Raw genomic sequence first — 57671 nt, 5'->3', positions numbered from 1 at the left:
ATGAGAATGCCATTTTCGGTTTTGGCGTGGATGCCGGTATGGCCTGTATTGCTGATGCCGGAGTGCAGCCTGCCTTCAGCGCCTGGTGGGGTAAGCGTCTTGAGGAGGACGACAGCATCGATCCTTACAATGATCTCTTCTGCGATCTGCTGGAGGAGAGCGTCCGTAACATGCCTCAGTATCAGACAGAGGGTGGAGACTGGGTCAAGTGGGAGGTGCCTGACAGCGACTGTGATCTGCCTGTGTTCGCCTCAGGATTTGGTGACGGATATTATGCGGTTTATTTTGGTTACGATGCCGGCGGCAAAGTCTGCGCAGTTTACGTCCATTTTATCGACCTTTACGAGGATGATGAAGAGGACAGTGATGACTGATACCGGGCGGGCGGCAGCCTGACAGAGTCAGGTCAGCAGGTAAGTACTCTTACTGGCCAAAGGGCATCAGATTCAGGTCGCCATAAGCACTGTACCGCAGTGAAGACATCAGGCGCGATGACCTCAATGTGCAGATAAGACAGCCATAATGAATACAGCTGGCGCGATGACCTCAACGGGCAGATAAGACAGCCATAATGAATACAGCTGGCGCAATGACCCCAATGGGCAGATAAGACAGCCATAATCGTAGTGCTGCATCAACCTTTATGGTCAGCTGGATGTCTGCCTGGTCTAACCCCCTGGTCTTACCGGGCAGATTGGGGCCAGGTACGCCCCTGGCCCGGGCCGAGGCAGGGGATTGACATGCTCAGTCCATGGTCTGGCAGGGCCTGGGTGTTTCGGGGCGACCAGGCAGCGGGGCGTATGATTGCTGGTAAATACAGGCAGGCCGGGCAGGAGCGCATGCCCTGATGGGCATGAACGGCTGTGCATTTGGTCTCAATGACATACAGATCTGAGGCTGGTAAGCACTTCAGAGCGTATTGAGAATATTAAACATTCGGGAGTTGTTATGACACTTGCAGAAAAGTTGCGCAAACTTAATGATGAGGGCTGGTATCAGCGAGTTATTGATAAGGTAGAGGCCCTTGACGAGAACGAACGTACTCCTGAAGTTGATATGGAGATGGTCAGTGCCCTGAACAATCTGGCTGAGCCTGATGATACTGAGATGATTCGAAAGTCATTTGATCTTCTTATCAGGCATCAGGATTACTTCAAGGATGACAAGGACTGGAACTTCAGAATGGGCTTTGCTCTGTGCTATATGGACAGAGAGGGTCGTGCCCTGCCTTTTCTCAGAAAAGCCATGGAGCTTGCCACTGAGGACAAGGAAGACATAGGTGATGCAATCGGTTCATGCATGCGCACCATTTCCATGCCAAGTGACAGAAAACCATTCATAGAGACTGTGGTGTCTGTATGGCAGGATTTTGAGAAGCATGAAGCCCGCCTGCGCGAGCTGCTTTCAGGTGATGTTGTCGGCAATGAAGCATCTCATGGTGATCTGGCTGAGATGATTGAGGAGATCTTTGCCCCTGTCTTTGCGGAAAATATTTTCTTAAGGTCAGGAGTTGACGGCAAATGCAATCTTTATCTTTCAGCAGGTGGACGAAGGGACATACTGTTTGTAAGAAAGTACCTCAAGGATCACGCCCCTGAGTCAGTGCTGAAAAACTGGAATGTTCATGTGGGACGCCCGGCTGAAGATGGCATGAAGCTGATGGTCGAAGGTGTTCAGATTGAGGCCTCTGACGTGCAGGTAAGCATTGAACCTGATGGAAAGCGCTTTAATCTGAACATCTACTGTGAAAAGATGGCTGGTATTGATGAACTTGATGACGATGCTTATCAAAGCCTGCTCTCAACATACATGGAAGGCACACTGGGTGAATTCAACTGCTTTGCCTGGCTTGATGATGTCAACTGCACCAGAGAGCCTCTGAGCGGTTACAGCGTATCTCTTAATGCCGTGAGGGACACCATTATTGGAATGGGCGGTACTGAGTATGCAGATGCAGATGAATATCTGGAGAACTGCTATTCAGTTTACAAGGCCGATCCTGAAAAGGATCCTGAGGCCCCATGGCGTCTTGATACCATGATTGGCATGAGCAATCTTGGAGAACTTATTTCATGCTACATGCACAATGATGTCACCCTGGTGGAGAGCCTGCGTCTTGCCGGCATTACTGCAGGATTTATCTGTATCAGGCTTCCTGAGGCCCAGCGCAGTGGAGCTGATGACGAAGAACAGAAAGATGCTGATTTTGAGCGCGTCCTGAAGCTGCGTGAGAGCTTTGAAAAGACCCTTGGGGAGCTTGCAGATGAGCACGTTCTTACCATTACCGGTCATGCCATAGGCCTGTACTGGCTGTATATCGATTTTCTTGCCTGGAATTCTGATGTGGCCATGGAAGCTTTCCATGACTGCGCTGTCATTCTTGGACTGGAAACTGTCCTTGTCAAGACATGGTACGGTGACAGTCAGGCCATCAGGGTCTGGGAGGAGGGCGAGAAGCCTGAGGTCGATCCTGAGACCGGATCCCTGCTGTCTGAGGATGATATTGAGCTGCTGCACAGCTTTTATGATGATTCAACCGGTTACTTTGCCAAAGCCGCAGCCTGGATTCAGGACTTTGTCAAACAGGGCGTAGATGAGGAGAGATTCACCGACGAACAGGCAAAGCGTGATCTTACTCTGGCTCTTGAGTACTCATATGCCCTGAATAATATGGGCCGCTATGAGGCTTACTGCAGTGTAGCCAAATGGATGCCTTTTTCCCGCTGTAATGCCTCAGGATGCGGTACCTGGTTCTACCGCTACTCTGTAGCTCTCATGTTTAAGGGGCAGCTGGAGAAGGCGCTGGAAATTGCTGAGGAGGGAACGGCAGAGGAACCTGACTATCCATGGATATGGCTGCAGGTGGGCAAGCTGCGCGCTCATTTTGGTAAAAAGGATGAGGCTCTTGAAGCTGTTGAGCGCGGTCTGCAGCTGGTACCTGGTGACAGAGAATTTACTGATCTGCGCAGAGAAATTGAGCAGGGCAGCTCCATAGAAAAGATGGAGTTCCACTGGATCAACAGTGAGCAAGACAGCCAGCTGCAGAGCATGGATGAAAAGGACAGGGAGTTTATTGATAAAAAGCGCAGCATCTCCTGTATCCGTACTGATGAGGAGGGCCTGAAGCGTTTCTGGGAGATTATGGGGACAAGACCTGCCGGCTGGCGTTTTGATGGCAGAGACTGGGTAATGCCATGGACAAGTGGTGACCTGCGTTTTGAAATCCTGTGGCGTATGAGTGAAGGTGCTCTTTCTCATCTGGATGAAAGATGGCTCAGAAACTTTAAGGACTCCCTTGATAAGGGTACCTGGAACGTCTATGAGCACCCTGAAAATGGCAGCCTGAATCTGTCCATCATGCTGGTAAGGATTGATGGATCAATGAGACTTGCCTACCTCAGTGAGGACAGGGAAAAGAGTGGCGGCTTTGATGTAAGGGCGGACGGAAGTATCGATGAAGATACATACTGGCAGCCAGGGGAAAATTCTGATGAGCAGGACGGCAAGGTTCCTGTGCCAGTGGTATACGACACTGATCAGATGAAGATTCTTGAGGCTCACATAGACAAATACTTTGGTGACTCGTCTAATGTCTTCCATGAAATCTTCTCTCCTGACATTCATGTGGATCTGTACATTGTGGAACCGACACCGGAGCGCAATTTTTACACAATTGTGACCATGGGAATGGGGGCAAGGCCTATGGATGTTCCAGAGGAGCTTGCCGAACATAAACTTGAGCGTGCCGAGCTTGTTATCTGCCTGCCTCCTGACTGGAAAGTAGAAAACGAAGACATGCAAAATGAGCGCTGGTACTGGCCATTCCGTCTGCTCAAGGTACTGGCACGTATGCCAGTCACCTGTGATACCTGGCTGGGCTGGGGCCATACCATTGATAATCAGGAGCCATACTGTAAACAGACTAAACTCAGTGCCGCCATCCTTACTGGTGTGGTCTGCGCTGCTGACGGTGCACATCTGTGCAAACTCAGTGATACTGAGGAGGTCAATTTCTATCAGGTTATGCCTCTGTACGCTGACGAGATGGAATACAAGGTTAACAATGATGCTGAAGCACTTCTTGACAGGATGGCTGATGTTGATTTCATTGTTGATATGGACAGACCTTCGGTCATTGGCGGTGAAAAGAAGAAGTCACGCCGTGGCCGCCGTGGTCCTTCATACCGCAGCTAACTGATCTCCAGGGCTCTGCGGCAACCGCTGCAGCAGCGCCAGCAACCTCAGCTGCTGCACACTCAGTACAGCAGCGGCTCCATAAGCTGCAGTGGCAAGTTCCGCTGCAGTGGCCAGCGCCACCGCTGTCGTCCTGGTGTGGGGCATGGGGCAAACGCTGCAGTGGCCAGCGCCGCTGCAGTCGTCCTGGTGTGAGCCATGGGGCGAGCACTGCTGTGGCCGGGACGGTTAGTCGTAGTGAATATAAATAATTCGTTGTAATACATTTTAGAAAGCGCCTTATTCTGCTTAGAGATAAGGCGCTTTTTTGATCATGCACTAATGGCCTGAGCAAGTCCGGGTTCTCTTTTAGAAAAATTCTTCGTACTCTTCTTCCTTCTGACTGTCGTCAAAGTTGATGCTGGAGACATAGGCAGAGCTGTCAGCTGATCCTGCAGGTGGTACTTCATCCATGTTTTGGTCTTTGGTACTGGATTTTGGCTTTCTGTTTGCCTGCTTTGCTCCAGATGCTCCTGCTGCATTGCCTGCAGAACCGGATGCTGTTCTGGAGGATGACAGGCCACTTGATAATTTGCTCTGAACATCTGAGATGCTCATACCCTGCATGTAGCTTATGGTATCTGAAGATGAGGTGTCAGCCGGGGATGGTGAAGACCATGGAGAGCTGCCGCTGTCAGCGCCCGCACCTGTCATAAAGGCAGAAGACAGGCCTGAGCCCGATGGCTGATCTGTCGGTCCATTAGCCTGGGAATATGTGCTCTGAGCAAGGGCCGATGTGTTCTGAGTCTGGGCAGATGTGCTCTGAGCCTGGGCTGGTGTATTCTGGGACTGAGCTGATGAGGCCATGGCTGAGGCGCTTTGAGCGGCAGCCTCCTTTGCTGCATCATCCTCTGGTGCAGATAAAGCAGGGCCTGAGCTGTCAGCAGCAGAGCATTCCTCGCTCTGGTCCCCCATAACACTGTCGCAGCCATCACCATGTGCTGAGCTGAACCTTGCGATCATGGAGCGCTCGTGCTCAAGTTCCTGGCGCAGCTCAGGATCATATTGCACCGCGTCCTCAAGCAGCATTATCAGGCGCGCAGCCTCATTTTTCCTCAGGGTTACACCTTTTTTCATGTGACTGTGATCATCAGACCACACTCTGAGATCGTATTTGGGGGCATTGTTGTTCCAGGAGACCAGACACAGCTCATTTCGCCATCCTGTATTCTGATTGGCTGAAAGAAAGCCGAAGCACTTGACGATTTCAAAGACAAGATCAGGCTTTTCTCTGTCACCATAGTTTCCGGAGCGCTCATAATTGCGATCGTTCTGTCCTGGTCCGCCCCAGGAGCCTCGGTCATTGCTGCGTCCGCGTCCTGCGCCTTGCCAGTTGCGTCCTCTACCATATCGACGTTCATAGCCGCCACTGCTGCCATTGCGACCATAAGCCTGACTGTTGCTGCCCTTCCAGCTGTTATTGCGCTCATAATTTCTCTGATCGCCAGCATAATAGTGATTTTGCCCGCTGTCTGAGTCACCATACTGCTGAGCTGCCCCACTGGATCCCCCAGCGCCTTCCATGCCGTACTTGTGTAATGGACTGCATCCTGACGACGCTTCAGGAGAGCCACAGGAAATATAAGTGTCCTGCTCATGAGCATATCTGTCATGTCCCAGCTGTGATGACAATGTCTCTGCCTGCTGGTGCAGGTTGTCCATACTGTCCATACCGAACTTGAACAGAGGTGGGCAGGCACATTCCTGCATGCCCTGTAATGACTGAGCATGCTTAGCAGCCGCTCCGCCGCAACTGCCCAATGGTCCCCCAGCTGTTACTGAGGCGGCAGTTTCCATATAAGCACTACTTGTCATGCCCATGTCAGCATCCTTACCAAAGGATATCTGTGTCTCATCGCCCGCATCATCATTCACAATAATCTCAGCTGCCATGTCCGCGCTGAAGGTGTTGTCCACGCAGCAGTCCCCGTATACTCCAGCACAAGGGCTGACTCCGGCTGCCCTGGCTGTCAGGGCAGTGCCAGCTGTCTGACTTATACCTGTAGACATGGCTATAGGGGCGCCCCTGGCTGCCATGGCTGTCAGGGCAGTGCCAGCTGTCTGACTTATACCTGTAGACATGGCCATAGGGGCTTTCATGGCTGAACGGTCAGCACTGGAGCGGCATGAGGCTGCAGAAATTGCAGTCCTGTCAGCCATCTCTGTACCGACAGCGGCTGCCACAGCCTCAAGCACAGCCTGATGAGGGTCACGGTCAAGGTCGTATACCTGTATGCTGGAGTTAAGGTTTGCCATAGTATTTTCCTCGGGATGGGTACCGTCAGTACACCACATGTCTGTCTGCTAATCAGAGCATGACAGTTTCAGGCAGGTCAGAACCTGAAACTGTCCCTGGCAGCATCAGTCACAGTCACGTAACCGTTGCTGTGCTTTCAGTATGCGCAAAAATCTTCCCGGTTAAAAATATCTGGCCCTTAACTGTAACCCTCCCCTGGCAGAGCTCGGCTGCCCTGACCTGCCATGCGCTGCACTGCACAAAACTGCACTGAGCAGCGCTACCTTATCCTGATGCTGTCTTGAACACCTTGACCTTCTGTCAGAGTATTGCTGCTGTCACTGTGGGGTGAGCCACTTATCTGGCAGCTTGAGCTCAGGTAAACAGTATCTGTCTTAAGGTATAGAGGTAAGGGCAAGGTACTGGCAATGGATAAAGGTACTATGGCCGTGGCTCCCACTGCCAGGTACTTATGAGTGATGAAACAGTGGCGCGTTGGATGGATGGATGGATGGATGGATAGATAGATAGATATAGAGAGAGTGTGTGTGCCTGCCAGTGGCTGTAATCTTCACAAAGCAGGCTTGAAGCTATGAGTACTGGCATATATCAGGTAGGGGAGCTGCAGCTCACTTGTTATGGTAACTGTCATGTGCTGATGACGAAGCATACGTGCCAGTAGAGATATGGAATCGTGCCTCATGCAATGGATTGAGGCAATGTCAGGGAGTGGGCAAGCATGCCATGCTGGCAGGCGCAGTCTATGAGGGTGCAGGCTGGCTGTGAGGTCAGGCACTGTAAAGGAGCAGGCAATCCTGCCATACATGCAGCTGTCATGTAGCGGGCAAGCCTGCCATGCGTGCAGGTAGCTGTCTTTGAGCAGGCAAGTCGACCATGGGGTCTGGCCGTTATCAGGGAGTTGGACATGGGGGGATGATGGCCGGCTGTCAGGGAGAGGGCAGGGGCTATTAGCATATCTGTGCTAACAGGCACATATGTGATGGGCATATAGTGAGCCGGCAGAGATCAGGATAATTTGCGATATTGTTCAGAAAGTGGATCTCAATTGCTGCAGCCCCTGTCTTTATCCTGTCTCTGGGCTGTCTTTATCCTGTGTTTTGCCTGTCTTAGTCCTGTTTATTGCCTGTTAATATAGTTCTGTAATCGCAGCTTAAATCTGTTGTATCAGATCTCCAGCCGCCTGTTTTGAACAGGCTGAACTTACTGTCTGCCCAGCTCATTACTGTCCTTTTGTTCTTATGGTTAATCGGGGCTGCTTTTGAGTGTATTTTTACCGTTTTATTTTCAGTTTATTTTTGCGGGGCAGATGAGGTTGGGGCGGGCGCCGACATGTCGTCAGGTCAACAGGCTGTCAGGTTGTCAGGTTAACAGATCAGGCAGTGTCAGTTATATGCTTTAGCCTCTGCTATCAGGCAGTATGGCTTTTGATAATCGACTTTGAGGTTTCTGTGGAAGACCTCCTGTCATGTGCTCATATAATGACTGTTGCTGTGCACTATTTGGATGATTCAATGTGCACCAATTTGATGCATATTATTATCCGTATACTGTGCCAGCGCCGGGGTAAGTGTTACGTGCCTGTATACTTGTCTGTATACGTGCCGTCATCATGGTGGACCAGGGGCCTTACCATGGGCCGGGCACCGGTCACGGACTTGACTTTTGACAGTGTCAAAGAGCTCTCGCAGACTGTAAATACGGGTTGTTCTGTCCTGAAATGGAGCCATGCGGGAATTTTAACTGTTTTGTGAGAATTGACGACATGACTGGACATTTCACTGTGTTAATATGCACAACTGCACGTAAGTTCAGTATTTGCGGCACTGTCCTCTGCCTGGGCAGGTGCCTGTATCGCCGGACAGCCCCTTTGTGCGGTGAGCGTTGGCATCAGTCAGTTCACTGTCAGTCTGCGTTACAGTTAAGTTAATTCTGATAAAAATAACACACATGCTGAATTATAGCGGGAGCAGGCTCTGACCCGAAACCTGTTAGAGCAGATCAATAAACAAGGAATAACAATATGTATCCTGAGATTGTGCCTGTGAAGGGCAATATCGAGTTAATACAGAACTCGGGAATTCAATTTGTTGACTACGACGTAATTGCCGACTGGCAAACAGAAGACAAGTACAGCGTTATAAACCGCATTAAAAAGGGATACTTTCAGGAGGGGGAAGATTCATCCTTAGTCAGACTCGTTCCTGAAATGAACTCTGATAAAGGCATGTACAACCCTTTTGAAAAAGGTGTTGAAGTCAACGACGCCCGTATCACCATGGATATGGCCACCTCACTTGAGCTTTATGACGGCCTGTGGTTCCCTGTCCCATACGTTAACTCCACCAAGCCAAATGGTCCTGATGCCCTGCCTACCAACTGGGTACGTGCCCGTATTGTACGAGTTACTGATAAAGATGCTATTGAGGATTGCAAGAGGCGTAACAGTCAGTACGATCATCTCGAAACTGAGGACATTGTCTGTGATCCCCTCAAGGATATCCCACGTGACCGTGACTATGTTTTCAGTGTCGATGAAAGAACAAGCAAGCCTTGTTATTACCGCGTAGTGCTCGCTTTTGATACTGCTACCCAGGAGAATGATTCCCTTGGCTACTTCGCTCCTACAGAGGAGGATGTTGAGGCCGGTCATCCTTTTGAGATGGCATACAGTGCTGATAAATATGCAGATTTTATCTACTCTCACTCTGAGGCCGGTCAAAGCGGAGCTGATCCTTCCAGTTCACGTAATAACTGGATCTGGGAGTGGTCTGAAAAAATCTTCAAAGACCTCTACAGAGAACGTATCAGAGCCAGAATCGATGACAAGAGCTTTGATAAGCTGCTTAAAGAGAAGCAGCATCATCTTCATTTTCTCAATGTGCTGGCCTTTATCGGTCTTATGGTAAAGCCTCAGCCGGTTCACATTAACTCCAACAAGATTGCCTGCGCACCTGTAGTGCGCTCCAAGGATATTGGCGTCTCTCTGGTTCTTGATATTGGCAATGCCCGTTCCTGCGCCATCATGGTCGAGGAAAATTCTGACAGCACTGCTCAGGATGATGACTTTTCCAATTCCTACCCTCTGCAGATCAGAGATCTCAATGCCCCTGAGAAAGTCTATGAAGGACCTTTCACCAGCCGTGTTGAGTTTACCCGTGCCAATTTCGACTATGACAGTACTTCAGCACGTTCAGGACGCAATAATGCATTCGGCTGGCCGTCCATGGTGCGGGTGGGCAAGGAGGCTGATAATCTGGCTTCACGTCGTGAGGGCAGTGAGGGCATGTCCGGAATGGTGTCACCAAAGCGCTATATCTGGAGTACAGATCCTAATGACAGTGCTGACTGGGTATTTAACAGCAACTCCTATCAGACAGAGAGTGCCACTATTGATGGCCGACTTAACAGGATAAGAGAACGTGCCTATCTGAGCAGTATTGGCTCCTTTTTCACCAGCGAAGGCAAGGCTGTCTTTGCTCTGGACGACAAGACTCTGAGCAACAGAGAGATTATGGAGTCAAGGTTCTCAAACAGCTCCATGATGACCTTTATGATTATTGAGATCATCATGCATGCTCTTACTCAGATGAATTCCGTATCTCAGCGTACCAGCCAAGGGCGGGGGCAGGCTGCAGGGTCGCCACGCTATCTTAAGTCCATCATTCTTACTACTCCTCCATGCATGAGCGCTGAAGAGCGTGAGCTGTATCGTGGCTGTGTTTACGAGGCTGTAGGCGCGCTGTGGAAGGCTCTGGGTTATGACCAAACTGCCAGTGTCGAGTTCAAGAGCAATGCTGTCTTAAAGGCAGAAGCTGAAGAAAGTGACCAGGAACAGCAGAGATTCATCTATCCTCAGTTCCCTGAGGTCGAAATGGGCTGGAACGAGGCTGAGGCCGGCCAGGTAGTCTATATCTACAATGAGACCCAGAAAACATTCAAGGGCCGCTGCAAGGACTTCATTAGGTCAATGCGTCGCTCAGTCAGTGGCAACAGAATTGGTGAGCGTCTGGTAGAGGAAGGACGCAATGGCAGAGAGCTGATTTCAGCCCGTTTTGCCACTCTGGATATTGGTGGCGGAACTACCGATCTGGTGGTCAAGGACTACTCTTTTATCAAAGATGCTGAGGAGTTCAGCGAGGATATCCAGCCGCGCGAAATTTACAATGATGGAATGAAGATTGCCGGCGACGACATTCTTTATGATCTGATCAGAAACTGCATTCTGCCAAGAATATCCGAGGTTCTTGAAAGCAATCCTGACATTGACCATGAAAAGCCTATGATGGCTCTGGTTGGTCAGGATAAGCAGAACAGGATGATGAGAATCCGCTTTGTTCATCAGATTCTGGCCAGACTGGCTTTCAAGATTCTCTATCATTTGGAGCATCTGGATCCTGAGGCTACTTCGCTTGTTATCACTGCTACTGTCCGTGAGTTCCTGGAGGACAAAGAGGTCAACAGCTCTCTGCCTGCAAATGTGGATCGCATGGGAGCATTTGAGCTTCCTTCTCCTGAGGTGGAGCGCTTTGTAAACAGCACTGTAGGTGAGTTTGTTAAAGGCTTCTCTATCATGGACATGACCATGAGCTTTGACATTGCCGCCATTAACAGGGCTATCAGCAATGACAGTGGTCGTTTTGATATCTGCCGTGCTCTGAACAAGTTCTGCGAGATCATTACTGCATTCAATGTTGATCTGCTGATGCTCACCGGCCGCTCTTCCAGGATTCCTGGTATCAGAACCTTCTTTATGCAGCGGTTGAACATTCCGTCCTCACGCATTATTAACATGCATGCTTACAGATGCGATAAATGGTATCCATTTAACCGTAATGGCAACTTCATAGGTGACCCTAAGACCACTGCATCTGTAGGAGCCCTGATCAGCCATATGAAGCTGGGGCTGAACAAGTTCCCTAACTTCAGGTTCAACTCGGCCCCATCAGTCAATGTCAACACTGCTCATTATGTCGGCATTATGACCAAGAACTTTATCCGTAATGAGTCAGTACTTTACAGGTACACCATTGACCAGTCCTCTCAGGAGGTTTTTGAGGGGACCGGTGATGCCGAAAGCCGCTTCAAGGCAGTAGGAGAGGCCAGGAACGGGTTTAATCTTAAGCTTCCGGTACAGCTGGGTACACGTGTACTTTCAGATCCATCGGTTCAGGCTGCACCTCTGTACAAGGTGGTCTTCCTTAAGGAGCCGGACAGGGTTGGCAGAGTACAGCAGGCCCGTCTGTTAAGGTACAAGTCTCTTGACAGCGCTTCGGTTCAGGATCTTTTCAAAGACATGGAGAGCAAAAAAGCCAAAGAGAAGCTTAATGACGCCCTGGAGCTGGCAGCAAAGATTGAGCAGCTGAAAAACAGCGCATCCTCTGAGGTTGCTGATTCTGATGTTGAGGCATTCAAAAACCAGCGTACCAATGAGCTTAAATCGGCTCTTTGGGAGGACTGTCTGCAGGAAGTAGGTGACTGGAGCAAGTTCTATACTGCGCCTGCTGAGGCTAAGAAAGGCTTATTTGGTGGTGTCAGTAAGAAGGAGCAGGAGCGCTTCGATACTGAAAAGGCAGCGGCTGAACAAAAGGCTATACAACTGCAGTATCAGGCTGCGAATGACAAGTATAATAGCCTTATTGCTGAAAAGGTTACTGCAGTGGTCGAGCGAGAAGCCCTGGAGCGTGGTACTTCTTTACGTACTCAGGCAGGAAATGAGGCTGAGATGCTTGAGTATGATCTCATGGACATTCTTGACAGTGCTCTTGAGGAAAATATCAAGTATGTACGTGATGATGTTGCTGAGACTATTGCGGAACTTAATCCTAAGCTGCAGTCCGGACGAGATGGACTTAAGGCCAGGATCAAGTGCATTGGCGGTGAGAACAGTCCTTACCCTCTGCACTTCATCAGAACTCTCAACAACAGGCGTACCATTCACTATGTGGATACCTTTGATATTGAGTCAGTAGAGCTGCTGTCAGACGGTCGCGACTACAAAGATTACTTTAAGTTAATGCTCTGGACCGTTGAAAACGATGCTCCTGATTTCTTTATGAACACTGGAACCATCTCAATTTCAGGTACACGCGCAGTTAACAAGCTGTAATTTCATCCGGCCCGCCGCTGTGCGCGGGCCTTTGCAGGAATAAAGAATAATGCAAAAGGAACTGATTAATGCAGCTTACGCTGCTCAAATGGCCGGAGTATGGCTTGATCGCAACAGAGGTTTGGAGTCTGATTTAAATGACCTGGCTCCGGAGCTCATTGCAGATCTGGCACGTGCAGCTGAATCTGCCGAAAACAATTCATTTAATATCAATCCTAACTCAACTGTAGCTGTTTTCGGTCCTTCTCAGGCCGGTAAGAGTCATCTTATTTCCGCCATGGCAGCCGATGAGAACGGTCAGCTGCTGACCCACTGGGATAACCAGGAAATTAACTTCATTACCCATGTCAATCCTCCTGGTGGCGGTACTGAGGCTACCGGCCTGGTAACCCGACTCACCCGTGGCAAGTCTGACTGTCCGGCAGGCTTTCCGGTCAAGCTCAAGGTCTTTAAAGAGATTGAACTGGCCATGATACTGGTCAACTCTTTCTACAGTGACTTTAACCCGTCTGAGATCCGCCTTGCTACTGATCGCTCAATCTATGTCAATCACCTCAGAGGTCTGAGCTCTTATGTAGACCAGAAGGCACGTGAGCTTTACCGCAGCTATCCGGCAGAAGCTCTCAAAGAGCTTGAGACTGCCGGTGCCGGTGGTCAGGTTATGAATCTTTCTGCCATCAACTCCTTTGATGTTCTGGCAGGCCGTGAGGTCAATGTTAACGGAGCATCAGAGTTTAACTACATCAGCCCTGATGACGTGGTCAATCTGGCTGATTATGTAAAGGACAACTCAGGTGGCAAGATTGATGGCTGGGATGATATGCAGGAGTTCTGGGAGCTGCTGCGTGATATGCTGCCATTTATGAATCTGGAGGGCCGTGTCAAAGCCCTGGGCATTCTTTGGAACAACTCATATCTGTTTAATGAGACTTTCAGGAAGCTGGCCTCCACTCTGCTTACCTTTGAGGGCCATACCTGTGTCTATGCTCCTCGTGAAAGCTGCATAACACAGAACGCGGAGGGTGTATGGGAGCAGCGCTCTGGCGGCACCATTATTGACGTAACCAAGCTCAATATGATCTTCAAGAATGAAGATCCTATGATCTGCGCTCTGGCTTCACCGCGCAATGGCGCTGTCGGTGATGATGCGACTGACCGTACTGTGGTAAAGCAGGTTGGAGTAAATACCTATCTGCTGGGCTCTCTTTCCTACGAGATGGTGTTTATTCTGGAGGGCAACAGCAAACTGGATGCCTTTGATATTCTTGATCTGCCTGGTGCCAGAAGTCGTCAGAAGCTTTCTTTGAAAGCGATTGAAGAGAAGTGCAGGCCTTTCATTGATGACTACAATTCAGCCGATGAGTCAGGTGCCAAGACTGCTTTTGAGTTTTTACGCCGTGGCAAGGTAGCCTATCTGTTTGACCGCTACTCCAATAAAAGGGAAATGGATCAGCTGCTGCTGTGTATTTCCGCTGACAAACAGCAGGAGGTCAACGAGCTCAATCCTATTATGAACAGCTGGGTTGACAAGAATGTGGGCGCTACAGCTGAGCTGCGCCACAACTTCAACTACAACCCTCTGACTGTAGCCTGTACCAGATTTGATGCCTATCTTATTAACCAGTTGACCAATATCAGAAATGGTGTACCTGTAACCATTACCGATGCTACCAGCAAGACTCTGGACTTCCTCAAGATGAGTTCCTGGTTCCTCAACTGGGATTCAGGCAAGTGCTTCAACCGCGTCTTCCTGGTGCGTAAGCCACGCATTGGCAAGGAGTTCAATGCCTGGTTTGAGTTTGCCGAGGATGGTAAGACCGAACTTAAGATTGCTGATAACGATGTAGACAAGATCGAAACAATCAAAAACAGCATTCTGGAATGTAAGGACTTCGTCAATGCCATTGGTGAGGACAAGATTAATAAAGTTGTAGACAATTTCCTTGAGGTCAATAACGGCGGCGCCGCATTAATTGCTGATTCCATAAAGAGCAATGCTCTTGATCAGAAGAAGCGTACTGAGATGAAAGCTGACGAAGTCAAAACAGATCTGCAGAATGTAATTTCCCGTCTGTCCCTCTTTGCCAGAAGAGAAGGCGCCGAGGCTATGGAAAAGGCAGCTGCAGAAAGCCGCAAGGTAGCTCTTGGTCTGATGCAATGTAATCTCATTTACCCTTGCTTTGGCCATATGCGCTCGCTGCTTGAGCTTGCATGGGGCACCATGGAGAAGTGCTACCGCGACGCCGGCGGTTCCGGTTCCCGCATTGATGGCTTTATTCAGGCTGTAAGCCGTGCTTATCTTGATAATCTCAACGGCCTGTGCCGTAAGGGCAATCAGCGTCTGGCCAATCTGGTCTACCTCATTTGCGATAATTATGAGAAGCATGAGCTCAAGAATTTCTCTGATAATGAGGATGAGTACCGCGAGGCATTCTCTTTCTGCTGGAATGAGACTGAAAAGCGTTTCAAGACCGTAGATGAGTTCAGAAACGATGTCTTTGCGCTCTTCAACAGCATCTTCAATGAGATAGGCAAGGCCTTTAACTCTCAGCAGGTACGTATCAAATACTATATGTATCAGATGCTCAAGGACAACCAGAGCTCAGCTTCCATTGGCGCTGATGATGAAATGATGCTCTTCATCAATGTCATGAGCATGGTTATCAGCGATTTCAACCTTTATCTGGGCACCAATCTGCTGCCTGATGATGAGGAGAAGGAGCGCTTTGCTTCTGAAGTATCTCCAAAGATGGGTAAGTCCAAGGCTCTGGAGCGTAAGGAACTGGCCGAGTTTGCAGCTGTCCAGGCCCGCAGATCCGGTATTCTGGGCAGGGACAACGGCCCGGTCAACAGCTGTGTTCTTTATGAAAAGCATGTCAGCATGGAAAGCTATAAGCAGGATCGTGATGTTTTCTGCCAGCAGGTAGCACGGGACGAAAACTGGGCACTGCCAATGCTCACTGAAGAGAGCACCGGTAATTTTGAGTTCCGTCTCATCAGTGATTTTGTCTCGGTTCTTTCCTATATGATGTGTAATGTAAACATTCATTCGGACAGCAAGTATCAGTTCTCATCTGAAGAGAACATGCTGCTGTGCAGAATTCTCAGCACCATGGAGAGGTGTGCCTAATGTCCGATTCAAATACCAAGGCTGTTGGAACCTATAAGAGTGAAGGGCCTGGCAAGGGTAATGTCACTGTAGAAGGTTTTATTCTGCAGCGTAATGCCAATAATCCAGATGACGGTATTTATATCAAGGTTATGCGTAAGGCAGCCTCAGATGAGCAGCCTCTGCGCTACTGGCCAAAGGAAGGCAATCTTGATAAGGATGGCTTTATCTTCATTCCAAAAAAACGCCTCCATCAGGAACGCCGCTCTCTGACCATTAATCTTGAGAGCGATGTTATCGATCCCATGGCATGGGCAGCCTCTGAAGAGTTTGTCCTTCGTATCAAGGGCAAGGATTACTCAAGCGGTGCTGATAAGCAGTTTGTTTATGAATTTGGCGTAGCCAACGGCAGCCATGATCGCTGTGTTACGGCCAGCTCATCAGTTCCTCTTGAAAAAGATGAAGAGGTTATTCCTGTGCAGCATGAGTCCAGTCCTAAGACTGAGCCAACTCGTGAGCCGGCCAGTGCTCCGGCAGCCGCCGCTGCCCTGTCAGGCGCTGCACCAGCAGCGGCTCCATCAGGAGCTGCGGTACCTCCAGTTCCGCCAGTGCCTCCAGCTTCACCTGTCCCTGAGCCTCCGGCAGCTCATCAGGCTCCCGCAGCAGCTGCTGCCGCGCCGGCCTCAGGCGGCAGCAACAAGATGATGATCATTGCTGCAGCTGCAATAGCCGGACTGGCTGTTCTGGGTGTGGGCGGTTATTTCCTTTGGAGCATGCTCAACGCCAAGCCTGAGTACAAGCCATGTGATCTGGGCGAGGCCGGCCGCACCGACAGCGAGATCATTTCAGGATGCCTTAGCAGCAAGCCTGCTGATGCCGATCTCCAGAATCTGCTTGCTCAGTCCATCAAGAATGAGCGCTGCGAGATTGTGCTGCGCCTGCTGCGCACCAAAGGCCGTGCTGCAGATGGTGGCAATTATGCCTACATCTATTCTGTTTATTCTGATCCATCCAGTCAGTACAGCAGCAAGTGCATCAGCAAGAGCGACTCCGATCATAAGTACTGGGCTGAGCGTCTCAAGGGCGACAAGAATTTCAATCCTGAGGCCGCTCAGAAAGTTCTTGAGCAGATTGCCCAATAACAGGCTAAACTGTCGTTCCTGTGCAGTGCAGTACATTGGAGATTTGAAAACAGATGCCTGTAGTTGATTCAACTGCCCGTTATAAGCACCTTGGTCCGGGCAGGGGCAAAATTGTCATTGAAAACTTCGACCCTGATTCAGTTATCGATGACTACAGAGACGGTCTTGATATTCTGGTTCTTGATCGTCATGAAAGACCGCTTGAGTTCTGGGAGTCACCAGCTGAGGACGATTTTTTGCGTATCGTTGCCAAAAATGCCCGCAAGAGAATACGCGAGTTTGAGTTCGAGGTTGATTCCACTGTGGTAAATCCCATGGCCAGTGATCTCAGCGGCGAGTACGTGCTCAAAATCAAAGGCAGGAATAATTACATTCTCCGTTTTGTGCTGACGGCAAGGCAGACTGAAGGGGGTCTGCCTGAGGCCAATACCACTTATTTCACCAATATAAAAAGGGAGCCTGCAGTCCAGACTCAAGGTATGGATGAGGGTTATCAGACAGAGGACCACAGACAATCCGGCCATGAGCAGGTCAGGCGTGAGCCTGACCATGGTGCTCATGCCCTTGCTTTTGATGAGGAAGCGCTGGAGCGCCGCCGCGTCAGAGGCAGTCGTATCATGATGGTTGTGGGGGTTCTCTGTGTCATTGGTCTGCTGGCCGGTGGCGCTCTCTTTGTTATGAACATTATTGAAAACAGGGTGATGTAAGTTTAATGCTGACAGTACGCCCATCAGCGCCCGCCCGTTGCAGGAGCCATGGCTGTCCCAGCCAGCCCTCCGGGCAGAGCAGGGGCGTGCGGGCGCTCTCAGCTTAACTGTATGGTGCTGCCGGGAACGCAGCAATATTTCGAGGAATTACACTGTGTTTAACAGCTTTTTTTCACCTGGCCGCAAGGCCGGTGCTTTGACTGCACTTGCCATGGCAGTTGCTATGGCTGTGACCTCAGGTCAGGCTGCAGCTGCTCAGAGCACTGATCGCAAGCCTTTACTGATGGAAGGCAAAACCACTTTATATCAGCGTGTGCTGTCCACACCAGCCTGTCTGCTGCACGAAAAGGCCGATGCCTCTGATGCCGGCCGCACTGTACCGGCCCTTAGCCAGTACTATGTATACGGCGAGCAGGGCAATATGTATGAAGTAGGCTCTGACTCCATTGGTACTGTTTCCGGCTTTATGAAAAAGGACTGTGCCGTACCATGGAAGATGCAGCTGGCCCTGATGTTTACCAATCCGGCCAACCGTAACCGTGCTCTTATTTTTGAGCAGGAAACTGCCCTTGATCAGATTATCGACAATGAGGACGGTGCTTCCCGTTATAAGAAACTTTACGATCAGGTAGCCAAGACCAAAACGGCCGATAATGTGATATCCATTGAGCCTGAGGAATATGTTGACTATCAGCAGAAATTCTATCTGCTGCCTATTCTCAACAGTGTTGAGAGCATGTATCCGGACGGCTCCCTGGTTTACAAGCACGAGATTGCTTCCATTACTGCCAAAGAGGCAGCTAATGCTGCAAGTGCAACAACTGCAGAAACTGCAGGCAGCTCAACTGCCGGCAGTGCCGGTTCCCAGGGATCTGCTGCTGGCAGCGGCACAGCTGCTGATGCTGGTACCAAGACGGCTGCAGCAGGCGCGGATAAGCCGCCGGCAGCCGGAGCTGATCCGGCCGCTCAGGCGGGCGACCCAACCATTGTAAGTTTCAAGTCAGCCGTAGTCTTTGTTATTGACTCCTCCATCTCAATGCGTCCATATATTGAGCGTACCAAGAAGGCTGTCAACAGCATTTACAAGAGCATTGAGTCAGCAGGCCTTAACGACAGCGTTCATTTCGGCCTGGTCTCTTTCCGTGCTGATACCCGTAAGGTACCTGGCCTTGAATACACCTCAAAAGTGTATCTGCGCCCTGGTGAAGCTTCTACAGCTGAAGAGTTCAACAAGAAGGTAGCCAGCCTGGATCAGGCCAAGGTTTCCTCCTCTCAGTTTGACGAAGATGCTTATGCCGGTATCGACATGGCCCTCAAGGAGGTTAACTGGAACGACTACGGCGGCCGTTACATAGTGCTGATTACCGATGCCGGTGCCATTGGCGGTTCTGATCGTGAAAGCTCCACCGGTCTTGATGCTGCTGCCCTGCGTATGGAAGCTGACCACTATGGCGCAGCTATCTACACCATGCACCTGCTGACCAGCTCCGGTAAGAAGACCCACAAGAAGGCTCGTGAGCAGTATGAGGATCTGAGCTTTAATCAGGTACTTAACAAGCCACTGTACTATCCAGTCAACGCAGGATCAGTAGAGTCATTTGGCTCCATGGTTGATACTCTGTCCCGCTCTCTTACCAATCAGGTGCAGCTGGCAACTCAGGGTATGATGGCCGCCGGTTCATCACTTTCAGCAACTGAAGAGCAGCCTGCAGAGCCAGCTCCTGAAAAGGCTACTCAGGAGCAGAACAATGCTCTGCAGGAAGACAGCCGCAAACTTGGTCTGGCCATGCAGCTTGCCTACCTTGGCCGCGTCAAGGGTACTGAGAGTCCTGAGTTCTTAAAGGGCTGGATGTATGACCGTGATGTTGATGACCATAACAAGCAGGTATGTGCTCCGGTAGTTCTGGTGAACCGCAATCAGCTCAGCGACCTTTACAATCTTGTAAATGGCGTACTACAGGCCGGTATTGCAGGTCAGCTTTCCAGTGAGGACATGTTTACTCAGCTGCAGGCTCTGGCAGCTCAGATGGGCCGTGATCCTTCACAGCTGTCAAAGAGCTCCTCCATTGGTGAAATGGGCATTATGGGTGAGCTGCTCGATGAGCTTCCTTACAAGTCCACCATTGCCTCAATGAATGTTGAGGACTGGAACAATATGGGCTCTCAGGAGCAGGAAGAGCGCGTCCGCGCCCTGGAAAACTCTCTGAAGTATATTCAGCACTGTGCTGGTGATAACGACCGCTTTATCCGCCTTAACGAAGATGCTGACAGCTCAGAGGAAGTTTACCCAATCCCTCTGGAGGCTCTGCCTTAACAGTACTGCGTGACGGGAGCAGCCCGGCGCATAAAATCAAGGGCCTGACAGATTTTTCTGTCAGGCCCTGCTGATTGATGGGGGTATGGTTTTTAATCCCGGCTTTGCCAGATGCGTTTTCAGGTCCTCAGTCACAGCCATAATTCCCTCCTTTCCTGCTGATTGATGGGGGTATGGTTTTTAATCCCGGCTTTGCCAGATGCGTTTTCAGGTCGCAGTCACAGCCATAATTCCCAATTTCCTGCTGATTGATAGGGGATATGGTTTTTAATCCCGGCTTTGCCAGATGCGTTTTCAGGTCGTCAGTCACAGCAATAAGGCCCTGCTTTCCTGCTGGTCCAAAGATGGCAGTTCTGTCCTGCCTTTACCTTGATATGGCTCTTTGCGCTTCCAGCTCAGGAGCAGGGTAATCATGACTGAATAAAACGCTGAAAATGGCGCATTAATGAGGAAAAAACTGTTGAAAAACAGCCTTTATTGCGCATCTGTGCTCAATTTTTTCACATTGTGAGCAGCAGGACAAAATGCCAGGAATAATCTGTTTTTAGGCTGATACACTTGCGCTATCATACATTCATACAAATTACAGTCAGACTTAATTCAGGACATATTCAGGATACCGGCCAGGATAGTCACACATGCTCAGGTGAGCCTGAGGCCCGGCCCAGGCCCCGGATCAGGCTCGGCCCTGAAAACAGGGGCAGCACGGCATGCTGCACAACAGGCTGCAGCTGCTGTTGCGGCTAAGGGGCGGTGGTGGCCGGTTAATCACACATAAGGACTGCATAAGGCCAGACAGGGCTGTGCAGATGATGGGTTAATAACTTAATCACAGGAAAAGCGTCATGCTTGAGATTAAAAACCTGAAAGTTGTCAGGGGCTCCTTTAACGTCACTCTGCCAGAGCTTTTCATCGATGATGGAGAGTGCGTTGCTCTTTGTGGCATCTCGGGTTCAGGCAAGTCAACTTTGATGGAGGCCATTGGCCTTCTGACTCCGGCTTTGTCAGTTGAGCAGTTTGTGCTTGATGATATTGAGGTCGACATGCTCAGCAATGGCGATTCAGAGGCTTTGCGTATTTCTGAGGTGGGCATTATGCCTCAGACAGGTGGCCTTTTGCCTTATCTTACAATCAGGGAAAATCTCGTTCTGCAAATTCACCTGGCGCTCAGAAAGAAAATAACCCCGGTTTTCAAAAACAAACAGGTCTCAAAGCCGGTACCGAATACTACAGTGGCCCTGCAGGAAGCTGAGGAGCGCGCTGCAGCAAGGCGTGCAGCCCGCGAGGCCACTGCAGAGAAGGCCTCTGAGGATCACTCATGGCTGGATACACTTAATGATGAGAGCAGCGTTCTTGACGGAGCCAATGCCCGCTCAGGAACATACAGTCAGCTCAGTAACCCTCATGATCAGATAAATGCCCGCACCGGTACCGTCCCTGAAGCCGTGCGCAAAGAAAGCCGTATTCCTTACATCAAGGGTGATGATCGCTACAGTCGTACTCTGAAGATAAGCAATGAGTCCGGTAATGAGCAGTGTGCCAACTTTATGCGCTCTCTTGAGCCTTATATAGAGCGTCTTGGACTTGCCGAACATCTTGACAGGCGCCCTGATCAGCTCTCAATTGGTCAGCGTCAGCGCGCCCTCTTTCTCCGCTCCATTGCTCACAAACCACGTCTGCTGCTCATTGATGAACCTACCTCATCTCTTGACCCTGATACAGCAGCAAGTCTCTTCCGCTCCATAGATGAGATTTCCCAGGAAGCGCGTATTTCAGTGCTGCTGGTTACCCACGACATTGGGGCTGCATCCCGTTACCGTCGCTACATCTACGACAAGAATGCCTCATATAAAGAACATTCTGTCTTTGTTGCAGCATCTGACAGTGGCGACAGGCAGCGCATCCCTGATGGTGATGGCCGTTTTATGTCAGGACATGCCATTGATTTTCCGGCCGCCAGCAATTTAAGTCAGAAAGTTCACGGTGGTGATGGAGGCGATGTCGATGAGGATATGCGCAATACTGTCTACAAGAGTGATGAGCAGGGCTTCCATGAGATAAGAGCAGCAGGAGACAGCAGCAGGGCCGGTGATGTGGCTGATGAGCTTTATCGCGGCTATGGCGGATCTTATGATCAGTTCAACTACAGCTCAGCTGCAGGCAGCCATGCAAAGGCTGATGATGATCTGTTCAGAGCAGGTGATGCTGCTGTGCATGGCTTTGGCGGTCGCAGAAAGATAAACGACCGTGTGACCCACTACACCACATCGCTTGAAAATCTTCAGGCACGCCTTAAAAGGCAGAGCAACAGTCAGGATGGTCATAACGTCTATGGAGCTTCACTGACTGAGGCAGGAGCTAATCTTTATACAGGAGCGGTGCATCTTCCTGGCAGTGACTACAGGGGCAGAACAGCCTCTACCCATATTACCGGGCAGGCCGCTGTCAGCGCCATTGCAGCCCAGTCAGCCTCGGACATGGCTGGCGCTGATTTAACCGCAGATATCAGTGCTTATGCCGGGCCTGCCGGTGTGGGCGGACCTGATGGAGGGGCTATGGCCGATCCTCTGCAAAGCAGACCAGGTGGCAGTATGGCAGACAGCGACAGATCGGATCTGTCTGAAAGTCAGAGTCAGCAGACAGGGGGAAGAGTCTGATGTTATTTAAGCTTGCATACAGGGAACTTACCTGGGACCGCATCATGAGCATCTGCCAGGTTGCGGCCATAGCCAGTATTATTGCACCACTGCTGCTGCTTTTTTCCCTGCGTTACGGCATTCTTGAAGAGCTCAGGGAAAATCTCATGAATGATCCCAAGGTGCTTTCTCTGACTCTCGATACTTCCTATCGCCTCGACAGTGCCTTTTTTAACAAGCTCAAGAGTAATCCAAATGTGGGCTACATTATTCCTGAGGTCACAGCACTCAATGCCCTGGTGGATATCAAATTCCCTGGCGGTGTCAAAAGAGCCGAGGTTATTCCTACCAGCCCGGGCGATCCTGTAGTGCTGGGATCTGATATTGCCTACAGCTCAGACAGTGATGCTCTTGCAGATCATGAGACTTTCATTAACGAGAGTTTTGCCCTGCAGCGTAACCTCAAGCCTGGCGATACCATAACAGCTGTAATTTCCCGTACCCGTGAGGGCATGCGTCAGAGTGCCCGTATTGAACTTACCGTCAAAGGCATTATTAAACAGCGCTTTGTCGACAAGGACAGCATCATGGTTAACCTTGATGTGGTCAACGCCATTGATGATTACCGCAACGGCTATGATCCGGCTTTGCTTACTGACGGCAATTATGTGCGCGAAAAAGACCGTATCTACGCCAAATTCCGTCTTTATGCCCGGGATTTGGCTGCTGTAACACCTTTGTATTATTCACTTGTCGAGCGCCATCTTAATGTCACCTCCAAGATTCGTGAGATTGAGAATGTCAACGCCATCAGCAGGGTGCTCAACTTTGTTTTTGGTGTGGTTGCGCTGGTTTCCGTTACTGGTGGCGCCATTGCTCTGGGCGGACTGATTTTCAGCTCCCTCAAGTCCCGCCGTCGCAATCTGGTGCTCTTAAGACTGATGGGCCAGACCAGATCAGATATCTATCTGCTGGCCACCATAGAGGCTGTCATTATTTCCCTGGTGGGCTTTGTCCTTGCCTATGTCCTTTACAGCATTGGCTCGGGCATCTTCAATGACTACTTCCACAACCTCATGATGGGACCTGTCATCAGCCGTCTGACCGTGCTGCACATAGTATCGTTCCTGGGTGCAACAGTAGGTATTGCCTCAGCAATAGCTCTGCTTTCCACCCATTATGTCTTCCTTAAGGTTCAGATAGCAGACATTCTGCGTGAGGCCTGATGCACTCGCACCTGGCCCCGCATTGACAGGCCGGCTCTGCTGCCCGGCCCGGCCTGCTGACAGCTGCACCCGTCAGCGGTTGCCCTGGCGGCCGGGCGGGCTGTGCACAAAATCACAATTGCTGCGCTTTTTCCTGGCCTCTGTCGTGATCATAGTCTTTTACTGTGGCACTATAGGCCCTGGCTGTGTTATTGACTTTAATTATGTCAAAACCGCTTTATGACTGCACGGTCTGTAGGCTGTTTGCTGGATAAACCTGGAGCAGCAGCTCTTCTTTCACTGGAGAAATTTATTATGCAAAAGTCTTTACTGTCTCAGGCATGCGCTCTTGCCGGACAAGGTTTCAACAGCGTCAGACAGGGCGGCAGGGCCATGTTGTTGTCCGCTCTGCTGGGCATGGGTGCTTTTGCTGTTGCTGCTGCCGTGACTCCGGCTCATGCTGACGAGGCCGATAAGACCTGGAATCCCAAGCCGGCTGCAGATGACGTCACCGTAGCAATGCCCTGCGGCGGTTTCATGGTGTTCAGAAAGGTTTATACCAGCAATGACAAGAAGCTGGATGACAAGGGCTTCTCAGCCGGCAGCAACAATGCCGGCTCCATGCTCTCGCAGTCACCTAACAGCCGTTACATCCAGGGCGCTTTCCACGATAAAGACGGCTATTACTATCTGATCTCAAAATATGAGCTTACCGAGGCCCAGTATGAAGTACTCAGTTCCTGGAACGGTGGCAAGGGCAAGTGTACGACCAAAAAGTTCACCGTCAGAGATCGTAATCCCAAGACCGGTCTGTCCTGGTTTGATGCGGTCAACCTGACCCGCTCCTATTCGTTGTTCCTTTCAGGCGAAGGCGCAGCAGCTGCTCCGCAGAGTGCTGATAAGATACCGGCCTTTGCCCGTCTTCCTACCGACAGTGAGTGGGAATTTGCAGCCCGTGGCGGCATGAATGTATCCTCATCTGAATTCAGTGCCGACGTCTTCCCTTTTGCCGAGGGCAAGACCATTGCTGATTATGCCTGGTTTAAAGGTCAGGGCAGCTCCTCTGACGGCAAGGTACGTGTAGTAGGTCTCAAGGAGCCAAATCCTCTTGGTATTTATGACATGCTGGGCAATGTCTCGGAAATGATGATTGATCCTTTCCATGCTACCCGCACCGGCCGTCTGCATGGTCAGTCCGGTGGTTTTACCGTACGTGGCGGCAGTGTGCTCAGCGGACCTGATGAGATGATTACGGCCTATCGCTTTGAGCGTGCCTACTTTACCAAGGGCAAGGAAACTCAAAGCCGTGACATGGGCCTGCGCATGGTACTGGCCCTGCCATTTACCACTTCCATGGGCGAAGTACGTGATCTCAATGCACAGGTAGCCCAACTGGGTACTGATGATGCGGCTGATACCAAGGGCGGCGGCAGCGTTAATGCCCTTGGTGAGCTCGATAAGATTCTGGCACAGCACAAAGCCGCCCAGCAGCGTGCTGAGGCTGAAAGCAAGAAGGCCATGGAGCAGGCTGCCAAAGCCCGCGCACAGGCTGAGGAGGCCCGTAAGCTGGCCGAGTCGGCCAAGTCTTCAGCCCAGGCCGGATCTGATGCCGTCAAGGCTGAAAACGATCAGCTTAAAAAGGAGCTGGCTGCCCAGAAAACTGAGGCTGATACTGCCCGCAAGGAGCTTGAAAGCATGGGGCAATATATTCTGACCATGAATCAGAACCTCAACAAGCTGCGCTCCAATATGATTGAGTCCAATGCCCGTCGTGATGAGATGCGTGACCGTGCCATTATCTCCAGCATGCGTCTGGGCGGCTATCTGTGCAGCAGTATTGCCAAGGCCGAGGTAGAGCGTGAGCTTAAGGCAAATGTGCTGGCCATTCTGACCCGCAGTCAGAAGAACATTCCATGCGATGAGGGTGATGACAAATGCGTCAAGCGCAAGGCAGAGCAGCTCAAGAAGGCTGAAGAAAACGTAGCCATTGCCGGTGTTACCGTGGATTACCTGCTCTCTTACTATGCTGACCACCTGACAGATACCAACGATACCTTCGATCACAAATTCATCAAGGCTCAGCTCAAGAACGCCCAGCAGGCCATGGGCCGTAACAATGGCGAGCTGCATCGTTATATTGCTCAGTTCGAGACTGACGCTGCAAAGTACAGCAGTGGCAGCCGCGACCTCGAGGAAAACAAAAAGCGCTGGCTCAAGCAGTGCATTGGTATTGCCCGCAGCAAGTAGGCCATGCCCCAGCCCGGCTGCCGCCGTGCTGCCGCGCGGTGGAGGTCCGGCGCCTCCATGCTTACAGCTGCTGCAGTATTAACAGTCAATAAGGACAGTCAGATGTTACGTTTTATGCGTCTTGACAGAGAGGCACTGGCCCCTCAGACAGTTGATGCCATGACTGGCACAGCCTCACTGCTGGATTCATTGAATATCAGTAGCAATGCCCGTTCTCTTATTGCCTCTGTGGATGCTGATGGCAGCAAATTCAATTTCACCACAGCTTTTTCGGGCAACGTCACAGGAGTTTTTCTGGTGGACGGTGTGCCTCAGTTTGAGGACGGCCATAAAAATGCCGCAGCCCGATATGAAGCCGCCACGGCCGAGATTAGAAGTGCTCTGGAAAGTGCTTATCCTTCACCCAGAGCAGGCGCCATTCCTGACAGCAGCCATACTCTCAGCGCCCCTGAGTTTCTCTGTCTGCTGTTACAGTATCCGCAGCATCTGGTGGTAGTCGATGACAGTTATCCGGTTATAGTTCCCGCCATGGAGAGCGGCTATTACGCCACCATGCTCGATGCTGCCCACACAGCCGCTGATGCAGCAGCGGCTGCTGCAGCCGCAGCTGTGCCGCCACCGCCGCCTCCACCTGCAGCCGCTCCGGCAGCAGTCCCACCGCCACCTCCGCCACCGGGCGCTCCAGCAGCAGGAGCTGCCGCCGGCGGTGCAGCGGCCGGAGGCCTGAGCGGCTGTCTGATTGCCCGGCTTATCGGCCTGCTGTTGTTGCTGCTGGTTCTGGGCATTTATTTCTGGCGTTTCTGGCCATGGCCATTTGAGGATCTGGTCAATTCACAAGTCGATGAACTTACCATGCTTGAGGAGCAGCTGGTCCGTGATGAGTCGGCTTTTGCCAGGGTCAATGAGCTGCTCGAACAGAGTGAGTCTCTGATTTCCCTTTCCGAAGAGAACAGCCGTCTTAATGATCTTGATGCTCAGCTGGCAAAGCTCGAGCAGGAACTGCAGATCCGAGAGGATCTTGAGCAGCTGTTGCTTCAGACTGATGCATTCCTTAAGGAAGAACAGCAGCCGGCAGTTCAGGCGGCCGCTGAAGCTGGCGCAACAACTGATAAGACCGTAACAGCCAATGGTAAAAAGCTGCCCAAGTGCGAGACTATTATCAAAGAGGGCAAAGTTCCGCAGCTGCTGATTGCAACTGACGGTTCGGGCTCCATGATTAAGCCGCTTAATGACGGCACCATGAGAATTACCGCAGCCATTAAGGCGGCTCATGCTCTTGTGGACAGTGTTGATAAGAATGTGCCGGTCAGGCTCTTTGGCATGCAGGGATGTCCCCTGGCCCGCGATTACGGAACTTTTGGTGCCTCACAGCGTTCTGCTTTGAAAAAGGCCATAACTCAAACCAATCCCATGAATGTAAGAGGCATGCTGCCATTTGAGGTTCTGACTCCTCTTATCAGTGGTCTTACCGGTATGGTCAATGCGGCTCCGGCCGGAGTTGAGAGTGTTGGTATTCTGATTTCCGATGGTGTCGATACCTGTAAGAATACGGAGAATATGGATATCTGTGCTGTTGCCAGAAAACTGCATAAGAGTAAGCCACTGCTTAAAATTCACGTCATTCTCATAGGAGAAGACGCTCCTGATGCCAAGTGTGTAGCAGATATTACCGGAGGTAAGGTCTACCGTCCGGGAGATGCCATCAAGCTGGTTTCCAACCTCAAAAGCGCCGGCAAAGCCCTGGAGAAAGTCTGCAATTAGACCATTAAACATTGCTGCCTGACCGCAGCCACCCCGGACGCAGCCCTCACTCATCCGTCCTGAATGCGGCCAGGGCGCCCCTCCAACCGGACTGCAGCCAGGGCGCCCCTCCAACCGGACTGCAGCCAGGGCACCCCTCCAACCGGACTGCAGCCAGGGCACCCCTCCCTCCGTCCGGACAGGAGACCGGGCATATGGCCCCCATGTACACAGGATCACCATATGTCATTGCCCCTTTATGTAAGCCTGTTGGCTCTGTGCGCTGTTTAAAGCTTTACAATGGCAGTTCAGCTGTATTGCAGGCGCTGCAGCCAGTGCCGCCTTGACCAGGTTCCATGGTATTGCAGGTGCTGCAGCCTGTGCCGCCTTGACCAGTTGCCATGGCGGCTGCATGCTTTCAGGAGTAACAGCTTTTCGTGGATGCAGTCAGTATCTGTTTTTACATACTGTCCTGGTTCCAGGTAAGAGCCTGGTACAATAGGCCTGGTATCATTTTTCAGACTGTCAGCCATCATACATTCTGCCTGTATGCAGCTTATGCGGATTTCCTGTCGCAGAGAGCTGAAAGTGCGCAGCTGAGAACATCCCAGAAAGAAATTAAGAATTTGTACCTGAACACCTGCTGGCTTCTGCCGCCAGTAAGAGCATCACATTCATCAGGAGTGCTGCAGCGGCCACCAGCATTTGAGTTCCGGCTGCAGAATGTCCGCCAGGCTATGCCCCTGCAGAATGCAGACAGTGCACTGTATTCATGTCAGATGGTTTTACGCTGATGGGACTGCCATACTGACTGGTGCAGAGGCACTGATTTTTACAAGAACAGATTAGACGTTGATATTCACGTAGTTCTGGCTGAGGGCTTTTCCTTATGCCAGTTTGTGTTGCTGACCTGACAGGCTCGGACTCTGCCGTCCTGAAATGGTCTGCCGGCCGTTGTGAGATCTTCTAATGCTGTAAAGAGCATGGAAAGATCTTTATTCTGGCCATCATCACATGCCCAGCCCGGGGCAGATCCGGTGCAGCAAATAATGGCCCGACCTGTTTCCGGCAGCTCACCATGCCTCGGCTACGGGGCGGTCCCGCCGCGCGACATGACAGCAGGAGCGGTTTTGATCCCGGGAACGGGCCGGTTCTGTCTGTGGCTTCATGCTGCCTGTATGTATTCCAGCTGACATGACAGTGTGGCCGGGCCGTTCACGGCTCCGGCTGCATGCGCATTATGACAGCGCATATGGTAACTGGCCTGGCCTTGTCTGGCTGTGCTGTTGGGAGCAGCTGGGTTGGTGGGCCCGGGAGCTCCATTTGGCTGAATGGGGCTGTGATGAGCAATGATTTACTTGAGCTGCTCTTATGCCCGCCTTAGTAAGGAAATATGAGGCAGCTGCAGTTGTGTCTTTCACAGGGAAAGAGAAAAAGCTAAAACGAGGTTCACATGCGAAGAGACCCGATTGTCAGCGGCAATATTTCTGAGCTGGTACCAATTGGTCTGGACGGACGTCCTGTTTATACCAATGCAGGCTCATTTCTTGATGCTTTGACTTTCAATAACAAGTCCCACAACGATTTCATCCGTCATCTGGCCGTACCTCAGATGTCAATCGATGGCCTGCACATGGATTGGTATGTTCCATTTGAGCCGTCTGCAGATAAGGGCACGCATGATATAGTGTCCTGGTATGACGTCGATCAGAAACAGAGGGACGAAGCCATCGAGCTGTTCAGACGCATGGAAAGCGCTCTTACCGTCACCGGACGCGCCATGGCTCGTCAGTCAAGTCAAAGCAGTCTGAGTACCATTGCCCGCTATCTTGAAAAGAACAGTACGCGCTGTCTCCCGGCCCTCCATTTTCCCGGTCCTGACTGTATATATTTTGTAGATGGTGTTCCGGTGATCACTTTCTGGGGTTTTACCAGAAACATGAAAACTCTTTCACAGTCACCTTTTGAATGCCTTACAGGACCAGAGGCCATGAAGAGGCCTGTGGTCAATGACACGCCTCCTGTTGTTTTCAAGGCAGTGACTGACAACAGTGATGATAAGACGCAAAAGTCATCAGGGCAGGAAGATGCAGCCTCAGAAGGCAGCCCGGTGGGTGCTGGAGCAGCCAACAGGAAGCAGGATGCAGGCAGGAGTGCTGTTCAGGGCAGCGGTTCTGACAGCAGGGGCGGTGCAGATGGTATGTCGCGTGCGGTGCTTATTCTGGCGGCATCGATTTGCCTGCTTACCATAGTGTTGCTGTTAAAGTTTCTGGGTGTATTTGACCGGGCTGACAACGCAGCAGTCAGCGCTCAGACAGACAACCAGATTTACCTTGACTCATCATATCTGGACAGCGCGCAGGACCAGGCCCTAAACAGGGCTGCGCAGTCAGTCTCTGAGGCTGAGTCTGCTGACGCAGCTGCAGCTGATGAGCCGGCAGCAGAAGCTCCTGATACAGAGTCTCTGGCTGAGGCTGAGTCTGCTGATGCAGCTGCAGCTGATGCTGCAGCTGCCAATGAGCAGTCTGATGCCGGTGCCGGCTCCGCTGTCAGCGCTGAGGTCTCATCAGAAGCAACGGCTGAGCAGGCAGGTCAGGAGAACGGGATCTATCTGTCTGAGGAGTATATCGACTCTCAGTAACAGCCCGGGGAAGCCGGACAGGTGAGATCTTAGCTCTCATGTAATAATATGCCGTCAGGGCCGGCCAGCAGATGAGCAGCTGTCACGGGATGCATGTCCTTACAGCGTCATTTGCAGGAATTAAAGCTTATCTGTATGAGGATAAGCACTTATTGGTTAAAACGAACAGAGGACTGCGCAGGCTGTACTGTCTGAGGGCAGAGGCCGTGGAGATGATTATTCTATGGATCAAAAACTGCTTGTAACTATCGATACTACCAATTTTGTAGCGGTTGGCTACGGAAACGACCGTGTTTATAAGATGGCAGAGCAATTTATCAAATCTCTTGCTTTGTCGTCAGTACCTGAAGAGCAGATTAATTATCTGGCCCGTCCAGTGCTGCATTCAGATGAAGTTACCATTGACTGGAAAATCCCTTTTGATTCAACAAAGTCTGATGGCAGCTATTCGATAGTAAAGTGGACATCGGCCACCCCTGCAGAGCGTGCTGATGCTCTGCAGAAAATCAGGGAGTTTGAGCGCAATCTGCACACCTACTCCAAAGAGGCCTGGCGTACCAAGGAAGATACTCTGTTTGTAAACTTTCTGATAGGTGAACAGAGCAGTCGTAAGCTCAACGCCATTCATTTTCCAGGTAAGGAATATGTTTACATTGTTGACGGCAAACCGGTAATCACCATGTGGGGCTTCCTTAAGGACAGCAATGATCCTGCAGTTCTGCCATCGTCTCGTCTGCAAGAGGAGATCCCAAAGTTCACCGGTGGTGCTTCATTTACTCCACCGCCACCTCCTTCTGCTCCGGCACCGGAGCCAGCTCCATTTTCTCCACCGCCTGAGCCTCCACGTCAAGAGCCGCAGCCTGCACCTGTTGAGCAGGGGAATGCCTGCACCAGACACAGATGCTGTGCTCCTTTTATTGCCGGCGGCATCTTTGCCGGACACACTCTGTGCTGGGTGATTTTCTTCCTGTTACTGCTTCTGCTGCTGATTCCGCTGTTGATCTGGCTGCTATGGAAGTACTTCGGCCTTTTTGCAGGCCTGCTCAACCCATTGTTTGGTGCTCCAGATCTGCCGGTGCCTGATCTGAATCCTCCAGCTGTTGAGGCTCCGGCTGTCGACCTGTCGGCACCTGATCTTCCTGCAGCTGATCTAACAGCACCTGATCTGCCGTCAGTAGATCTTCCAGCTGTTGATCTGCCTGAAGTTAATGTCAACGGCAATGGTCCATCCATGAGCCTGTCAGGCGGTGACGGCGGCATGCCAGCCGGAAACGGCATGGATGCCGGCAATATGCCAATGGGCGGCGGCATGCCGGCTGGCAGCGGAGCCTCTGGTGCTGCTGGTGGCGCAGGCGCTTCCGGTGCTGCTGGTGGCGCAGGCGCTTCCGGTGCTGCTGACGGCTCAGGTGCGGCTGGCACAGCTGACACCGGCGGCGCTGCAGGCGCTTCTGACGCCGGTCAGTCCGGTCCATTACCTCCACCTGATCCTCAGATGCCGGCCCAGCAGTCGCCTCAGGCCGCTGTGGAGGCTGCACGTGCCGCAGAACGTCAGGCTGCCATTGATGCAGCCCGTGCTGCCGAAGAGCAGGCACTTAATCCAAATGCACCGGCAAGACCGGTTGCTCCACCTGATCCGGTAATGCCTGCTGGAACCAAGGGCCTGTCCTTCAGCAGCAAAGATCTGCAGAATCAGGGCGTATCTGTGCTCAACGGCGACTGGAATACCAGGTCACCGCTGATGGACAGCGCCAACGGCAAGCCGCTGCAGATGGCCTACAAGTTCAATGATGGCAAGGGTGAAATCACTGTTACCCGTCCTAACGGAGCCAAGTGTACAGCCCCAATAAGCGCAGCTGTAAAAGGTAAGGACATTGTCATAGAAAACGGTGGCAAGGCAGTCTGCCCTGATAACAGCACCTATCAGCTGCCTCAGGTAAAGTGCACTCCTGATGCCAGTGGCAAGGTAAGCTGCACTGGTCAGAATGGTAATCAGCGCTTCCCTATAACTCTGTATTCAAGACAGTAGTTTTAACGGTCACTGTTGCTGACACAGCCGGACCGGATCCGTATTGCAGGCGCGACCGTGCACAGCCAGTGACCTGTACTGTCTTATGCCTGAGACAGCCTGACCAGAGCGCTACAGCGCGCACAGGCTGTCCGGCAGAGCTAAATTGTGATGTGAATTATTATCCAGACTGCTCTGCAGGTAGATGCCGGTGCATCACGGCAGAAGTCTGGTTTTTTTTTTTTTTATGTTTTCTGCAGCGGCAGGCGGCTGCCAGTGACCCAGGCTTAAGTCAGAGTCTATATAAGCTGTCCGCCTGCACTGCAGGCAGTGGTATACTTAGCAGGGGCAAAAATGCCATGTATATGCTATTTGATTGAATAAAGCTGTTTCCTGCATTAAATGATGCCGATTATTCTGTCAAGTCACTTCAGGGGCTTCAAGCAGTACTGCAGCTCTCAGCCAAATAGCATAGCAGCCTGTATCAGACATGCACCTTAAGCAGGTTATGTAAGAAACCATATGGAGCGTATTTAATGTTATTCAAGAAGACTGTTATTGCAGCTGCTCTGTCAGCCTGCCTGGCTGTTACCGGTTGTAACTCCACCAGCGGTTCCTCATCTTCATCGGGCGGCGCTGATCCTCGTCTGACCAGCAAGGAGTTTAATGTGGACGGAGCCTCTTATGGCGTTGCCTGTCTGTCCGGTGCTGCTGTCAGTGGCATTGGCTGTCTGCTGCTCAAGGGGGGTGACAAGAAGGCCTGTATTGCTGTTGCTGCTCTGGGCTGCGGTGCTGGCATGGGTGCCAATGCCTTAATGGACAAGCTTCGCTCCAACTACAACACCCGTGAGGAGCAGCTTGATGGCCTTATTGCCACCATGGAAGACAGCCGTCAGAAGGCTGCCATGATGGCCTCAACAGCTCAGGCTGTATATGCCGAGGATCAGGAAAAGTTCAAGCTGCTGCAGGCTCAGATCAAGAAGAGCAAGGCTGATCGTGCAGAGCTGGAGAAGACTGTGGCTCGCTACGATGCCAACATTAAGATTCTTAAGGAGAACCTTGATTACCACAACAAGTCTCTGGCCAGCTATAAGGAAGTACGCAGCCAGATTGCAGCTGAGGGCAACCTTACACCAGATGAAAAGCAGCGTATCAAAGAGTGCGATCAGCAGATTGCCCGTCTGCAGAAGTCAATCAAGGAAATCGAGGGTGCATATCTCGCCTACAGCGAGGACTCCAATGTTCTTCACCTGACCATTGATGGAGGCAGCAAGGCTGCTTAATCGGGTCTGCACTGACGACAGTGCTGCCCTTAATGTCGGGTGATGCACTCGGAGGGGACGGCCAGCTGCACCTGTTACACAACTGACGACGCCCCGGCTGCGGGCATATTACGATGTCTTCGGCTGCGGCATCTGACATTTTCAGACAGCAGCTGGCCGCCCCTGGCTGCCTGCGCTGACGCTTCCGGGCAGCTGCATGCTGCCCTCACTGCGGCATCTGTCTTTACCTGACAGCTGCAACGGTCACATAACTGATGGCGGATGGCTTCCCTTATCGAAAAGATGCTTAATGCACAGCCAAATGCTGCTCTGCTGTGAAAGTGTACGCTTCTTATGAAGCTGTCAGGCTACATCATTCATCAGGCAACGGTCTGTCATTGGTTTTTGAAATCTACTGTAAGGATCCTCGTGTCATGTTATTCAGGAATTATGTGCTGGCTGTTGCTCTGTGTGCCAGCCTTGCCTTGACTGGATGCAGCTCGAATTCAGTTTCATTTCCAGATGATGCTGATCCCCGCCTTACCAACCAGGAGTTCAGTGTCCAGCCTGCCTCTTATGGCGTAGCCTGTCTTGCAGGTGCTGCAGTAGTAGTCACTGCATGTATTATCCAGGGCAGAAGTCGAGAGGTCTGCCTTGCAGCGGCCGCCATTGGCTGTGCTGTAGCCATGGGCGCCAATGCCTTAATGGACAGGCTGCGCTCAAGCTATAACACCCGTGAGGGGCAGCTTGATGGTCTGATTGCGGACATGGAAAGCAACCGTCAGAAAGCAGCAATGATGGCATCCACCGCCCAGGCTGTTTATGCTGAGGATAAGAAAAAGTTCAAACTCCTTAAGGCTCAGATCAAGAAGAATAAGGCTGATAAGGCCGATCTTGAGAACACTGTGGCCCGTTACGATGCCAACATCAAGGTCCTCAAGGACAACATCAGCTATCACGAGAGAAGTATTGCCAGCTACGCCAGAGTGCAGGAAAAGCTCTCTGCCGATGGCGACATCACTCTTGAGGAGAAAAAGCGTCTTAGGGAGTGCGATAAGCAGATAACCCGTCTGAAGAAGTCCATAAAGGAAATTGAGAGTGCCTATCTTGCTTACAGCGAAGACTCCAATGTGCTGCATCTGGCTCTCAATGGCGGTGACAAGGCAGCCTGAGTGCTGACGCATTCAGGCCCGTACAGTCATTGCTGTCCTGCAGTCAGTGCAGTCAGGTTATTCGGTGCTGTCCTGCAGTCAGTGCAGTTGATGCAGTCATGACAGACACTGAGGGCTATGCAGTCACAGCAGTCTGGATAAGACCTGCATCTGAGCTGCGAAGATGAGGCAAAGCGGCATAATCAGCTCGACATAACTGTCAATATCATTTTTATTTCAGGCAACTGGGCCTGAACCGGCAGGCAGATGCTGCCTGCAGAGCAATAGAAGGTTAAATTTCATGTTCAAGGCAAACAAAGTTACCGGCGGTCTGAAGCTTACAGCTCTGGCCATTTCAGCATCCTTACTGTTATCAGCTTGTGCCTCTACTCCTGAGGAATGCGATCCAAGCCAGGATCAGGGTTTCTTTGGCAAGATGGGCTGTATAGCTTCAGGCTCTTATGGTAAGCGTATTGAGGCTAAGGAAAAGAAAGTAGAGGAGCTCAAGGCTGAAGCAGCTCAGCTTAATCAGCTGGCCCGCGAGATTCACGAGATGGACCGCAAGCTGATGGGCAGCTATTCTGAGCGTACTGCCGTTCTTGATAAGGCTCGTTCTGATCTTTACAACATTGAATCACGCCTGGCCAGCAAGAAGGCATTAAGTGCTGACCTTCAGGACAAGCTTGCCAATGCCCGCGATCAGATCATGAAGATGAATACCCCATCTGCAGCCGAGCAGACCATTGCTCAGAAGCAAAAGCAGATTAAGGAACTTGAAGCTCAGCTGTCCGAGCTTGAGGCTGCCATGGTTCAGTAATCACTGAGCTCGCCTGGACGGCGCCGAAAGAGGCTGCTTATGGAGGCAGCTGCTGCAAAAGCCCGTTTTCTCATCATGAGGCGGGCTTTTGTATTTTTAAGCCATTGTGATTAATGAAGACTTTATGAAAGTGCACAGCATTATTCTGGACGCGTCTGCCTTGGGCGGCTCATCCTCATAGGGGGCAGCCACACAGATCCGCTCAGTAGCAGGCGTGCGCATCTGCATAGGGATGCTCATACTCATGGGGGTACAGCCACACAGATCGGCTCAGTAGCAGGCGTGCGCATCTGCACATAAAGGTACGACATCAGGCCGGAGCTACTGCAGAGTTAAGTTGTTTATCCTGACCGCTCATAAACCTTCACCAGCTTCAGCATGGTGCAGGGGAGCAGGTCAGGCGGCCTGGCATTGATAGTTATCGCCCGCAGCGCTGTGATATACTCATTCGCTGAAAAAATCCGGGTTTGTCCTTTTTAAATGCTGTAACGCTGTGTGCTGACTGCGGGGACGCCGGGTATTGTCTATTTTGCCCATAAGTTGGTTGCTGACAGGAGAAAACATGACAGCGGTTGAAGATGCACTGCGCGAAATTGCCCGTGGTGCTCAGGAAATCATTCCTTTAGACGAGCTGAAGAAGAAGCTGGAGAGCGGTCGTGAGCTCATCATCAAGCTGGGTATGGATCCTACTGCTCCGGATATCCACCTTGGCCATACCGTTATCCTCAACAAGCTGCGTACTTTCCAGAATCTTGGTCACAAGGTAATTCTCATTATCGGTGACTTCACCGCATCTGTAGGTGATCCTTCCGGTAAGAATTCCACCCGTCCACAGTTATCCCGTGAGCAGATCATGGCCAATGCTCAGACCTATGCCGAGCAGGCTTTCAAGGTTCTGGACAAGGAAAAGACCGAGATCCGTTACAACTCCGAGTGGCTGGGTGCTCTGGGCGCTGAGGGTATGATCCGCCTTGCTGCCAAGCTTACCGTAGCCCGTATGCTCGAGCGTGAAGACTTCACCAAGCGCTATCAGTCAGGTCAGCCAATTGCTATCCACGAGTTTCTCTACCCTCTGCTGCAGGGCTACGACAGCGTAGTCTTAAAGGCTGACGTAGAGCTCGGTGGTACCGATCAGAAGTTCAACCTGCTCATGGGCCGTGAGCTTCAGAAGGATGCCGGCCTTGAGCAGCAGTGCGTTCTTATGATGCCTCTGCTCGTCGGTCTGGACGGCGTCAAGAAGATGTCCAAGTCCGCCCACAACTACATCGGTGTGCACGATGCCCCAGGTGACATGTTTGGCAAGATCATGAGTCTGTCAGATGAGCTCATGTGGTCTTACTTTGACCTGCTCTCATTCCGTCCACTGACTGAGATTGAGGAGCTTAAGCGCAAGTGCACCTCTGGTGAAATGAATCCACGTGATGCCAAGATGGAACTGGGTCGCGAAATTGTTGCCCGCTATCATGGCGATCAGGCTGGTGACGATGCCGTTCAGGGCTTTATCAACCAGTTTGCCAAGGGCGCTCTGCCTGAGGAAATGGATGAGTTTACCTTTGAAAACGTCCAGTCCCTGGCCAATATGCTCAAGGATGCAGGCATGGTTGCCTCCACCTCTGAGGCTCTGCGCATGATCAAGCAGAATGCCGTCAAGTGCGACGGCAAGGTAGTTACCGATCCTAAGGCTGAAGTGCCAAAGGGCACCATGGTCTACCAGGTAGGAAAGCGTCGCTACGCACGCATTACCGTCAATTAATATTCAGGCACCATGCATTTGAGCAGCCGACAATCAGCAATACTTTCAACATCTCATATCTGCAGTGCGCCATAGCAGGCATCAGGCTGATGCATGACATCAAGCTTGTGCCTGACATCAGGCTGATGCCAGACATCAGCCTGCCAGACTGACTGCCTGCGGCAGCAGCCAGGTTGATGGCGTGCATCCATAATGTGGAGCTGGCTTTACTCATATTGGGCGGACGGTCCATATATGGAGCAGGCAGATGTTCTTGCATAGCAAGTTCGGGATATAAATGAAAGTAAATTGCGGCTGCACTTTGAAGTGCATTTATGTGCGCTAAAATATGCCCACCCTGTGTAATGGAGTTTCATTACCGGTGGGCTTTTTTCTTTGGTTTGAAGCTATTATTGAGGTTGGAAATGTCTAAGACTCAGGACGAGTTAAAGGAAATGGTGGCCTTAAAGGCTCTGGATTTCATTCCTGAAAATGGAATTTTGGGCGTGGGTTCTGGCTCAACCGTAGTCAAGTTCATCAAAGCAATTCAGGCTCAGGGCATCAAGGTGCAGGCAGCTGTTTCCAGCTCCAATGCCACCACCGCCCTGCTTGAGGAAATTGGCGTAAAGGTGCTCGATCCTAACAGCTGTGAGCCATATGATGTCTACATCGACGGCGCCGATGAAATCAATGATGATTTTGAAATGATCAAGGGCGGCGGTGCCTGTCTGACCCGTGAGAAGATTCTGGCCTCCATGGCCAGAACCTTTGTCTGCATCGTAGACAAGTCCAAGCTCGTTAATACCCTGGGCAAGTTCCCTCTGCCTGTTGAGGTTATCCCTATGGCCCGTGAGCAGGTTGCCCGTACTCTGCGTACCCTGGGTGGTAATCCTGTGCTGCGTGAGGGCTGCATTACCGATAACGGCTGCGAGATTCTCGATGTCCATGGCCTGTCCATTACCGCAGCCAAAGAGCTTGAAACCGCCATTAATGCCATTCCTGGTGTAGTAACTGTTGGTCTGTTTGCTGCCCGTGGCGCTGATGTAGTGCTCTATGCTACTGATGAAGGCGTACAGGAGCGCCGTCGCCAGTAAAACAGGGTGCAGGCCCGCTGTTCAGGTCTTATCCATCAACGAAAGTGGCCGATGATGCTGAACCTGATAATGGTGCATCAGCATCAGCGGCTCAGGGCTTCATGAGCTCAATGGGCGCCAGTCCATGTATAAGCTTAATGGGGGCCAGCCCTCCTGGAGCTCAGCTGGCTGAAGCCCATCGAGAAGCTAAATGGAGCCAGTCACTCCTGGAGCTCAGCTGGCTGCAGCCCAGCGTGAAGCTCAATGGAGCCAGGGGCCGATGTGCGCACGTGACTCCAGTGCGCCCATGGATTCCAGTGCACCAGGTGGCGCCGTGAGCTCATGGCCGTGAGCTGTCCGGGGCAGGCAGCTGGCAACTGTAACTTTGCGCTTATATTCCTTAAAGATTAAAGGGCCTGCGATCCCCGTTGGGGCGGCAGGCCCTTAATCTTTTATGACTGTCACAGTTTGAACAGTTGACCAGTAAAAATCATATGGGCGCGTACTGGTAATGGCATAATAGAATCGATGTTTTATGTTTGCAGCGCGGTATCTTTATTCTTCATGTACTGTGCAGCGACAAGCCTGTGCCTTTTTGTGCTGCCCTGAATGCAGGGGTAAGTCTGCCCTGAGCATCGGTGCTGCCATGACTGATTAAGGTGGTCATATGATTAATGTTCATGAGGTATTCAGCACCTCTATCACTCTCGACGAGGTCGAAAGAGCCAACCAGGAGTTTGAGCAGACTTCCAGCGATCCCTCTGACAAGGCCGTACGACTGTGTCATGCCAGTACTCTCCTGCCATTGCAGCATGAGCGTTTTGGACATGCCTTTATCCCTTTCAGCCCTATGTTATGTGCTTTTTATGCAGGATCAGATCAGGACAAGGGCGATACCTCAATTTATGTAGTACGTATTGAGGCAGATGGCAGTCATTCATCAGTGCAGAAGCTGGCCTGTCCACAGCTCAATCAGCACAGCCACTCCACTCCTGTCATGTTCTATCTCAATCAGGGTGAGAGCATGCGTGCCCGCCGCAGGAGCGAGGGCGGTCATCTGATCGACACAGCTGCAGGCAAGGCACCAACTGTTGCAGATACTCTTATTGCTGAGGCTCAGAAACTCTATCCTTCCATGGATATCAAGGGCACTGACGACTCCATCATTGCTCTGGTCTACAAGGCAGGCAAGGCTGACAGCGCCACTGTAAGTTATCTGAGCATGAGCTTTAATGATGGCAGGCACTTTATTACCCCACGTGAGATGGTTCCTGACACAGCAGTCAAAGGTCGTGGACCTGTCCGTACCAAGCCATACCTGGTCCGTAAAGGTCCTTATGCCGGCCGTGTCATCATGCCTTGCTCTGTAGACAGCAATGAAGGCCTGGCCTTTGTTGATTACAGTGATGATGATCTTCGTACTCTGCACCAGAGTAATGAAATTACTCCTAGTACCGAGCTCAAGGAAGCATCTGCAAAAGCTGTTTTTGCCAATGGTGTAGTTCAGGCAGCTCTGTTTGAGGATCTGGGCAATCACGCTACAGAAGACAATGATCTGAGTTCCCTTGGCAAGGAAGAACTTGAGCAGAAGCTTTCCCGCGTCCATATGATTATGAGTGCCCGTGGCAGTCAGGTCTATGTAGCCGACAGCGAGGACGCCGGCAGCACCTTCTCTGAGCCATATGCAGTGCCTCTGTATAACAATCTGGCCGGCATTGACTGCGTTACCTACATGAACCGTCTTCTGGTCTGCGGCAAGCTGGTAACTGACAAGGACAAGTGCGATCCTGAGGCTGGTGCTCCACTTGCTATATATGTATCCAGCGATGGCAGGAGCTTTACCGAGCTGCTGCGTCTTGAGGATGAGCCAAAGGGAGTGTTCACCTCACCATACATGCAGGTGGACCGTCGTCACCATCTGCTCTATGTCTGCTACACCGACCACCGTAAGGCCATCAAGATTCGTATCTTCCGCCTGCTCAAGTCCTGATTTGCGGAAAATTAGACAGCCGCCAGGCAACAAAGCCATAAGACAGTGTGCAAAGGGCAACGTGCAACGTGCAATGCGCACAGCCCCCGGCAGCTCACCAGTGCGCCATAACAGCAGCCTTACGGGCCAAAAGACCGTATCGTATTGTATGGCGCAGAGCGCCTTGCATCTGACCTCTTGCAGCCAGTGCTTTAGCCTGCATCCTTATCAAAGGCCCCAGGCTCATGGCTCAGACACATAATATTCCCTTAAAGGTGTGCAGGCCGTGCGCTGCAGATCTGATGAACTGCAGAGCCGATAAACTGCAGCGCATCGTCAGCACCTGATATGAAAAAAGCCTCATTTATGAGGCTTTTTTCATGCCTGTAGTCCGCATATCTGACATGTTCAGGCGATCTGCAACGGGCCAGCTCAGTTAAGACAGCAACATGGGCCAGGCAGTACCGTCCCTCATACTGAGCTTCAGACTTATTGGCCAAGTAAGGCAGCGCTGCTGCCTGTGCATTAGTTGCACTGCAGTTGTTGCTGCACTCAATCATTTCAGAAGAGCGAACGTGGCCGTATGTCATTGCTTCAATGACAGGACATGTCCCAGGGCATTAAGCCAGGCTTTATGAGTGCAGGCCCTGTCCCTGAGCATGTGCAGTGGCTATATAGGGGAAGGCTATGTCTCTTGGGGGTGGGGTGTCTGTATGAGTGAAGTACCTGTCACTGAATAAGGGCCATTAGTGCGCAAAATACTGACACCAGGTCGGGGTGCATGCCTTGCTGTTCCCAGCCCCTGCAGTGACTTGCAGGGCAACCGCCAGCAGGGGGCCTGTCATTATGGCTGTGTTGAGTTTATGGCATTTCATTCAGGGCTGCAGAACTACGGCCGCAGAGCGGCCCTGGGGTCATTGGCATGAACTCTTCCCTTTGCTCATTGCTCTCAGGCCCATTATTGAGTGACATCACTGTATATTAGCTGCTGTACAGATGAATTTATGGAGCGTCTTTATATTGGCGCATGGGGCTTAGAGGGGATAAAAGACAGTTATGGTCCATGCTGTGAGACATCATCTGGTTCTCTAACCTTATCCGGAGTGGGGTATTCCAGGTTTTGCCAGGTAAAACCAGGTGGAGGTTGAGGCAGATGCAGCAGTTGCTACGGTGTGCACGCATCAAGATGCATACCTGTCAGAAATATGAAGCGACAGTAAGGGCCTGGTTACTTGCAATATCTGGCTATCAGCCTGACTTGCAGGACCGTCATCAGCATATGCATTTGCCCGGCAGTGGTCATAGCAACGGGCATAATGGGTTCCAGGATGGGAAAGTGCCTTATCGTCACGATCCTGGTTTTGCGCTGCAGGGCATCAGCTGGTTTGAAGTTGCGTGATTATCAGATGCCTGATAATGCATGGATAGGGATATGTCAGGACAGAACAGAAGCTGGCGTGTGGAGGCGCTGCTGTGCTTTGGCGTTGCAAACGGACGGGAGTTTATATTTGCTGATGGGGAAGACGTGGACTTAATTAATTTTGGAAGATGCTCTCCTGAAAGCGTCAGATGTGTGACAAGCCGTCATATACTGTTATACAAAGCCCCTTAGGCTGTTTTCAGGGAATATACGGGGATCTTAATACCTGCATGGCAGTTAGCCTGATATAACAGTATTGCTCTAAAAGTAATATAAAGTTAGTCTGGAAGTAACCATTACGGTTTTTTCTATGGTAATTTCGCCATATTTGACGCGGGACATGCCAGGTTAATTTTGTTAACTTCCTGTCACACTCAACAATGACAGCCCCTGTCATGGAGCTCAACCTGCCTGGATTTAGTTCAAGGCATAAAGCTGCGTCCATGTCAGTTCTGCGCAGCGTGGCTGACCGGAGTGGCAGAACAGCATGGCTGCTACGATATTACTTAACTTGCGTGGCTGACCGGCCAGGCTGACATGATATTGCTGACCGACATTGTCGGTTCTGAGTCGCTGGCCATTGTATCTGTCCTTGCAGGCGTCTCTGTCCTTACAGACTGCTCTGTGCATGCTGCCTGTGCTGATGTACACGTCCCATGTCATCAGCACTCTGTACTGTCAGAGTTTATGGCGCAAGGACTTGTCTCAGGATGTTCCTGTAACGGGAGCTGTGATGTACAGATAGCCGTGAGCGGCATTGAGCAGCTCAATGGACGGCACTGCCTGTTTTGCACACCTGGTGTGCATATCCGCTGTCCACATAAGGCCTGCCTGCAGCAGTCTGCCTGCAGCAGTCTTCCTGCCACAACCTTGCTGCGGCCCTCCCTGTACCTGATGCCTGTGAGTTAGCAGGCTCTGAGTCTGGCTGCTATTGGGTTGCGTTGATGTGAGAGCGCGGCCGCAGTCAGAGTAAGGCTGCATCAGCAGAGAAGCTGTGCTTAGCGGCTAGCACAGGTATGTGTACAAGTCCGTGCATACACGTAATTTTCCTGATGCTCAGTAGCTGCGGCTTACCTGCCATATGTCTGCACAGCAGAGCGGAATTACATGCGCCAGGAGGTGAGAGTGCATCGACCGTTGTTGCTATGTCATTATGTACATGCTCTCAGAGGGCGCAGTTTTGTGATTTTTGCAAAAATTTGCGACACAGACCGGGCAATATGATCAGTAAAATATTATAATTGTCAGGATCACCTGTCTGTTTTGTCAGGAGACCGGCTGCCTTTAGGCGGCTTTTTTCGGTTTAGCTTGAAAACATAAGGCCAGAAAGCTCTGCTCCCAGGGTCATCACACAAAGGCTTTTGCCCTGTGCGTCGACACTGATTCTGTACGTCTGCTCTGTGATGCAGTACGTCCAGTGTATGGAGGGCCCATGTGTGCTGTCACCGTGGTGCAGCAGTCAGGAGAAACCCCGGGAGAGATAATGCCTCAGAGTGGCTTTTCCCCAACAATTTTCAGGGCCTGAAAAAGGGGCCCGACAGGTTCTGAAAACCTGCGCTCAAATGCCTCATTTTCTACAGTCGAAAAGCAGTTTTGCTCTAAAATGAACCACAGATAAAGCTGATATATATGCCGTTTTAATGGGTATTTTGGCAGTGTGGCATGCTTTTTGACTTGTATACTGTCAGATTTGATATTTAGTCATTAATCTGACAGGAGCTATAAAATGGGCATCGAACACATTTCCAACAGCGGCTTATTAAGCCAACTTGAGCAGATGAACAGGCAGATGAACGCCATGACTCAGGGTATGGGCACTACCGCTCTCATGCAGGACGGTCGTAACACCTTTGGTCAGATTGGCGGTCACAGCCCTTATTTCGATGGTCAGAGTGCTGCCCGCGCCTTACGCGAAAAGGCCACTGCCAACATCAACGGTACTTTCAACAATGGCGTTGTTGAGAACCGTGATACTGCCAAGGTTTATCAGCCAACCACTTCAGCCGGTCAGTCTGTTGGTGAGTTCAAGCAGCTCTTAAAGGATGCCTTTGAGAACGTAAACGTCATCCAGAATGAATCTGCATCCCTGCAGAGCCGTTTTGACGTAGGTGACCGTTCTGTTACCCTGGCTGACGTGATGATCGCATCCAACAAGTCAAGCTTATCTTTCGAGGCAACTTTACAGATCCGCAACAAACTGGTTGACGCTTATCAGTCAATCATGCAGATGCAGATTTAAACTTTCGTTGTAAAGGATAGAAAATGTCAGAGAATTCATTCCCAGTGGCCGCAGGCTCAAATCCTCAGGAACCTGGCACAGCTCTGGTAAATCAGGCTGATCAGAATCCGGATGATCTCAACAGAACCAATAATGTTGATTCCGATAATGTCGATGGGGATGATGGCGTAGTCAACAATAACCGCATCGGCGGCACCCTGGGCAGCACCGTAAATTCTCCACCGGCTGCTTCCACTTTCAAGGGTCGTGTCTCCGAATTCCTGCGCAATGGTGAGATCTTAAGAAAGCTCATTATTCTGGGCTTCCTGGTCTTATTCCTTACCGGCGCCGTATTTGGCCTGCTTTCACTGCAGTCAAGCTCCCAGTTACAGTCACAGCGCTCACTGGGCCGCTACACTCCAGAAGAGCTGGGCAAGGTTATCGACTTCCTTTCTCTCCAGGGCTTTAACTACACCTTAAACGGTGACAGCATTCTCGTACACGTGGACGATTACAACAAGGTACGTGAAGCCATGCTGCGCAACGGTGTAGCCGTAAACAAGATCGCCGAGCAGGATGCCCTTATTCTCAAGGACAACGGTTTTGGTGTATCCCAGCGTCTGGAATCCGAGCGTATCAAGCACAGCCGTGAGTTACAGCTGGCCAATGCCATCTCCCGTATCAATGGTGTAGAGCACGCCACTGTGTTACTGGCCATTCCACGTGATAATGTCTTCTCACGTGCCCAGCAGCGCCCATCTGCTGCCGTAGTAGTGACATTACAGAACGGTGCTTACCTCTCCCCTGACAACGTAAACTCCATTCGTTTCACTGTAGCCTCCTCTGTCCACAACATGATGGCCAAGGACGTTACTGTGACCGACCAGCATGGTCGTCTGCTGAGCGATCAGAACACCTCTACCAATGGTGATGACCGTCTGCAGAAAGAATTTGAAATGCGTACCCTGCGTGAGGCCCAGTATCGCGACAAGCTCGATACCATCCTCCGCCCTATGCTTGGTGAGGGTAATTACTCTGCCGAAGTTGATGTCACCCTTGACACCACCATCGAAGAGGAAACCCGTCAGTTCTTTAACCCTGACAACCAGTCCGTACGTTCCGAGACTCTGCGCGAGCAGGTAGGTTCCAAGGAAGAAGGCACTCCTTATGGTGTTCCAGGCTCCCTGTCCAACCAGCCACCTGCCAATGCCACCATCCCACAGCAGCTGCGTAATGGCACTGCCATGGAAGGTGAGAGCAATACTCCTCAGAACGAAAGCCGTGAGGCCGTACGTAACTACGAAGTAGACACCACTGTACGTCACACTATCCGTCCTACTAACCTGGTACAGCGTCTGACCGTATCCGTAGCAGTTGACTACATGCGGCAGACAGCTCCTGACGGTTCTGTGAGCTACGTGCCACGCGCTCAGGAGGATCTCGACAAGATCGCTGATCTGGTTCGCGGCGGTCTGGGCTTAAACGAGACCCGTGGCGACTTCGTTAAGGTAGCCAGTGTTTCCTTCCCTCATGATGATATCAAGCCAGCCCTGCCTTGGTGGCAGCAGGAAGCCTTCCTGCGTATCCTGCGCATCGCCGGTGCCGTGCTCATCATCCTGGTACTCGTAGTATTCGTAGTCCGCCCAATGATCAACCGCCTGCTCCGTGGCAAGAGCGCCGAAGACCTGGCCTACGAGCAGCAGATGGAGATGGACAATGGTTCAGCCCTGGGTGGTGAGGATGATCTCAACCTGATTGCCGCTCAGAACGAACTGGCCGACCAGATTTACAACATCAACCGTGAAGGTGGCATCGAACTGCCTAACCTGCACCGTGATGAGGATCTGCTCAACGCAGTACGTACCCTGGTATCCAACGAACCTCAGCTCTCTGCCGAAGTACTCCGTGACTGGATTAACTCCGACATGGCTGACAAGAAGGATAAGAAGAAGGGTAACAAGCCTCCATCAGGCGTTTAAGCTCAAATATCAAAATCTAATCAGGGGGGTGGGGTTCGCCCCGCCCCTTTGTCCGTTCAGGACCTGAACACCTGACCTTTGATACCAGAGTTCAGCTGTTCAGGTGCTGTTGTCACAGCAACAGACAGATTCGTCAAGCTCTTGACAGCCCGGCACGCCGCCCAAGCCATGCGGCAGTGCCATAACAGCTGCAGGAGAGTGTCAGGGGCTGAGCCCCGGGCACATGATTAATAACACTTTTAGAGGTTTGCTATGTCAGATCGTGCTTTGATGAGACAGGGTGGTGGAAATGCAGGCTATCCTGTACAGCCATCCTCCAATGGCCTTGAGCTGTCCGATGACGAGAAGATGGCTCTGGAGAAGCTCTCCGGTATTGATAAGGCCGCGATCCTGATGCTTTCCCTCTCTGAGGATGATGCCGCTACTCTGTTCCGTAATCTGCAGCCAAAGCAGGTGCAGAAGCTCGGTATCCGCATGGCCGAACTTGAGGATTTCAATCAGGACTCCGTGAACGCCGTTCACAAGACCTTCCTGACCAACATCACCAAGCACTCCAACATCGGTCTTGGTTCCTCTGACTTCGTTAAGAATGCTCTGGTTGCCGCTCTGGGTGAAGACAAGGCCAACAACCTCGTTGACCAGATTTCCATGGGCAGCGGTTCCCACGGTCTGGATTCCCTCAAGTGGATGGACGCCCGTCAGGTTGCTACCATTATCCAGAACGAACACCCTCAGATTCAGACTATTGTTCTGTCCTATCTGGATCCTGAGCAGTCAGCCCAGATTTTAAGTCAGTTCCCTGAGACAGTACGTCTTGACCTTATCATGCGTATTGCTACTCTCGAGGAAGTTCAGCCTGCTGCATTACAGGAACTCAACGAAATTATGGAGAAGCAGTTCGCCGGTTCTGCTGGTACTCAGACAGCCAAGATTGGTGGTCTGAAGTCTGCAGCAAACATCATGAACTACCTGGACAACAACACCGAGACCCAGCTCATGGACGCCATTCAGGCTCAGGACAAGGAAATGGGTCAGCAGATTCAGGACCTCATGTTCGTATTCGAGAACCTCGGTGCTGTGGACGATCGCTCCATTCAGACCCTGCTGCGCGACGTTCCAAACGACGTACTGGTCAAGGCCCTCAAGGGTGCCGACGAAGGCCTGCGAGAGAAGTTCTACTCCAATATGTCTACCCGTGCCCGCGAATCACTCAAGGAAGATCTGGAGTCCATGGGTCCTACCAAGATTTCCGACGTCGAGGCAGCTCAGAAGGAAATCCTGGCTATTGCTCACAAGCTGGCCGACTCCGGTCAGATTATGCTGTCCCGTGGTGCAGCCGACAACGACTTCATCGAATAATTCATACCTGTGCGGCGTTCACTCCGGCTTTGGCCGGTACTACGCCACACCACGGGCCGGTTCCAGCCTTTGCAACAGGCACCGGCCCGGCGGTTACTGTACTCAACACCTGAATCAGCCATATGCCGGTTCAGGTGTTTTGTTTTTCATACCTCAAAAATGAAAAACAGGACAGAGCAGGCCAGGAGACCTCGAACCTCCCGGCCCATCTCCTCCCGGCATATACGTGCGTAGGTACGTACGTATGTACGTACGTACGTACGTACTGTTTAAGTGTGGGGTGTAGATATTTCTACAAAAGCCTGTAATTAAGCCATACCTTGCGACAGGGTAAAGTAGCTTTATCAGGCGCTTCTGGTGATCTGAACCGCACAGCATTCTTCTACCGGTTTTATTAAAGAAGGATGCTTCAGAAAGCCAGAATCAGCAAGAGAAGTTGCTAAAAATCAGTGCATGCACAATAAATCGTCGATTTTTTTCAAAGAACCCCCTACCCCAGTAAAGAGGCGTTCTATAAAATAGTGCCAGTTTTTATTTGTATCACCTTAGCCGTTTGCTAAGATGATTGTATTTGCCCATATCTCTTTGAGAGGTATGGGCTTTTTTTATCCTTTTATGTTCCTCAATATATTGCCCACTCGAAGCTGTAAAATGCTTATCAGCTGCCTTTAAGTCAGAAGGTGACTTGGAGGATGGCTGCCCTGAGGTATTATCCTCGGTATATGGCGGTGATTGAGATAAAAGCGCATCCCGTGTAGCGAGTTGCAAGTGTAAGTCTTCCTGTACAGACGGCGCATCCCTGGTAGCAGGCGGTGACTGTGATGACTCCAGCCAGCACGGGGATCACAGGTAACAGGCGGTGACTGTGATGACTCCAGCCAGCACGGGGATCACAGGTAACAGGCAGTGTCTGCGATGAGGCATGCCCAGAGGGGGCCATATCGGGGAGCAGGGGCAATGGTAATGACAGCCTGCTAAGAGTGCAGGTACCAGGGGCAGCATTCAGGCACGCAATTGAGTGCAAGGGCCGGGTAAGACTTTTGTGCTCAGTCCTGCAGCTAATGTGTGAAAATGATATTGCGCAGGCCATTTTATTGCGGACACGGTTTTTTGACGGTGTGCCGACACTCTGACATAAGAGGGAACCGGTCTGTCCATATAGTGTGGTATGAGTTACAAATCATAGTGACAAAGAGCTTAAACAGGCTATTTGTTCAATGTTTTTGAACTTGGCCCATCTGTTGCAAAAGAAAGCTGAAGCAATGCCGCAACAAGACGGTAAACCGGCTTATCCGTGCACTGCCTTTCCTCATTTTTACCTGATGGTACCCTGTGATTCTTTAGCTGCAGGCGTCCATACGGTGGCCGTACATTATGCTCCGCATAATGGTTTTAGGAGTTTTCTGGACATGTCTATCCCAAGTCACGATCATGCTTTTGCCAGCATGAACGCCAAGATCGATCCTAATCGAGTTGTAGCCTCGATTAAGGATGAAGTTCGCTCTCCTGAGTACAAGGAGGTCACCGTGGTTCAGGGTGACGCTGCGGACGTCTTTACTCCAATGCAGTGGCCGCTGTTTGATGACGGCAAGCCAGTAACCACCAATGCCATGGGCTATGAGGTGGGCGGTTACTTCCGCCGTCACCAGGAAGCTCTGCGTATGGCCAAGGCTGAGGCAGATCGTCAGGCAGAAGAAGAGCGTCTGGCTGCAGAGCGTGCTGCCATTGCTCATGCACAGGAAGAGGTTAAGGAAGAATCCCCATCAGTTTCGGTTGAGGAACTCGAGGCTATCCGTAATGCTGCCCGCAGTGAAGGCTATACTGAAGGTTTAAGTCAGGGCCATGAGGAAGGCTACCAGAAGGGTGTAGAGCAGGGTAAGGTTGACGGCTTTACTCAGGGTGAGCAGGAAGGCAAAGATGCCGGTTATCAGGACGGCTTCAAGGTAGGCCGTGAAGAGGGCTATGCCCAGGGACAGGCCGCAGGTATTGCTGCAGGCAGTGATATTGTTACTACCCAGGCTGACCGTTTCCGTCATCTTGCTGACATGCTGGCCAATCCAATTCGTGAAATGGATGAGAAGGTTACAGACGAGGTTGTTTACATCATCTCCCGTCTTGCCAAGGTCGTATTAAAGCGAGAGCTCAAGGGTGATGTTGAGTTCTTAAAGAGTGGTATTGAGCGCTGCTACAGCCTGCTGCCTGAAGCAAAGCAGGGCGCCGAGATTCTGCTCAACGAAAATGATTATGCTCTGATGGTTGCTGCCATCGGCAATGATTACATGCGCTCTCAGGGATGGGACTTAAAGCCATCTGAAGAGATTGAAGAGGGCGATATTGTCGTCAATACCCGTTCAAGCTCAGTACAGTGGCGTGTGAACGATCGTATCGATGCTCTGATCAGCGACTTCCTTAGCGGCTCTGCCGATGCTGTTTCATCTGCCCGAAAGGAAGTTATTGATGGTGCCCCTGACTACGATGAGGTACCTAAGAAGCCAATTATTCCACCTCGCGATCTCATGAACATGTCTGATCGCATTGCCCAGAACATGGCCCAGATGGCTCCACGTCCTCAGTTTGCCAATGAGGCTGAGCGCACTCTGGCTGCTGCCATGGGGCAGGACGTAGGTGATGATATGGCTGATCCGGATGCAGCCGAGATGAAAGATGCAGCCATGCTTGATGAGTCCAATGCCGCTATTCAGGCTCAGGCTCAGGCACGTGCTGAAGCGGCTGCCCAGGCTATGGCCCCAATGTCCACCCCAAGCCACAGCTATGATGGCAATATCCTGAGCCCTGAGGAGCAGGATGCCATTCATGAGGCAGCCATGGAGCAGATGCCAGGTGAGGATGACATGATGGACGAACAGGTTCAGATTGACACCATTCCACCAGGTCAGATGCAGGGCTGATCCAGTAATATTCAGGCGGAATAAATCAGGTCCGCCATCAGCCAGTAATCCCTGAGTAAAAGCAGGGCCTGGGTTAAAACATAAAGAATTCATACGCCAAGGCGTGGCCGGCTTTGATCAAGCTTACGCCACGCCTTTTGCTTTACTGGCCCTGCCAGTCTGTCTCCTGTCTCATTGTGCCCATGAGCCCAACTGGGACATGCCCACAGTGGATACCTGTATCCATTTGCCCTGTTCAGTTTTCGCCGGTGTCATGCATGGACTGAGTGCAGGGGCATGGCAGGACCTTTCATGGTAAAGTGCCTCACCGCAAGGTAAAGTACGGCACCGCAAGGTAACGTACCGCACCGCAAGGTAAAGTACGGCACCGCAAGGTAACGTACAGCACAGTAAGTCTGGCCCAATCCCTGCAGCTTTTTCCTCCATAAGCCTGGTAAGGCCTTTATTGCGGTAAAATATCTGACTTACAGCATCAGGCCATCAGTGCTGCCATGTAACCCCGCCAATGCGTGCAATCATGCATATGCATGAAGCCATCATAATGAAGTCTTCTTCATGCATGCAGGCCTCCACGTCATGCATGACATGAGGCAGTGCATACAGGCCCGGAGTACCTGCAGGAAGCTTCCTGAGTAACAGAAGGTTTTTTTCGATGAATAATCTCTTATCCCGCCTCAAGGCTATTGAACTGCCAGAATCAGAGAGCTCTCCTCAGGTAGTAGGAAAACTTACCCGTGTAGTAGGTCTTACTCTGGAGGCTGTGGGTCTTAAGGTTGCCGTAGGTGACCGCTGCCGAATTGAGCTTGCCAATGGCGATATGGAAGCAGAAGTTGTGGGCTTTGCCGGCGAAACCATTTACCTCATGCCTACCGAAAAGGTAGAGGGTGTTACTCCAGGTGCTGCCGTTTATCCTATTACCTCCATGAGAGAGTTCCCATACGGTACTCATCTGCTGGGCCGTGTGATCGACGGTATGGGTAATCCTATTGACGGACTTGGTCCTCTGGCCAAAGGCAATGCTGCCCAGTGGACAGCATCCCGCCTCAATCCTATGGCACGTCGTCCAATTCGCCAGAGTCTTGATACTGGTATCCGTGCCATCAACGCCCTGCTAACCGTAGGTCAGGGCCAGCGTATGGGCCTGTTTGCAGGTTCTGGTGTTGGTAAGTCTGTGCTTCTGGGTATGATGACCCGTGGTACCAATGCTGACATCGTTGTTGTAGGTCTGGTTGGTGAGCGAGGTCGTGAGGTTAAGGAGTTCATTGAGGACATTCTTGGTGATGAGGGCCGTGCACGCTCCATCGTGGTAGCCGCTCCTGCTGACGCCTCTCCTCTGATGCGTCTTAAGGGCTGTGAGACCACTCTGTCCATTGCCGAATACTTCCGCGATCAGGGCTACAACGTACTGATGTTGCTTGACTCCCTGACCCGTTATGCCATGGCTCAGCGTGAAATTGCACTTGCAGTAGGTGAGCCGCCAGCCACCAAGGGTTATCCGCCATCAGTATTTGCCAAGCTTCCTGCTCTGGTAGAGCGTGCCGGTAACGGTGCTGAGGGTCAGGGTTCCATTACTGCATTCTTTACCGTGCTGGTAGAAGGTGACGACCTTCAGGATCCAATTGCTGACTCGGCTCGAGCCATTCTTGACGGTCACATCGTGCTTTCACGTGAGCTTGCTGATTCAGGTCACTATCCTGCCATTGACGTGGAAAAGTCAATTTCCCGTGTTATGCCGGCCGTAGTAACTGAAGAGCACATGGTCATGGCTCGTACTATCCGTCAGTGCCTTGCCCAGTACAATCAGAATCGTGAACTCATCTCCATTGGTGCCTATCAGCGTGGCTCAGATGCCCGTATTGACCAGGCTCTGATGATTAAGCCTTATATCGATGAGTTTACCCAGCAGGGCATGCGTGAGGTTATTCCTTTCTCAGACAGTCTTGATGGACTGCGCAAGCTATCCATGATTCTTATTGATGACGCCAAAAATAAGGTCAACAACATGCAAAATGCCCGCATGATGCCACCACCAGCCCGTCAGCAGCCTCAGCCAGGCGGCGGTCAGGTAGCAGCCCGCATGTCTCTGACCCCACGCAACGGCCAGCCTCAGCAGTAAATCCGGTAAATCCGCGCCTGTCCACAGTAGCAGACAACGCGATATCCGAAGCTGCAGCCACAGCCACCGCTGCCGCAGCTGAGGCCAAAGCCACCGCTGCCGTAGCTGAAGCTACAGCTTCCATTGCTGAAGCTGCAGTTACACCCACCATTGGCGAAGCTGCACCTTCAGCCATAGCCACCGACCTGACAGCATCTACTGCCAAACCAGCATAACTGCCTTGTCAGCTGGATCTGGCATTATCAGCATGGACGCCTGGCCCATATCAACAGTCCCCATATCCTAATCAGATATGGGGATTTGTTTTTCTGGCTTAAAAGTTGCTCAATCAGTTTATCAGCAGCATCTGTGTCAGAACTTTGATAGATATAGCAATGCGACGCATGCGGTAAATATCGCTTTTCTGACCTCACGTGAGCTGTTAGAATCATGTTAATGCTTTTACATCGGAGAATTGGTCAATGGCCGGAGACAGAGCTTTATCACTGGTACGTGACAAGCGTCAGAGGGACGAGGAGAAGTCTCTTGAGGACTGGGTATTCTGCCGTAATCAGGTCACCAATTACGAAGCTCAGATCAAGCAGGTGGAGGAGTTCCGCCTGAGCTATATCGCCGAGATGCAGAATGAGGGCCGTCAGGGCCTGACCGGTACCAAGATTCTGGCTTATCAGGCCTTTATTGAGAAGCTGGACAATATTGCTCTCAAGCAGCGTCAGGAGCTTGAGCGTCTCAAGATGCTTACTGAGCAGAAGCGCCAGATTTATCTGACCCGCCAGAAAGAGCGCAAGATCATCGAAACCCTTATCGAAAAGCAGCAGCAAAAGCGCCTCAAGGAAGAGCAGCGCCGCGAGCAGAAGCTGCTTGATGAGTTTGTGGTCTCAAGCTACAGCCGTCGTCAGCAGTCTTCGCTGGGCTAAATGCAGTAGATTTCCCGTAACTGTTCGGACAGTCAGGCTTTCAGCCTGCGTCTATTATTAATTCAGAGGCACCGCAAGGTGCCTCTGATGTATCTGCTTCATACAAAAGGCCTGAGCGCCCCATTACATCTTACAGGTTAAGGGATCAGTGACCCTCACATACACGGACCAGCGGCTCTGAGACCACCAATGATCCGGGCCCATGAGCCCCTGAGCTACCGATATTAAGAGCCCATGAGACCAGGAGCTACCGATGTTCAGAGTCTATGAGGCCCTCCGTGTCCCGAGCCTGTGACCCTCAGAGCCCCGAGCCACTGAGGTCAGGTTGTCCTGATGTTCTGAAGGTTCTTATGCCCCTGGGACATTAGGCACTAACGATCGCTGCCCTGAATTCCATGACGTCCTGAAAGTCACCTTTATCATCAGGTCACATATGAGTCCTTGCCATAAGGACCTGCGGATAAGCATTAATTAAGCATCAAATCGCCCTGTACTCAGCTGGCGTGTACCGGCCGATTTTCGCGAATCATGCTCAAAGGGACAGGCTGGAATTGTGAGATAATCGCATGGCTGGCATGCCCGGAACATGAAATGAGCCTGATTGAGTATCAGAGCTTCCTGATGATTGACACCGGAGTATCCAGGTACATAAATCAGACAAGGAAGGTGAAATAATGCGCTACCTCGTACTTACTGACATCCACGGTGCAGCCGGAGTGCTTTCCAATGCACTCAAGTATTTTGATCAGTACTCCTGTGATTACCTGGTCCTGCTGGGCGACCTGCTCAACCACGGTCCTCGCAACATCATCACCGAGACCTACGATCCACCAAAGGCTATTGAGCTGCTCAACTCCATGGGCTCAAAGATCATAAGCGTTCGTGGAAACTGCGATGGTGAGGTTGATTCCATGATGTTCAAATTCCAGTGCAATGCTCCTTACGCCAACATCATCGTCTCTGATCCATCAGGTCCTGATGCCACTGGACGTACCAGATCGCAGCGTATTTTTCTGACTCATGGTCATCTGCACAAGATTGATGCCGAAGACCTCGCCACTGCAGACGAAATGCGCGACAGTCTCGGACTCAAGTCTGGCGACATTGTGCTCAGCGGTCATACCCACGTAGCCGGTGTTTTCCCTAAAAAGAACGGTCTTATCAACATCAACCCGGGCTCTCCAACCCTGCCAAAGGGCGGCACAAAGGCCGGCTTTGGACTGATCCTTGAGGATCGTATGGAAATCAGGGATATGGATGACAACCTGGTTGATACCTATATGTTTAAATTCGTCTGATAAACGGGCCCCAAGGCTCTGATTTCAGCATACAAAGGTCCAGAGCCAGCCGGTTCTGGACCATTTTTTTAAGGCACAGCAATGAAGTCAGGCTCAACGCATCGATCATCGACGGCTGCTGCTCCTGCATCAGCATCAGCTCCTGCCCTCTTATCAGCATCTTCAGCTGGTCCAACCATCGCATTAGCCTCTTCAACTGGTCATTGCCTCGCATCGGCCTCTACAGCTGGTGCTGCCCCTGCATCGGCTTCTAAAGCCACTCCAGCCAACGCTTTTATGCCGGCGTCTGCTCACGCCAACGCTTTCATGCCGGCGTCTGCTCACGCCAACGCTTTCATGCCGGTGTCTGCTCCAGCATCTGCATGCGGGCTCGAATCCGCAACTGCAGCATCCGGGAGTACAGATAAGGCAGCCCCATTAGCATTGCGATCTCTGGAACTGTTCTGTGGTGCTGGTGGTCTGGCTTTGGGCCTTGGGCAGGCTGGATTTGCGCATGAGGGATTGTTTGAGCGCGACTCTGATTGCTGCAGAAATATTGCAGACAATATACAAATGGGGTGCCCGCTGACGGAAAACTGGAAGATCTTCAGACGTGATGTCCGTGAGATTGACTGGCTGGAGATGGGATTCAAGGCCGGTGAGCTGGCACTGATATCGGGCGGGCCACCGTGTCAGCCTTTTTCAGTTGGCGGCAGGGCAAAGGCCTGCGATGATGCAAGGGATATGTTTCCTGAAGCAGTCCGGGCGGTAAGGCAGCTTCAGCCTCAGGCTTTTGTCTTTGAAAATGTGCAGGGACTGCTTCGGCCTGCTTTTGCCTCTTATTTCAAATATATTCTGCTCCAGCTCACATGGCCGTCACTGGTACGTAAGCCAGATCAGAACTGGGAGCAGCACCTTCATGATCTTAAGGCACATGATGAGGGCAGCCACGGCTCAGCTGAGTATCAGGTTGCATATCGTCTGTACAATGCCGCAGATTTCGGAGTGCCACAGGTAAGACACCGCGTCTTTATTACCGGAATAAGAGCAGACCTGAATATGGCCCCTGTGCTTCCTGAACCAACTCATGCAAAAGAAGCACTGCTCTACAGCAAGTGGGGTGATGGCAGTTACTGGCAGCGTCATGGACTTAAGAAACCGACTGTCAGTGATATCAATATTATGGCTATCAACAAGGTAAGCAGATTTGTTCAGGATAACCCTCATATCAAGCCATGGCGTACTGTGCGTGATGCCATAGGAGATCTGCCATGTCCGCTGTCTCCAGAGGCTGCGGCCTGTAACTGCCATGAGTTCCGTGACGGCGCCAGAGCATATGCCGGTCATACCGGTTCTCTGCCTGATGCCCCATCAAAGACCATCAAGGCTGGTGTCCACGGTGTTCCTGGCGGGGAAAACATGATTACTCTTGATGATGGCAGTCTGCGCTACTTTACTGTAAGAGAAAGTGCCCGCATCCAGACATTCCCTGATGATTATCACTTCCACTCATCATGGACAGAAAGCATGCGCCAGATAGGCAATGCCGTTCCTGTAATGCTTGCTGCTGCGGTAGGACGCACGATCTTCTCTGTGCTGTCCAGAGCAGACAGATCTCATAGCTGACAGTAAACCGGCCGGGTCTGTACAGATAAAAGAGGATGAGTTTCTGTGCACTAAGGGGGCAGTAAGGTAAGAGCAGCTGAGTATTATTAAGTCATGCAGTTGAGAGACTTGAGCCTGTACAGGATGCAACTGGGCTGATCACCGCAGGGACTCTTACGGCAATCACAGCACTTATATGCGTGTACAAGAGAAAAAGGGCTCTGCGTCTATGACAGCAGAGCCCTTTTTCGTGATGGCTTATGCCTGCTTATGGCCTTGCCTGCTCCTTTAGTTCAGCAATACGCTCTTTGGTATTTGCTATGTGCTCGTTGAGAACCTTCTGGCAGTCTAGCAAAAAGGCATTGAACTCTTTGAGTTTTGCTGTGTCCTTAGCTGGAATTGACTTGAGATACTCAGCCATTTTGTCTGTGTTCTGGCAGCGCTCATAAGTTGCAGGCAGAGAAATATCAAAGGCAGCACCGTCAAGAGCTTTGCCTGTACCACTTACAGATCCGTTGTGGCCTTCAGTTTGTGCACTCTGTTGATCCGTGGAGACAGCTGCCGTACCAGTGTCAGCAGCGGTGGATTTGAAATTTTCCTGTCCGCCCTGAGCATGGGCACTTATTGGCAGGATGGTCAGCATGGTAAGTGCAGCAGCTGAGGCTGCGCGTGCAAGAGCCTTGTTCAGTGGCATGATGGTCTCCGGAAAATTAGTAATATCGCGATTATACCCGCCTTATACCTGGCTTAAAGACGGAAACCATAATTCAGGATCATCAGCAGCACCAGCATCAGTTGAACCGGCATTACCAGCTTAGGAGCACCAGCACCAGCATCAGTTGAACCGGCAGCACTTGTACCGCAACCGGCCGGGTCATCAGCTGCTGCATGCAGCAGCGGCGGTCAGCCGCGTCAGCGGCTGTGCCGCCGCAGTTAAAGACAGGCTGAATATGGCGGGTAAGCCTTGTTGCAATGAGGGCCTGCATAGACACAAAGCTACTGAAAGGTGTGTCATGCAGCAGGGTTATGGATGTTGGGTAAAGGAAATCTGCAACTCTTTTAATAGAAAAGTATGAGCTGTGTGGGACAGTTATGGTTTCAAATCCATATTCTTAATATGAGATGCAGATCAAATTTAAAAAAGATCATAAGATTTTAAATGAATAAAACATGATATACATCACGTTTTAACATTATCATGTTGGATAGACTGTAAATCCGCGCTCAAATTTTTTAAAAAAAGTGTTGACGCGGTGATGAAAATCATTAAAATACGTTTCCGCTGTGACGCACTGAGCAAACAGCTGCAAAGGCCAGGCGCCTCCAAGTTCTTTAAAAATCAGGTACAGACAATCTGTGTGGGTTCTTTAAGTTAAGAACTTTGAGTTTTGCCAACATACTGGCAACTGGTTACAGTTGCACTTCAAACGAATCATTAAAGTGAAGAGTTTGATCATGGCTCAGATTGAACGCTGGCGGCAGGCCTAATACATGCAAGTCGAACGGTAACAGCAGAGGAGCTTGC

The 57671-nt window shown here is 51.3% G+C and carries 32 protein-coding genes and 1 rRNA gene (1 of these 33 running past the window's edge); 29 read left to right on the top strand and 4 right to left on the bottom strand.

Annotated elements, in window-relative coordinates; genetic code table 11:
* A protein-coding gene (locus MXE39_RS01905; RefSeq protein WP_246976762.1) for a DUF4241 domain-containing protein crosses the window boundary here: on the top strand, positions 1 to 374 show its 3' portion. Its footprint begins 373 nt before the window's first position; the window shows 374 of its 747 coding nt (coding positions 374–747); its start codon lies beyond the left edge, outside the window; the stop codon is at positions 372 to 374.
* 574 nt (positions 375 to 948) lie between these two features.
* Entirely contained in the window at positions 949 to 4194 is a 3246-nt protein-coding gene (locus MXE39_RS01900) for a suppressor of fused domain protein (protein ID WP_246976765.1), read from the top strand.
* A gap of 348 nt (positions 4195 to 4542) precedes the next feature.
* Here MXE39_RS01900 and MXE39_RS01895 read toward each other — a convergent pair whose 3' ends face one another.
* Positions 4543 to 6489, bottom strand: coding sequence for a PC4/YdbC family ssDNA-binding protein (locus MXE39_RS01895; protein WP_246976768.1), 1947 nt, complete (start codon positions 6487 to 6489; stop codon positions 4543 to 4545).
* Positions 6490 to 8510: 2021 nt separating this feature from the next.
* Between MXE39_RS01895 and MXE39_RS01890 the strand changes: the two genes are divergently transcribed.
* From MXE39_RS01890 to yfcE, 25 genes are all read left to right on the top strand, one after another.
* Positions 8511 to 12596 carry a virulence factor SrfB gene (locus MXE39_RS01890; protein WP_246976771.1) on the top strand — a complete coding sequence of 1362 codons (4086 nt, stop codon included), beginning with the start codon at positions 8511 to 8513 and terminating at the stop codon, positions 12594 to 12596.
* A 49-nt stretch (positions 12597 to 12645) separates the two neighbouring features.
* Positions 12646 to 15726 carry a virulence factor SrfC family protein gene (locus tag MXE39_RS01885; RefSeq protein WP_246976774.1) on the top strand — a complete coding sequence of 1027 codons (3081 nt, stop codon included), beginning with the start codon at positions 12646 to 12648 and terminating at the stop codon, positions 15724 to 15726.
* Positions 15726 to 16847, top strand: coding sequence for a hypothetical protein (locus tag MXE39_RS01880; protein ID WP_246976777.1), 1122 nt, complete (start codon positions 15726 to 15728; stop codon positions 16845 to 16847). The genes MXE39_RS01885 and MXE39_RS01880 overlap by 1 nt, the downstream gene beginning before the upstream one ends.
* Before the next feature lie 53 nt (positions 16848 to 16900).
* On the top strand, positions 16901 to 17554 hold the full coding sequence (locus MXE39_RS01875) for a hypothetical protein (protein WP_246976780.1): 654 nt from the start codon (positions 16901 to 16903) through the stop codon (positions 17552 to 17554).
* A gap of 154 nt (positions 17555 to 17708) precedes the next feature.
* Entirely contained in the window at positions 17709 to 19868 is a 2160-nt protein-coding gene (locus tag MXE39_RS01870; RefSeq protein WP_246976782.1) for a vWA domain-containing protein, read from the top strand.
* 845 nt (positions 19869 to 20713) lie between these two features.
* On the top strand, positions 20714 to 22525 hold the full coding sequence (locus tag MXE39_RS01865; RefSeq protein WP_246976785.1) for an ATP-binding cassette domain-containing protein: 1812 nt from the start codon (positions 20714 to 20716) through the stop codon (positions 22523 to 22525).
* The gene (locus tag MXE39_RS01860; RefSeq protein ID WP_246976788.1) at positions 22525 to 23730 is read left to right on the top strand and encodes an ABC transporter permease; all 1206 of its coding nucleotides are present in this window, start codon (positions 22525 to 22527) and stop codon (positions 23728 to 23730) included. The genes MXE39_RS01865 and MXE39_RS01860 overlap by 1 nt, the downstream gene beginning before the upstream one ends.
* 294 nt (positions 23731 to 24024) lie before the next feature.
* Positions 24025 to 25956, top strand: a complete 1932-nt coding sequence (locus MXE39_RS01855; RefSeq protein WP_246976791.1) for an SUMF1/EgtB/PvdO family nonheme iron enzyme — start codon at positions 24025 to 24027, stop codon at positions 25954 to 25956.
* Between the two features lie 102 nt (positions 25957 to 26058).
* The gene (locus MXE39_RS01850) at positions 26059 to 27717 is read left to right on the top strand and encodes a hypothetical protein (protein ID WP_246976794.1); all 1659 of its coding nucleotides are present in this window, start codon (positions 26059 to 26061) and stop codon (positions 27715 to 27717) included.
* Between the two features lie 1432 nt (positions 27718 to 29149).
* Entirely contained in the window at positions 29150 to 30337 is a 1188-nt protein-coding gene (locus MXE39_RS01845; protein ID WP_246976797.1) for a DUF295 domain-containing protein, read from the top strand.
* 223 nt (positions 30338 to 30560) lie between these two features.
* The gene (locus MXE39_RS01840) at positions 30561 to 32363 is read left to right on the top strand and encodes a hypothetical protein (RefSeq protein WP_246976800.1); all 1803 of its coding nucleotides are present in this window, start codon (positions 30561 to 30563) and stop codon (positions 32361 to 32363) included.
* Positions 32364 to 32878: 515 nt separating this feature from the next.
* Positions 32879 to 33625, top strand: a complete 747-nt coding sequence (locus tag MXE39_RS01835) for a hypothetical protein (protein WP_246976803.1) — start codon at positions 32879 to 32881, stop codon at positions 33623 to 33625.
* 413 nt (positions 33626 to 34038) lie between these two features.
* Complete coding sequence (locus MXE39_RS01830) at positions 34039 to 34776, top strand: hypothetical protein (protein ID WP_246976806.1); 738 nt, start codon at positions 34039 to 34041, stop codon at positions 34774 to 34776.
* A 280-nt stretch (positions 34777 to 35056) separates the two neighbouring features.
* The gene (locus tag MXE39_RS01825) at positions 35057 to 35572 is read left to right on the top strand and encodes a hypothetical protein (protein ID WP_246976808.1); all 516 of its coding nucleotides are present in this window, start codon (positions 35057 to 35059) and stop codon (positions 35570 to 35572) included.
* Between the two features lie 562 nt (positions 35573 to 36134).
* Positions 36135 to 37325: a tyrosine--tRNA ligase gene (tyrS, locus tag MXE39_RS01820; protein WP_246976812.1), complete on the top strand. Its 1191-nt coding sequence runs from the start codon at positions 36135 to 36137 to the stop codon at positions 37323 to 37325.
* Positions 37326 to 37729: 404 nt separating this feature from the next.
* On the top strand, positions 37730 to 38398 hold the full coding sequence (gene rpiA, locus MXE39_RS01815) for a ribose-5-phosphate isomerase RpiA (protein ID WP_246976815.1): 669 nt from the start codon (positions 37730 to 37732) through the stop codon (positions 38396 to 38398).
* Positions 38399 to 39044: 646 nt separating this feature from the next.
* Entirely contained in the window at positions 39045 to 40367 is a 1323-nt protein-coding gene (locus tag MXE39_RS01810) for an exo-alpha-sialidase (RefSeq protein WP_246976818.1), read from the top strand.
* Between the two features lie 1132 nt (positions 40368 to 41499).
* Positions 41500 to 41745, top strand: coding sequence for a hypothetical protein (locus MXE39_RS01805; RefSeq protein WP_247073738.1), 246 nt, complete (start codon positions 41500 to 41502; stop codon positions 41743 to 41745).
* A 1747-nt stretch (positions 41746 to 43492) separates the two neighbouring features.
* Entirely contained in the window at positions 43493 to 44005 is a 513-nt protein-coding gene (fliE, locus tag MXE39_RS01800; RefSeq protein WP_246976821.1) for a flagellar hook-basal body complex protein FliE, read from the top strand.
* 23 nt (positions 44006 to 44028) lie between these two features.
* Positions 44029 to 45963, top strand: a complete 1935-nt coding sequence (gene fliF / locus MXE39_RS01795) for a flagellar basal-body MS-ring/collar protein FliF (protein ID WP_246976824.1) — start codon at positions 44029 to 44031, stop codon at positions 45961 to 45963.
* Positions 45964 to 46311: 348 nt separating this feature from the next.
* Positions 46312 to 47322, top strand: coding sequence for a flagellar motor switch protein FliG (gene fliG / locus MXE39_RS01790; protein ID WP_348647459.1), 1011 nt, complete (start codon positions 46312 to 46314; stop codon positions 47320 to 47322).
* A gap of 1409 nt (positions 47323 to 48731) precedes the next feature.
* A complete protein-coding gene (locus MXE39_RS01785; RefSeq protein WP_246976827.1) occupies positions 48732 to 50231 on the top strand; it encodes a FliH/SctL family protein in 1500 nt (499 codons plus the stop codon).
* A gap of 652 nt (positions 50232 to 50883) precedes the next feature.
* On the top strand, positions 50884 to 52347 hold the full coding sequence (gene fliI, locus MXE39_RS01780; protein WP_246976829.1) for a flagellar protein export ATPase FliI: 1464 nt from the start codon (positions 50884 to 50886) through the stop codon (positions 52345 to 52347).
* Positions 52348 to 52808: 461 nt separating this feature from the next.
* Positions 52809 to 53264: a flagellar export protein FliJ gene (gene fliJ / locus MXE39_RS01775; RefSeq protein WP_246976832.1), complete on the top strand. Its 456-nt coding sequence runs from the start codon at positions 52809 to 52811 to the stop codon at positions 53262 to 53264.
* A gap of 674 nt (positions 53265 to 53938) precedes the next feature.
* Complete coding sequence (yfcE, locus tag MXE39_RS01770; RefSeq protein ID WP_246976835.1) at positions 53939 to 54562, top strand: phosphodiesterase; 624 nt, start codon at positions 53939 to 53941, stop codon at positions 54560 to 54562.
* Here the strand turns inward: yfcE and MXE39_RS01765 are convergent.
* Complete coding sequence (locus MXE39_RS01765; protein ID WP_246976838.1) at positions 54549 to 54746, bottom strand: hypothetical protein; 198 nt, start codon at positions 54744 to 54746, stop codon at positions 54549 to 54551. The genes yfcE and MXE39_RS01765 overlap by 14 nt on opposite strands.
* A gap of 92 nt (positions 54747 to 54838) precedes the next feature.
* Here MXE39_RS01765 and MXE39_RS01760 point away from each other — a divergent pair, with 92 nt between their 5' ends.
* Complete coding sequence (locus MXE39_RS01760) at positions 54839 to 56167, top strand: DNA cytosine methyltransferase (protein ID WP_348647458.1); 1329 nt, start codon at positions 54839 to 54841, stop codon at positions 56165 to 56167.
* Between the two features lie 247 nt (positions 56168 to 56414).
* On the opposite strand, the gene MXE39_RS01755 is transcribed toward MXE39_RS01760, so the two are convergent.
* Positions 56415 to 56840, bottom strand: coding sequence for a hypothetical protein (locus tag MXE39_RS01755; RefSeq protein ID WP_246976841.1), 426 nt, complete (start codon positions 56838 to 56840; stop codon positions 56415 to 56417).
* A 112-nt stretch (positions 56841 to 56952) separates the two neighbouring features.
* Complete coding sequence (locus tag MXE39_RS01750; RefSeq protein WP_247073736.1) at positions 56953 to 57132, bottom strand: hypothetical protein; 180 nt, start codon at positions 57130 to 57132, stop codon at positions 56953 to 56955.
* Between the two features lie 451 nt (positions 57133 to 57583).
* Here MXE39_RS01750 and MXE39_RS01745 point away from each other — a divergent pair.
* Positions 57584 to 57671, top strand: a 16S ribosomal RNA gene (locus MXE39_RS01745); the annotation flags it as partial.

The organism is Anaerobiospirillum sp. NML120511, from assembly GCF_023050955.1.
Classification (GTDB): domain Bacteria; phylum Pseudomonadota; class Gammaproteobacteria; order Enterobacterales; family Succinivibrionaceae; genus Anaerobiospirillum.
The sequence above is the reverse complement of the archived record's forward strand: the minus strand, read 5'-3'. Positions and strand labels throughout refer to the sequence as shown.

What these genes read in the sequence shown, in the direction of transcription:
- MXE39_RS01900 (WP_246976765.1), top strand. Translation starts at nt 949, where the DNA reads ATGACACTTGCAGAAAAGTTGCGCAAACTTAATGATGAGGGCTGGTAT.
- MXE39_RS01895 (WP_246976768.1), bottom strand. Translation starts at nt 6,489, where the DNA reads ATGGCAAACCTTAACTCCAGCATACAGGTATACGACCTTGACCGTGAC.
- MXE39_RS01890 (WP_246976771.1), top strand. Translation starts at nt 8,511, where the DNA reads ATGTATCCTGAGATTGTGCCTGTGAAGGGCAATATCGAGTTAATACAG.
- MXE39_RS01885 (WP_246976774.1), top strand. Translation starts at nt 12,646, where the DNA reads ATGCAAAAGGAACTGATTAATGCAGCTTACGCTGCTCAAATGGCCGGA.
- MXE39_RS01880 (WP_246976777.1), top strand. Translation starts at nt 15,726, where the DNA reads ATGTCCGATTCAAATACCAAGGCTGTTGGAACCTATAAGAGTGAAGGG.
- MXE39_RS01875 (WP_246976780.1), top strand. Translation starts at nt 16,901, where the DNA reads ATGCCTGTAGTTGATTCAACTGCCCGTTATAAGCACCTTGGTCCGGGC.
- MXE39_RS01865 (WP_246976785.1), top strand. Translation starts at nt 20,714, where the DNA reads ATGCTTGAGATTAAAAACCTGAAAGTTGTCAGGGGCTCCTTTAACGTC.
- MXE39_RS01860 (WP_246976788.1), top strand. Translation starts at nt 22,525, where the DNA reads ATGTTATTTAAGCTTGCATACAGGGAACTTACCTGGGACCGCATCATG.
- MXE39_RS01855 (WP_246976791.1), top strand. Translation starts at nt 24,025, where the DNA reads ATGCAAAAGTCTTTACTGTCTCAGGCATGCGCTCTTGCCGGACAAGGT.
- MXE39_RS01850 (WP_246976794.1), top strand. Translation starts at nt 26,059, where the DNA reads ATGTTACGTTTTATGCGTCTTGACAGAGAGGCACTGGCCCCTCAGACA.
- MXE39_RS01845 (WP_246976797.1), top strand. Translation starts at nt 29,150, where the DNA reads ATGCGAAGAGACCCGATTGTCAGCGGCAATATTTCTGAGCTGGTACCA.
- MXE39_RS01840 (WP_246976800.1), top strand. Translation starts at nt 30,561, where the DNA reads ATGGATCAAAAACTGCTTGTAACTATCGATACTACCAATTTTGTAGCG.
- MXE39_RS01835 (WP_246976803.1), top strand. Translation starts at nt 32,879, where the DNA reads ATGTTATTCAAGAAGACTGTTATTGCAGCTGCTCTGTCAGCCTGCCTG.
- MXE39_RS01830 (WP_246976806.1), top strand. Translation starts at nt 34,039, where the DNA reads ATGTTATTCAGGAATTATGTGCTGGCTGTTGCTCTGTGTGCCAGCCTT.
- MXE39_RS01825 (WP_246976808.1), top strand. Translation starts at nt 35,057, where the DNA reads ATGTTCAAGGCAAACAAAGTTACCGGCGGTCTGAAGCTTACAGCTCTG.
- tyrS (WP_246976812.1), top strand. Translation starts at nt 36,135, where the DNA reads ATGACAGCGGTTGAAGATGCACTGCGCGAAATTGCCCGTGGTGCTCAG.
- rpiA (WP_246976815.1), top strand. Translation starts at nt 37,730, where the DNA reads ATGTCTAAGACTCAGGACGAGTTAAAGGAAATGGTGGCCTTAAAGGCT.
- MXE39_RS01810 (WP_246976818.1), top strand. Translation starts at nt 39,045, where the DNA reads ATGATTAATGTTCATGAGGTATTCAGCACCTCTATCACTCTCGACGAG.
- MXE39_RS01805 (WP_247073738.1), top strand. Translation starts at nt 41,500, where the DNA reads ATGCAGCAGTTGCTACGGTGTGCACGCATCAAGATGCATACCTGTCAG.
- fliE (WP_246976821.1), top strand. Translation starts at nt 43,493, where the DNA reads ATGGGCATCGAACACATTTCCAACAGCGGCTTATTAAGCCAACTTGAG.
- fliF (WP_246976824.1), top strand. Translation starts at nt 44,029, where the DNA reads ATGTCAGAGAATTCATTCCCAGTGGCCGCAGGCTCAAATCCTCAGGAA.
- fliG (WP_348647459.1), top strand. Translation starts at nt 46,312, where the DNA reads ATGGCTCTGGAGAAGCTCTCCGGTATTGATAAGGCCGCGATCCTGATG.
- MXE39_RS01785 (WP_246976827.1), top strand. Translation starts at nt 48,732, where the DNA reads ATGTCTATCCCAAGTCACGATCATGCTTTTGCCAGCATGAACGCCAAG.
- fliI (WP_246976829.1), top strand. Translation starts at nt 50,884, where the DNA reads ATGAATAATCTCTTATCCCGCCTCAAGGCTATTGAACTGCCAGAATCA.
- fliJ (WP_246976832.1), top strand. Translation starts at nt 52,809, where the DNA reads ATGGCCGGAGACAGAGCTTTATCACTGGTACGTGACAAGCGTCAGAGG.
- yfcE (WP_246976835.1), top strand. Translation starts at nt 53,939, where the DNA reads ATGCGCTACCTCGTACTTACTGACATCCACGGTGCAGCCGGAGTGCTT.
- MXE39_RS01765 (WP_246976838.1), bottom strand. Translation starts at nt 54,746, where the DNA reads ATGCGATGGTTGGACCAGCTGAAGATGCTGATAAGAGGGCAGGAGCTG.
- MXE39_RS01760 (WP_348647458.1), top strand. Translation starts at nt 54,839, where the DNA reads ATGCCGGCGTCTGCTCACGCCAACGCTTTCATGCCGGCGTCTGCTCAC.
- MXE39_RS01755 (WP_246976841.1), bottom strand. Translation starts at nt 56,840, where the DNA reads ATGCCACTGAACAAGGCTCTTGCACGCGCAGCCTCAGCTGCTGCACTT.
- MXE39_RS01750 (WP_247073736.1), bottom strand. Translation starts at nt 57,132, where the DNA reads ATGCAGGCCCTCATTGCAACAAGGCTTACCCGCCATATTCAGCCTGTC.